Origin of the sequence: Paenibacillus taichungensis, assembly GCF_003287275.1 — a bacterium.
In the GTDB taxonomy this organism is placed as follows: Bacteria; Bacillota; Bacilli; order Paenibacillales; family Paenibacillaceae; genus Paenibacillus; species Paenibacillus taichungensis_A.
In genome coordinates this window covers 172,159-229,829 of the sequence record NZ_QEVW01000003.1, presented here as the reverse complement: position 1 = coordinate 229,829, position 57,671 = coordinate 172,159, and the positions used below count along the sequence as shown (strand labels likewise).

Sequence of the window (57,671 nt, the reverse complement as noted above, 5' to 3'; positions counted from 1 at the left end):
AAGCACACCCAGACCATCATTCGGCGGCACAACACCAAGATATTCCTTGTATTTAGCATTCCAGGTTTCCGGCAGTTCCTTAACTTCCAGACCTTCGTTAAAGAGCATTTTCTCAATTTCATAACGAATGATGATGTGCAGATTGTACGTCAGCTCATCGGCTTCAATCCGGATCAGAGAGCTTTCAACTCGGTTAATTGCCCGATAAAAATCTTCCAGCTCAACCTCGTTTAATTGTGGGAAGTGCTGCTGCAAATCTTTATAATATCGTGTCCAGAACGGAAGACTGCGGCCAATCATATTTTCCCAAAGACGCGACTGGGATTCGTGGATACCCATCGACGTTCCTTCGGCAAGAAGGGTACCAGCCAGGCTGTCGTCAATATTTTGCTCATACAGGGCGTGTCCGCCTTCGTGTAGAGAACTGAAGACCGCACTCGTCACATCATCCTGCAAATAATTTGTCGTGATCCGCACATCTCCTGGATTCAGGCCCGTTGCAAATGGGTGAACACTCTCATCGAGTCTGCCGGCTTCAAAGTCGTAACCCATCTGTCCCAGAATAAACAGACTGAATTTTTCCTGTTGATCCTTGTCAAACAACTGGTTCAGGAACTCTGTCTCTGGCTTGTTGGCCGACGCGTTGATCTTCTCTTGCAGGGGTACCAAACGGGCTTTGAGCCGGGCAAATACCGCATCCACCTTCTCTACCGTCAGTTCAGGCTCATACATGTCCAGAAGGGTATCATAACGCGTATCTTTCACACCCCAGTAGTCAATAAACTCTTGTTTTAGCTTTACAATATCGGTGAGGTAGGGCGAGAAACCTGCAAAATCGCTATTATGTTTGGCATCTTCCCAAGCCGTTTCCGATTTGGCGGTAAGTACAGTATAGGCTTGTACTTTTTCCGGTGGTACGGACTGACTGCGATTATATTCTTTCTGGCAATCTTCCACCTGACGACGATCGATATCTTCCAGCTGTTCCAGCACCGCTGGTGTTGTTAATGTATCCAGGTAGGATTTCATGTCAGCCGAGGTTTGCAGTTTGAATGCTTCGGTCGACAGCATGCCAAGTGTTTCCGAACGTGTCGGGACACCTTTTTTGGGCGCACCTGTGCGCAAATCCCAGTGAAGCAAACCAATGGCTTCATGATAACTCTTAATTTTGCGAGCCAGATTACGGAAGGATTCCAGCTGTTCCTGTGTTTGTTGTTCCATGGTTAATGTTCACCTCTTCAAAAAAAATATTGGACTCCCTATTGATGATACTTTTTGCAATGCGTATAATCAACTTTTAACAGATGCAAATTGCATTATTCCTCCAAACCGAGGAATAATGCAATTTGCTGACCGTGGTATAATAAAAAACCAAAGGGCGTAGGACAAGCTGCATTTGATGCAAGTGGCCGTGCTCATCGTATTGGATAACAGGAGGCAATAGACATGAACAACATTCAAGAGATTCTGGCTTACAACAAATCATTTGTCGAGACTAAAGAATACGAAAAGTATACGGCAGGCAAGTTTCCAACCAAAAAGATGGTCATCATCACTTGTATGGACACTCGTCTGGTGGAAATGCTGCCCAAGGCCATGAACCTGAAAAATGGCGATGTGAAAATCATCAAAAACGCTGGCGCAATCATTTCTCAACCTTTCGGGTCTGTTATGCGTAGTGTTCTCGTAGCCATCTATGAGCTTGGTGCCGATGAAGTACTGGTTGTTGGACATACGGAATGCGGTATGGCCTCCCTGCACGCGGAGACCATGATTGGACATATGGTTGAACGGGGTGTTTCCGAGGAAGTCATGAGCACATTGGAGAACTCGGGCATACGTTTACAAAAGTGGCTGCGTGGGTTTGACAGTGTTGAAGAAGGGGTAAAAGGTACTGTGGACGTAATCAAGAAACATCCATTGCTTCCACCCAATGTACCCGTTCACGGCATGGTCATCGACTCCTACACGGGCGAACTTGATCTTGTCGCAGATGGGTATGCGCAATAGACATCTCTCTAAATGGTTTTGGGTGCGGACCTCAGGGTCCGCACTCTTTTTTTTGTCTAAATTGAGGCAGTTGTTCTGTCAGGTTGTCAAACCATACAGTTTCAGTGTACACTTTTATGAAAGCGGTCAATGAGAACAATTTGCATTGTTTTCGCTGACCCAGCCCTAATATTAAGGAGACATGTGCATGAACATACTTTCCTACGGATTGCTCGGGCTTCTTACCCGCGAGGAGTCATCAGGTTATGATCTAATGCTGAGAATTCAGCCACATTGGCAGGCCAAACACAGTCAGATCTATCCCCTCCTCTCCAAAATGGAAAACGATGAGCTTTTAGCCTCCCGCTGGGTACAACAGTCTGACAAACCAGACAAGAAAATGTATGCAGTCACGGAGAAAGGTATTGAAAAACTGCTGGGATGGATGATCACTCCCGTTACCGCTCCGGTTACGCGCGACGAGTTCAATCTACGCATTTTATGTGTCGGCATTGCGGAAGACGGAAGCATGAGACGCATTCTGAATGAGCGCAAAAACTGGTTTATGGAACGCATCCGTTATTTCGAAGATTTGAAGTCCCGCATCCCTCAGGATAATTTGCGAGTAGGCAGCCGGGAATTCGGAAGTTACATTCTGGTACAAAAAGGGTTAATGAATGCACAAACAGGCATCGAATGGTGTAACTGGGTAACCCAACTACTCGATGGCCAAGCCGCAATTCAGGACCCTTGTCCAAGTATTTCAGAAAAATAAACAAAATTTGAAACGTTCCTTGCAAGTTGACCGTATTACTTGAGTAAGGCCCATTTTTGGGCGAATCAAACAAATTAATCGGGGGGTTACGATCTTTACAATGAAGAAAAAATTCGGAATTAAACATCTCATGATGGTTTTCATGGCCTTTACATTGCTGTTCGCAACAGTCGGAGTCGCAAATCCGGATTCTGCTGACGCTAGACGTGGTGGCGGTTTCAAATCGGGAACAAAAAGCTATACCAACACTCCTAAGAAATCCGATTCCAACAGTAATGTGAGCAAATCAAATACAAATAATAACTCCAGCAATGGAGCAGCTACTACCAACCGTGGCGGATTCTTCGGCGGTGGCGGTGGATTTATGAAAGGTATGATGCTGGGCGGTCTTGCTGGTATGATGTTCGGCGGATTGTTCGGTGGCATGGGCGCTCTGGGTAACATTCTTGGATTGCTCGTAAACGTAGCTGCAATTATGCTGATCGTGATGCTAGCAATGGCCCTGTTCAGAGCCATTACGAATCGCCGTAAACCAGCTGCAGATGGTCGTTATGACCGCCGTAATGATCGTGACGATGATGACCGTAACAGAAACGGACGGTACTAATCTCTATGGTTCTGAGCATGGATGAAATTGTAAACGCGATCTGTATTCACATGGCTGAACGCAAGGGTGTTCGCCCAACCGATGTCAACGTGGAACTGAGCTGGGAAGAAGATACGGGTTATTCGGCTGAAGTCTGGATTCAAGGCCGCAGTCAGTACCTGGTCGAATCTAACATGATCGAAGCGATCCTGCGCTACCTGCACAGTGAATACGACATTCGGGCTTACCGTGAGAATGTAAGACTGGATCTGGATGAAGAGATCACAGCGATTGTGAATCAATAAATTAATAACTAATAAGCCATTTGCGGATGGCATGTAGAAAAGGACCATCTCCATGATGTCAATGACATGACTGGGGACGGTCCTTTTTTTGTGTTGCTTGGGAAGATACAACTTTCTCTACGATCTTCCCAAGCTTCATACTGCACTCCTATGACTACTTCAATTTAACCAGACTGTAGTTTTTCTTGCCTTTGCGGATAATGATGAATTTACCACCGATGGCGTGCTCTGCAGAGACCGTGAATTCCAGCTCTGTCACTTTCTCACCATTCATGGAGATGGCCCCTTTGGTGACATCCTCACGCGCCTGACGTTTGGATGGCTCCAGACCAAGATCCACAAGCCAGTCTACAATATTTTTCGCTTCACCATCGGTTTCGAAGGTCGGCATTTCTTTAAACCCCTGCTCGATTTCGTCCGCCGTAAGGGAACGAATGTCTCCGCTGAACAGTGCTGCAGTAATGCGTTTTGCCTGCTCCAGCATTTCGTCGCCATGAACAAATTTCGTCATTTCTTCAGCAAGTGCCTTTTGTGCTTCACGCTTGTGCGGCTCCGTTTCTACCTTCTCAGCCAAAGCTTCAATCTCATCTTTGCTAAGGAACGTGAAGTATTTCAGGTATTTGATTACATCACGGTCATCCGTATTCGCCCAGAATTGGTAGAATTCGAATGGAGTCGTTTTATTCGGATCAAGCCAGATAGCCCCGCCCGCAGATTTACCGAATTTCGTTCCATCTGCTTTGAGCATAAGCGGGATCGTCAGACCATAAGCTTTGGCTTCTGGCCCTTCTTTTTTACGGATCAGGTCCAGACCGCTTGTAATGTTGCCCCATTGATCGGAACCCCCGATTTGCAGCTGTACATCCTCATGTTGGAACAGGTGCAGGTAATCGAGCGATTGGAGAATCTGGTAGGAAAATTCGGTAAACGATATTCCGTCTTCCAGTCTGCTTGCAACCACATCTTTAGCCAGCATCGTGTTGAGGTTAAAGTTTTTGCCGTAGTCACGCAAAAATTCAATCACATTGATTTTGTGTGTCCAGTCGTAGTTGTTGACCATACGTACCTGATTGTCGCCATCCGTTACAAACAGCTTTTTCATTTGTGCAGTCAGAGCGTCCACATTGGCCTGTACTTCTTCCAACGTTTGCAGGGAACGTTCCGATTGACGACCACTTGGATCACCAATAGTACCTGTTGCCCCACCAATCAGAATCACTGGACGGTGGCCAGCCAGTTGGAAACGTTTCAGCATCATGAACGGAATCAAATGTCCGATGTGCATGCTGTCTCCGGTAGGGTCAACCCCGCAGTACAAGGAAACCGACGTTGTCTCGGTCAGCTCACGCAGACCCTCCGCATCCGTCTGTTGGTTAATGGCATCGCGCCACTTCAGTTCATCAATAATATTCATCACAAACAACCCCTTCTCTATGCATTGGTATTAGGCCATGATCTACGTTAATTCACAAGCAGCTACACCGGGTGAGGCTTTTTTTGGACACAAAAAAATCGCCGCCTTGTCTTCAATAGACATAGGGACGATTATCATAACCGTGGTACCACCCAACTTGCACAGACAACAGCTCACACGCTGTCCATACCGCTTTAAGCAAAATATCGTTTGCCATTCCGCTTGGCATTACCCAAGTACTCCAGAGTGTAATTCGCAGCCCTTGTATGTATCAGGTTCCATCAACCCCTGACTTTCTGTAACAGGGACAAAGCCGCTACTGCGCTCTATCAACGTAATTCATGTATTCAATTTATAGCCAGTATAGCCGAACGTTAATATCATTGCAAGGGCAAGTATGCATTACCTCTTCTTCCTTGGTTCCAACCTCTCCAGATCCTGCCGTTTACCCGTCTGATGCCAATACAAGTAAGGATCACCAAGCTGTTGGAAAGCCTTCTCAACACTTTGGGTCAATTCTTGCGTCACTGCGTTTGTGTAATTCAAGTGTGTCTGTTTATTATCCACACCATATCGTTTCAGCAATTCCACATGCGCCGCCGTAAAAATGATATCCTCCAGCAGCCAGTAAATTACTTCTTCCGTCTCTTTCATTCTTTTTTCCAGCATGACCATGCCACGCTCGTATATACGAACTATATATGCATCATCTTCACTCTCTACATATGGAACGCCTTCCCATTTAAAGCTCTCAAACAAACGGTTAATATAGTTCTCTGTCTGCTGCCTGCCGAAGGATGTCTGTTCAAGCAACTGAAAAAGAGTTTTTGCAATATCTGGTTTACTTAGTATGTTGGGCATAAAATCTCCTTTTGACATGTTAATGAAAAAGCTGCCAATGGCAGCCTCTTCATAACAAATGTTCAATTCAGGTTCCACAAAAAGTCCGGTAGGAGGTATCGCATTGCGTAGGCAGTTCCGCGTACTCAGCCTGTTCGGGAGAATGTGCAAATGGGTTTGATAGGACAGCGAGAAGCTTTTCCATCACACTAAGATTTCCGTGATTCTCCGCTTGGTCCAGTGCTTCTTCCACCCGATGATTACGAGGAATCACCGCCGGATTGTTCGATTTCATCAATCGTTGCGATTCTTCTTTCCCTTCCTGCTGTCTGCCTAATCTTGCCTGGCGACGCTCATTCCATTCCGCAAACTCAGAAGTGTCGAACAAGGGAGCTCCCTTAACCGTATCAAAGGTAAGTGCGAGAAACGTATTCGTATAATCTGCACTATGCTTCTCCATCAGTTCAAGAAGATCCCTGATTAGCGCTTCATCCTCAGCCTCTTCATTAAACAAGCCCAGCTTGCTCCGCATTCCCGAGAGCCAGTGGTGATGATACAATTCTGAGAATTGTGCAATAGCATCCTGGGCGATTTGTACAGCCTGTTCTTCATCCTCATGCAGCAGTGGCAGAAGTGTCTCGGCAAACCGAGCCAGATTCCAGCCGCCAATATACGGTTGATTTCCATAAGCATACCGACCTTGCGTGTCGATCGAGCTAAATACCGTCGCTGGATTGTAGGCATCCATAAATGCACACGGCCCATAATCGATGGTTTCACCGCAGATGGACATATTATCCGTATTCATTACGCCATGAATGAAACCAACCTGCTGCCACTTAGCAATAAGTGAAGCCTGCCGCCGGATGACTTCCTGAAGCAACTGAAGATAACGGTTATCCGGTGAGGAGATTTCAGGAAAATGCCGTTCTATCGTATAATCAGCCAGTGCCCGGAGATCATTCGTTGATGCACCACTGGCTGCGTATTGGAAGGTTGCCACACGTAGATGACTTGAAGCCACTCGCGTCAGGATTGCACCAGGTCGCTCTGTTTCTCGTGTAATGTTTTCTCCAGTAGATACGACCGCCAGACTTCGCGTTGTAGGAATGCCGAGTGCATGCATCGCTTCACTAATAATATACTCACGCAGCATGGGCCCCACGGCAGCACGTCCATCCCCTCCGCGAGAGTATGGTGTTCTTCCCGATCCTTTCAGCTGAATATCCACTCGCTCGCCTTGTGGAGTGATCTGTTCTCCCAGCAGTAAAGCACGTCCATCACCAAGCATGTTAAAATTACCGAATTGATGACCCGCATAGGCCTGAGCCAGAGGCTCGGCACCTTTCGGTATCAGGTTGCCTGCAAACACCTCCGCTCCTTCATCACTGTTGAGAACCTCCACATTCAGTCCCAGGCTGGCTGCAAGCGATGAATTGAAGATGATCATCTTCGGTGATTGAACGGGTACCGCTCCCTGAACCGTAAAAAAGGTCTGCGGCAATCGTGCATAACTGTTATCGAAATGCCATCCTTCTATTTGTGTATCTTGTTGCATGTGATCACAACTCCTTTTCTGTAACCAAGCGATATCAGGATATCCCTTCGTTTATATTTTAGCCTTGTGAACCAATGCTCATTTATGTAGTCGCATGGAAATTCAACGAGAAGAACATGTAGCATGTTCATGATGAAACTTTAGCATATTTATCTCCCTTTTGCATTCATCCTGTTGTAACTTTCATACCCTGGGCGCCGTTTAAGTTTCAAGGGGTTATGAGCACTGAAAGCAAACCTGCTTATGTTCAATTAACTAAGGAGAAATCTGCCAAACTTTTCGAACTTATCACTGGTAAAAAAGCTTCCAGGGTATGTTGAATAAAAATATCCGATTTTACTCTAAAGACTCTGCAGTTTACCCAGCATAAAGACCCAAGAGATTCATTGGCGAGGGGAGTCATTCCGATCATTCCACCTCATTCAATATCATCTTGGGTCTGTTCCTTTTATCCAGATCGTATGCCAGTTAATCAGACAATCTTACGTATGTGCTTCTTGAGCCTGTGCGGGCTGTACGGGCAGACTCTCTTTTTTGAATCCGAGATTAAAGAAGATATTGAGCAGAATGGCGCACAGACTGCCTGTGATAATACCATCACCAACAATAATGCGGATACTTTGAGGCAGCTGGGCAAACAGATCAGGCACAGCCGTGACGCCAAGACCGAGTGAAACCGAACAAGCAACGATTAACAGATTGGATTGCTTGCTGAAATCCACATGTTGCAGCATTTTAACCCCAGATGAGACCACCATGCCGAACAGAACCACCGTTGCCCCTCCGAGTACCGCGCTGGGGATAATCGTTGCGAATGCCGCAACTTTGGGGATGAGTCCGAGAAAAATCAGAATACCTCCGGCTGCAACAACCACATTGGTTGTTTTCACTTTGGAGAGCTGAACCAAACCGACATTCTGGGCAAATGTGTTATAAGGAAAAGCATTGAAGATACCACCAAGCACAAATGCCAGACCTTCTGCGCGGTATCCTCGTGCCAGATCCTTTTCATTAATTGGTTGATCACAGATTTTGCTCAAGGCCATAAACACACCTGTAGACTCAATAATGACAACCGTGCCGACAATAATCATGGTAATGATCGGACCGATTTCGAAGGTAGGCCATCCAAAGTAAAAGGGCTGGGGCAAATGGAACCAGGAGGCTTCCTGTACAGAACTGAAATTCACTTTTCCCATGAGGGCAGCCACGAGGGTACCCACAATAATACCGAGGAGAACCGCAAGGGATTTGACAAAGCCGCGAGCATATCGATTCAGCACCAGAATAAAAAGCAATACCCCGAATGAGAGAGCCAGATTATCTAAGCTTCCGAAATTTTCGCTGTTTGCCCCGCCTGCCATGTTTTTGATGCCCGTTGGAATCAATGCCAAACCAATAATGGTTACAACTGTTCCAATCACGACGGGAGGGAACAGTTTGACAATTTTACTAAAGAAGACAGCACATATAACGATGAATATGCCTGCTGCTATGATGGAACCGTAAATGGCTGGAATTCCATATTGTGATCCAATCGCAATCATCGGAGTCACAGCAACAAATGAGCTTCCAAGAACCGCTGGCAAGCCAATTCCCAAATACTTCCCTTTGCGTGCCTGAAGCCATGTCGCGATACCACAGGTTAACAGGTCAATTGATACCAGGTACGCCAATTGTTCTGCAGTCAGGTTTAAAGCCCTTCCCACAAGCAGCGGAACCAAAATGGCCCCGGCATACATCGCCAATACGTGCTGAATTCCCAGTGAAAAAATCCTCATTCTCTTGGTTTCTCTCATCCCTATCTGCCCCCTGTAATTTAGAATCACTTTACCGCTGCAAAATCGTGTTATGTTGATTCACATTATATAAACAATTGGGAGAAGTTCGATGATTCTTAACATAGAATTGTTGTAGGTCATAAAGAGGATTCAATATATTGGGCACTTTGTACAAAAGGGAATGAGCACAACCCCCTCCGTTGTTATATTATCTCACATGAAAAACAAATCAACTTCGCTTCTCACGATTCCATCCCAATCGAAAACATAAAAAAGGCCAGCCAGAAATTTCTGGCTAACCTAATCATTTGAGAACCACCGGAATGGCGACCTCTTATGCATACTATATTATGGACAATGCTCATGCTCAGATCGGATAATCGACCACAATCACATTCTCCACCCACTCATTCAAGGAAGCTACAAAAGACTGATGAGCAGGATGCGGGCCATAAGCTCGCAGCGCTTCCTGATCTTCAAACGTCACTCTCAGACCAAGTGTGAAGCCCTGAATATGATCAGTCTCCTCTGTTACATTGATGCCTGCGGTGAGATCCACGATTCCAGGGATCTGTTCCTGTAACGCGAGCAGTTGAGCCACCAATTCCTGCTGTTTGACCGGAGTAATTGTATCGATTAATTTGAATACGACCAAATGTTCATACATTATCTTCTCATCCTCATTCCATTAAAGAGTTATTTAGCTTTTTAATACTCTGCTCTGAACATGATGCAGCAGCTTCTGAAGCCAGATCATATCACTTTGAATGGAGTGGTAAGCGTGATCTCGCATCAACAAGAGTGCATCTTTCAGATCCTCCTGCACATCAATCTCCTGAGGTGTATGAGAATCAATATATTCCAGTCTCTTATTCATCTTCTCAATAATATCCTCAATCAAATAAGCGATCTTCTGATTATCCACCTTATCCAAATGGACCAAAGCAGCATATAAGGACTGTACGTTCGTAAACTTCTGAAACACCTTATATATGCTCTCTTCAAGGGACTGACGTCCTTTTTCGGTGATGCCATATGTCGTTTTGTCCGGTCGATTTTCTGTTTGAATCGTTTCTACCTTCTCGATCAGGCCCTTCTTCAGCAACACTTCAAAATTATAATAAATGGTGCCTTCTGTAATCTTGGCATCCGTTTGATCTAGATGTTTCCCTATTCGTTTCTTAATATCATAGGGGTAATAGTTCCCCTCACTTAGTGCACCGAGTATAAATATTTGAATCGACATTGTGACTGCCCCCATTCTGCTCTTCCAAGGGTACAGCTTCTTCCTCATCGCCTACCCTCATAACTTCTATTTTATATCATAACGGGCTGTTGTACAGACTCCTGTGTCGTATCGGTCTGTTTGGCTTTTTTGAAATGATGAATGGCCGTATTGATCACAAAGGCTCCCAAGCCCACCAATGCCAGTCCGACCGCATATTCTACCGTTTTCCCTCCGCCGAAGAGAATATTATAATCCAGATGCGTTGAATAGAACATCGGTGTGATCTGACTCACGAATTTGAAGTATCCTGGCATCATCTCTGGGGACATGGACGTCCCGTTTGCAATGGACTGACTGAGTACGAATATCATATTGATCAGCATTCCGCCTTGACCGAGAAGCATGATAAAGATGCTGGTGAACTCAATGGACACAAACAGTTGCAGGCTGTGTACCATCCACATTTTCAAAAACACTTCCACTCCATACCCCTGCACCATAAAATAAATGCCAATCCCTACAAGTGGAGCAAGGATGGAAACAAGCAGGTTCGTACCTCGCATTGCAAAGAATGCTCTCCATTTCCCCATCTCTCCTTGCAGTTGCTTCATTCCGCCAATACTTTGCATCGCGTAGATCATGGCTCCAACATAGAGCGCCATCGTGATAAACATCGGTGCCATCTGATTCTGCATGCCTGCTGGCTGAGGGTTGCTCAGAACAATGTCCGATGACACTTTGCCCATAGTAGACTCCACAATTTGTTTCGATTGCTCTGCAGGAACCTGCATGCTGCTCAGCACACCCTCGAAGCTCTGTGCCTGAACCTGTGCGCCCATCTGCGCAGTAATTTCAGCTGCAACATTTTTCATGGAGCTCGTGATTGTTGTTGGGTTCGATTCATTAATCAGATACTGGAGCTGAGCTTTACCGCCCTGTTCAGACAGTTTCTCCGTAAAATCACCCGGTATACGTATGATCATATGGATTTCCCGGTCTTCAAGCCCCGTCTTTGCCTGTTCCAATGATTCGTTGGTTACTACCGTAAATGGCAATTGTTCCTGCAATTGTTGTACAAATTCAGTACCGGATTGCTGGTCCTCGTTGACAATGGCAACGGTAAGATTGGTTACATTTTTGGGGATTGCGCTATACCCTGACATAAAAACGGTCAACATTACAATTTGGTAAAAAACGATCATAAATATGCCTGCCTTGACTCCGCCATGCTTCAGTATGTTCTTCACTCTCTACTCCACCTTGTTATCTCAATTTAAACTACTTGAATTAAAGTACTCTCATTTGTTATATTTGTCAATGAGACCAACCAAGGAGGCGAAACGAATGACGAAGAGCTCTATTATTTCTCTGTCAGAAATCACGAATTTCCAATCGAAAGAAGAAGAATTCAGTCCCTACCGTTGGTATCGCAGCATGTTGAATCAGGAACCTGTCATCTACAATGAAGAGACCGATTCCTGGCATGTATTCAGGTATGATCTTGTCAAAACCGTGCTTAATGATCACGAGCACTTCTCCAGTGTGAGAAAGAGATCAATTGTTAATGTGGGATATTCAAGCGAAGAAGAAGGTTCGGACAGCGAGCATCACATGCCGGACAAGCTGGATATTCACAACGTAGATCCGCCGGAACATCGCAAGCGGAGATCATTGCTGGCAAGTGCATTTACACCCCGAAGTCTCAAGCTCTGGGAACCGAGAATAGAAGCCGTGGCCGAAGAGCTGATCAGAGAATTTGAAGATCAATCGGAAGTGGACATTGTTGAAGCTTATACGAGCATGTTTCCTGTCATTATCATGTCCGACCTTCTCGGCATTCCTTCCAAAGATCGTCATTTGTTCAAGGATTGGGTGGACACCATGTTTATGCCTACTACCGATGCCACTTTTGATCAAATTAACGAAATGAAAAAAATTGCCGGGGAAGAATATTTCAAATACTTGTATCCCTTCGTTGTGTCCAAAAGATCCAATCTGGGAGAAGATATCATATCAGACCTGATCCAGGTTGAGCTCGATGGCGAGCACTTTACGGATGAAGAGATTGTGCGAACCACCATGTTTATTCTGGGCGCCGGCATAGAAACCACAAGCAACCTGCTGGCCAACTCGTTCTACGCCCTTCTATATGACCAACCGGAATTGTATGCCGAACTCAGGGATAATCTGGAGCTTGTTCCGGCCGCAGTAGAGGAAATGCTGAGATATCGCTTTCACATCAGTAAAATGGACCGCATGGTCAAAGAGGATAACAGTGTCCTTGGTGTTGAGCTGAAAAAGGGAGACGCTATCGTGGCGTGGATGAGTGCAGCCAATATGGATGAGAACATGTTTGAAGATCCGTTCACCTTAAATATTCATCGATCAAACAATAATAAACAGCTTGCGTTTGGTTTTGGTACTCACTTCTGTCTGGGGGCTCCTCTAGCCCGTCTTGAGGCCAAAATTGTACTGACCACATTTCTAAAAACGTTCAACAGCATTGAACCCGTGAAAGGATTCAATCTGGAGAAAAATCTGACCGCTTCTGCGGCCGGACAATCTTTAACAAGCCTTCCACTGAAGCTGTATAAGTAAATACATCTGACGTAAAGTCAATATAAGGTTAATTTAGGTCCGAATTCATATTGTTATCCGTTAAATCAACTATAATAGAACCAAAATACTCGTAATCCATTTAGTTAGGGATAGCGGGTATTTTGGTTTTTTATATGTTTAAACAAAACGAAGCGAGCAATATCGTCCAAGAAAGTCCCTTCTTTTCATATTATAATGACATTTAACTTACCAGAAAGAAGGTGCAGCAGGTGACTCGCGAAGTGCGAACCGTCGTGTTCGATACCGATCTACAGCTCGAAGCTTATCAATTCGAAGGCATTATGCAGAAATTCCCCAATCATTTTCATGACTATTACGTCATTGGATTTATTGAGCAAGGCAAGCGACATCTTGTATGTAATAACGAAGAATATATCCTGAACACTGGGGACATGATTATTTTTAATCCGCATGATCCCCATGCCTGCGAACAGGTGGACGGCAGAACCCTGGATTATCGTTGCATCAACATTCAACCTGAGGTCATGCGCCAATATGTACAGGAAATTACCGGACAAGATTACTTGCCACGGTTTGCTTCCCCTGTCCTCTATCAGAGCGAACATGTTACTTCTTTGCATGAGCTGCATCAGATGATTTTGGAAGAGCAAGCTGACTTTCACAAAGAAGAACTGCTGCTCTTTCTGCTGGAACAGCTGATGAGAGAATATGCAGATGCCGAACCGCCTATTTCCGCTCAGGACGTCACCATCGAGATTAGACGCATATGCGAGTACATAGAGACTCATTATATGGAGAGCATTACGCTGAACCAGTTAGTCGAGTTAACAGGGCTGAGCAAGTACCATCTGTTGCGTTTATTTACTCGTCAAAAAGGGATATCTCCCTACCGCTACCTGGAAACGATTCGCATCAATCAGGCCAAAAGGCTATTGGAACAAGGCCAACTCCCAATAGAGGTCGCCGCGCAAACAGGTTTCAGTGACCAGAGTCACTTTACGAATTTTTACAAAAAACTAATTGGCTTGACGCCCAAGCAATACAGACGCATCTTCAATCATGAAGTGGATTCAAAGCGCACAGTGGATGATCAGTCATGACAAGTCAGAACAAAATCTCTACTGGACATCCGCTGGCCTTACTTACGATCCTGATCTGGGGAACAACGTTTATCTCCACCAAGGTGCTGTTGATCGATTTCACCCCGATGGAGATTCTCTTTTTCCGTTTCGTGATTGGCTATGTAGTGCTCTTCCTGATCTATCCGCGGTTGATGCGAATTACCTCACTCCGAGAAGAAATGCTGTTTATCGGTGCTGGATTATGCGGGGTTACGTTATATTTTCTCATTGAAAATATTGCACTGGTGTACACCCTCGCTTCCAATGTAGGTGTTATTGTTTCGATTGCTCCTTTCTTTACCGCAGTCCTTGCTCATTTCTTCCTGGATGGAGAGAGATTGCACAAGCGGTTTATCGTGGGCTTCACCATTGCCTTGTCTGGCATTATCCTTATTGGATTCAACGGCAGTTTCATTCTGCAACTGAATCCGCTGGGGGATCTGCTCGCTTTCGTGGCACCTGCTGTGTGGGCGGTCTACTCCATACTCATGCGCAAAATAGGTGAACTCCCCTATCACACCATCGGTGCTACACGCAAAGTATTCTTTTATGGACTATTATTCATGCTTCCGGCTTTGTTCCTATTCGAATTCCACTTCGATCTTGGGCGCTTCGCCAATATGGCCAACCTCTCGAACTTTCTCTTTCTCGGGCTGGGTGCCTCGGCCTTATGTTTTGTAACCTGGAACCGGGCAGTGAATCTTCTGGGAGCCGTCAAAACAAGTGTGTACATTTATTTGGTGCCTGTCATTACTGTCGTCGCTTCTGCACTGATTCTACATGAACGGATTACCAGGATAACGCTGCTCGGAGCTCTATTAACGTTGCTCGGATCATTTATTTCAGAGAAGAAAGTACAAAGAAAAGACGACTACCGTAGTAAGTTGTCAGAAATTCAATAATATATTTATGGCTTCATCCATCGTCCAGAACTCAAAAAAGAAGCATTAATCCCTATGGGAATAGTGCCTCTCTTCATTTTGCCGGGACATCGCAACGATGCCTTTCTCTAATTCAACATGGATAGAAGTTTCTCCAACTCTTGCCTCTCCAGATGTCTCCATTGCCCACGCTCCAGTCCTTCCAGCGTAACATTCATAATTCGGATGCGCTCCAGCTTGAGCACTCTGTAACCCAAGGCTTTACACATTCTGCGGATTTGCAGATTAAGTCCCTGCGTCAAAATGATACGAAATACGTTCTCACTATGCTTATATACCTCACATGGCTTCGTCACCACATTCAAAATCTCAACCCCTTGCGACATCGCCCGTACGAATTCGTCTGTCACTGGTTTGTCTACGGTTACTACGTATTCTTTGTCGTGGTTATGCTCCGAACGCATCATCTTGTTCACAATATCTCCGTCATTCGTCAGAAAGATCAAACCCTCGGACGCCTTATCCAACCTGCCAATCGCAAAGATACGCGAGGGATAATTCACATACTGAATGATGTTTCCCTCTACCTGTTCTGCTGCGGTGCAGACAATGCCGATGGGTTTATTCAAAGCAAGGTAAACAGGCTCGCGATCATTGAAAGGAATCTCCTCACCATCAATGAGTACGATATCCTCGGGCTCTACGTCTGCACCTTTTTCACACACGTTACCATTAATCGTGATGCGCCCGGCTGCAATTAATCGGTTCGTTTCCCTGCGGGAGCAGTATCCCGTTTCACTTATGTATTTGTTAATTCGCATGTTCCACCACTTCTCATCTGTAATATTGCCACTTGTTCATTAGCGAGCTTATGTTGCCAGTTCATCGGCTTCGTTCAATAGGTTAGTACCTTGTACTGATTTTCATCCCACATCATCTCACTTATAATGAAACGAAGCAAATGAATTGTTATACGTTAGTACATAGGAAATTCAACATAAACTTCGGAAAGGAGTTAGGCATGGACAAAAAGTGTATGAGAGTGCTTAAAAAATTATATCTACACGGTAATGGTGAGTATGACAGAGCACGAGGAGTAATGATCTATCAAACGGATACATTAACTGCTGCCCAGCAGGAGCTACTGACTACACAAGGCTGGGTGGCTAATGATCTGGAGTTAATCCACCATGATAATATCCTTCAACAACTAATCGCATTCCAGCAGAATGAACGTCTTTCCTGGTCGACGATTACCCAAGCATTTATTGCAGGTGTAGGGGGCAGTTATCCACGAGGCATATCTACGCTTACAAGCTATCATATGATGATTCACTCGCAGATGCATGCTTATGAGGAGACTGAACAGTTCCTTGCTTGCAAAGTTTGCGGATTCAGTCATAGAGATGAGGGCTGGGAGAATCTATCCAATATCCGTTACGCCCTGCACCAGGGTTATGATTACAGTGGGTCAAGCGTAGGTGCATACGCCGATCTGACAGAATTCATCAATTTACTTGAGAAGGAACCTATTAAACCAACTCCCGAGGATATCACTATATTTAATCAACTGCTTTATATGCTGGATCAAGCTGAAGACGAAGAATCTCCGGGAAAATTTGAGAAACGACTCACTGCAGAGAAATTGGTCAAAGGACATGCCGGAATTCGCAGAAGTATTCTTCAAGCGCTGTCCAGGGTAGGTGTGCTGCCCAATCAGGTTCTCTCCCTAAGTACAGACCATTGGACCAACAACGAACATCTCCTGAACGGTGAGTTGCAGCTTAATAATACCAAAGGCCGATCTGATATGGAGATGCCTTGGGCCGGCTGGCAAGGTAAACTTGGCGTCGATTGGGACAAAGCGCGCAAGCTGTTCGGACATGTGATTCAAGTCAAAGATTAAACCCACCAGCCTGTCATATTTATTGGTTATTGTTTGTCTAAACAGCTTAATCCAGATACAAAGAGGCCGCTTAATCAGGAGAGTCAGCCCTTGTTGCATTTGTTCTCCATTGATTGCAATACACTTTTACAACAGCTGCATATCCCTTCGTTGCCCCCTGGGAAGTATATTTCGGTCTTCTCCACCTATTCCGCTTCGGAATACTTTTTGGATCAGGTGTCCTATACGGGGGATGAGCTGGAATGGAAGGAAAATATTCTAGCTGGATGTACATATGTATCCGTATCTTCAGAGCCACTAACTTCCGTATGTCCCATTCAATCCATTCCTTTATGCGGAGTAGGATTGACCGAAATACAAATAGAGGAACAGGATTTCCCTGCCTTTTCATTTTTCTCTTCCATACTACCAAACGGTGCGAAAGGAATTAGCCATCTACTAGAGGACTATCAATTCGTTTGTCAGATTTATTCCGGGGATTTCCCCCATCCCTATCAGGATATACTGGGACTTTCTGATGCTAATGGATATTTGTTATTACGAAATGGCCTTGCGTCTGCTCATGCACCCTTGGATGGAATTTTCTTTGTGCAGACCGCCTAGTGGGGACGATAGCCTAGGTTTATTCATAAGGATCTGATCATCAAAAAGTTTCCTGTCTATTACAGACAAGGAAACTTTTTTCGCTTCGACACGAAATCGTTTTAGGTTGAACATTGTGTGAGTAAGATCATTCATTCGCCAAAAGTTAACATTATTTCACAATAAAAAGCATGTACAATTGCATAATTATGGTATAAGTTATATACGAAAGAAACATTATTTACATAATATAAAATTTATATCCATCTCAGGGAGGGCAACACATGAGGAGAATTTTCGCTTTAAGCTGTGGGTTTTATCTAATAATCGGCATAACCAGCGTTGTACTTGGTGCACTTCTACCCGTTTTATTGACACATTATGAGCGTGGTTATAGTGATGGCGGATTTTTGTTGTTTTTGCAGTTCCTCGGTTTTCTTGTCGGGGTGCTCGTTGCTCCTTCCATGACTGCCCGCATTGGCAGAAAATCCATGTTAACCATCGCATTGATCTGTATTGTGGCTGCCTATGCGGTTCTCGGATTCTTGCCATCCTGGTCAGTTGTTCTTCTTCTAACCATAATTGTCGGGTTTGGTTCTGGCATCATTGAACCCTCCGTTGGTGCGTTTACGATAGAATTTACGGAAAATCAGAAGGCAGTCGCGATGTCCAAGCTTGATGTGTACTTTGCCCTCGGAGCACTTCTCATTCCGGCAGTCGCTGCCTTATATATTTGGCTGAATCTTTGGCATCTTACGTTCTATACCGTTTCCGCGTTATCCCTTATTCTCATGCTGTTATGGGTGACCATGCCCACCTCCGCCGCTTCTTATCTGAAACAAGCTGGTGAAAATACCGTTGGACATGCAACGGGCAGATCCCAGTATTCCAGAAAACATCTGGGACTGCTCACAATCTTCGTCATCTTTTTCTTCGTTTACATGGGTCTGGAGTTAGGCCTAATGAACTTCTTGCCTTCCATTCTAGTCGAAAGATTACAGTTACAGGAATCTGTCGCTTCACTCAGTGTATCCATTCTATGGATTGCCATGATTATCGGTCGTCTTTTTTCCGGAAAAATTGCTGAAGCCGTCAACTACATGCCTTTCCTGATCTGGAGTACGGTAGGTACACTTCTGTTCGCCGTTGCCATGGTGTTCGTAACAGGCCAATGGGCAACATACCTGCTAATCTTCGGAACCGGATTATTCATGTCAGGACTGTTCTGTATCGCACTAGTCTATGCCAACATTTTGATTCCCGGCATGACTGAGCGCACAACCAGTATCCTGATTGCCTCAGGCGGTATCGGTGGCGCCATCTTGCAGTATGTAACCGGTTGGAGCATGAGTGCGTGGCCTGTAGTGAATACGATCTGGATTTTGGCCGGATTCTGTCTGATTCTGCTCCTCACTCTTGTACTCTCTCATCTCTGGAACGTAAGGAACAGTAGTGTAAGTGGAACTCTCGCACAACAGAGTAAAGAGATTTGAACGTTGCTTCTTGAGAGGGGTGATGCCTGCGTAATCCGGAATTGTTGATCTTCGTTCAGGCTAGTACATTACATTTATGGAGGGAATCGTATGCAAACTTTAACCAAAAACCGTTTCAGAACCGGACAAGGGATTAAGTTGATTGACGATGCAGGCGTTGAATATCTGGATGGAGTATCCGGTACATTCAATCTGTCACTGGGATACAATCATCCGCATGTCGTGAGCAAAATTCAGGAACAAGTCGGCAATCTGACGCATATGTCTTCCTCCTTCACAGAACCGTATGTGGATGAAGTGCTCGATCATCTGATTGAATATGCTCCAAACGACATTAATGCCGGATGGATGCGGGATATTACGGGCTCAACCGCCAATGAATGTGCGACCAAAATTGCACAGAAATACACGCAATCCACAGATATTATCAGCCTGTACTTGTCCCATCATGGGCAGACCCAATTTGCAACCGGGATATCGGGAAATGCCTTCCGACGGAAACGGTTCCCCAATTCGGCTGTAGCCAACTCCGTTCATGTCCCTGCACCATACTGCTACCGGTGCCCATTCAAATCTTCAAGCGGAGACTGCGGATATCAATGCGTTGAAGCTATCTCCGATGCCATAGAATATGCGAGCTCCGGCTCAGTCGCCTGCATGATTATTGAACCGATTCTCGGCAATGGCGGCAATATCATTCCTCCTGCAGGTTATTTCAAGCGTCTGCGTAAACTGTGTGATGAATACAATATCATTCTTATTGCCGACGAAGTGCAGACTGGAATCGGACGCACCGGGTACATGTTCGCCAGCGAACTATTCGATATCCAACCTGACATGATTACCCTTGCCAAAGGTCTCGGCGGAATCGGTGTACCTGTTGCTGCGGTATTGATGCAATCCCGATTGAATGTACTGGAGAAGCATGAACATTCCTTCACCTCAGGAAGCAATCTGATCTCCGTAACCGCTGCCAAATCTACCCTGGAGGTTGTATCCGAACCTGGATTCCTCGATGACGTGAAACGTAAAGGTGAAATTTTAGGTGGATTGCTGCAGGATTTGGCCATGAAATATCCAAGCATCGGTGAAGCTCGCGGAGTCGGGCTGATGTGGGGATTGGAAATGGTGGGTGACAATAATGAACCGGATACGGATAAAACAAACGCCATTATCGATCGCGCCTTCACGGATGAGCATCTGATTTTAAGAGGATCACGTTACGGCTTCGGGAACGTAGTTAAGGTCAGACCATCGCTTACCACAACAGAAGATGAGTTGGTTGAAATTGTAGAGCGACTCGATTCGGTGCTTGCAAGCGTCCATTAAAACATTTCAATGCCATTGCTCGAAGTGGTCGTTTCGGTTACGAATCGTTCTTCTGATCGCTGTTATCCCCGGATTTTATTTGATTTCCCTTTTCCGAGGGAAAAATCCGTTGATAGCATATGCTTCCGAAGCAGCTTTCTTCCAGAAAGCTTTTAGGCGAACGCTCCGCTTCTCCAGAATCGATTTCGTCCCCTCCACTACTTTCGTATCTTGTCAGAAACTGTTTTTAAAATGAATCGCTATAGTTACATTTCATATTATTATAAGGAGGTTTTAACATGTTAGCATTGGTATACAAATCGGCTTGGGATGTAGCTCTTGAGGAACGGCCTGTTCCGGAAATCGCGAGAGATAATCAGGTGTTGGTTCGAATCCGGGCAACGGGTGTGTGCGGTACCGACCTTGGTATTGTCAGCGGTAAATATCATGCGGTACCATCCGTTATTCTTGGTCACGAGTCTGCCGGGGAAGTCATTGCTATTGGCTCTGCTGTAACAACACTGCAGCCGGGCGACCGAGTTGTTATCGATCCTACCTATTATTGCGGGCAATGCGACATGTGCAGAACAGGCAGACAAAATCACTGCACACATAAGTCGGTTACAGAGACAGGTGTGAGTGCTGACGGAACATTTACGGATTATTATGTAACCGAGGATCGCTTTTTGTATAAATTAAAGGACCATGTGAGCTATGAGGAAGCGACCCTGACTGAACCACTGAGCTGCATGCTTACAGGCATTAATCAGATCCATCTGCTGCCGAATTTTAGAACAATTATTCTCGGTGCAGGGCCGATTGGTATTCTATACAGCTATGCCCTTGCTTCCAAAGGAGTCACTGGCTGTCTCGTCGATATCTCGGAAGAACGCCTGGCGATTGCAGGTTCGATTGCACCAGACCGTTGGGAGGTTCATTCATCCTTTGAAAATGCGATAGAGTCGCTCGCACCTACAACTAATCAGGTTGATATGATTGTGGATACGACAGGCGTTGTAGGCACACAAGTGCTCTCGCAACTCGCCAGCGGCGGTTATCTCATGCTGGTCGGTCTGAGAGATGGAAACACATCGTTCAATCCCAAGGAAGTTGTGGACCGCAGTCTGAAAATCATTGGCTCCATCGACTCTCTGGGCACATTCGCAACAGCACATTACATGATTGAGCAACAGATTATCCCGGCGAAAAAAATTATCACCCACTCGTTCCCGTTGGAGGATTACGAAGAGGCATTCCGCACGCTTGGCTGCGATATTCAGGGGCGTACACTTCAAGCTTCTTCACATGCTATCAAAGTGGTGCTGCAATCCAGCGGCTCCAGCATCTAATGTAGCAAGTTAATCATGTTTGAGATAAATTAGAGATAATTGCTTACAGAATCCTGGAGGAGGAATACAACATGGTAGCAAACAAGAAGTTTGACGGGCTGGGAGAGTCGAAGGATGACAGCATTCAGGCGGTCATTTTTGACATGGATGGCGTACTGATTGACAGCGAACCGATTTATTTCGAGATTGAACGCAGCTCTTTTGCCCATTTTGGCGCAAAAATGACGGAGGAAGAACATCACACCTATGTTGGAGTCACTCTGGAATCGATGTGGCGACAAGTATTGGACAAGCACCGGTTGACGGCTACCGTGGAAGAAGCCCTCGCCTACCATCAACATAATGTGATGCAGACGATGCTGGCTCACCCGAAGCTGACAGCCATGCCTTCCGTAGAACGCTGGTTAAGCTGGCTGCATGAGCAGCACATTCCGATAGCCGTTGCTTCTTCATCTCCACGTGCACTGATTGATCTGATCATGGACAAGACCGGACTCGGAAAATACTTTGAGGTCCGAATGACAGGTGAAGAAGTCACGAACGGCAAACCGGCTCCGGATATTTTCCTGACTACAGCTGAAATGATTGGAGCATCCCCTTCGAACTGTCTTGTCATTGAGGATTCGCGCAATGGTGTTCAGGCCGCCAAAAGTGCAGGCATGCGGTGTATCGGATACCGCAATCCGGGATCAGGTGACCAGGACTTGTCCAAAGCCGATCTTCAGATTTCCAGTTACGATGAGTTATGGACGCTGAAAGATACACTTCCGTTGGAAGGCAAATCGCCAAGCTTGTCGGAAATAAACTAAGACGAAAATAAACAACCCAAATGGCTTCAATTCCTTGGAATTGGAGCCGTTTGGGTTTTGCTTGCTGCAAATTAAACACAATAACGCAAACTTGAATATCGTCTAGACCGAAATATCCAGACTTCCACCCAGATTGGGATGAGGAGCCGGAACCGACTTTAACATTTCTGTTAGTTGCTGACCTTGCTGCTCTGCCATGTCTTTCGACATGGACATGACTTGCAAGCTCGCCGACTGTGACACTGAGACTTGACTCATAGCCATTGATAATGCTGCAATATCCATGTTCTGCACTCCTTTCGTTTTCTGGTCAATAGGCATACTTATTTTATATCGGTCAGATAGCAGGAAATATGTAATTCTCTCCTTCATGTTCAAAAGCTTAATTCGCCCTCCCGCAATCCTTTTGAAGATGCTATAACAAAACAAAACATCAACAAATACGTATATATTAAAATCAAGAGGGAGGTAGCTTATGAACGGGAAAAAATTTGTTATCCTTTTTTCAGTCATTGCCGGAATTTGCATCGGGTTATTTGGTGGATTTATCTATTGGATCCTGTCAGGAGTCTAGAACATTACTATGACAAATAGTCTCTAACCTAAGTATTTCAATACCCCATCTGTTTCCTTGGCTCTCAGGGTGACTTTGGCTAATAACTGTTCCGGTTGATGAAAATCCTCTTTGATCTCTGCCATCAATTCCTTTACCATCTCTTCCAGTTGCGCTAATGTTGTTTCTTTAGGTAAAATACGAGTTCTTGCGATCTCATGTTTACGAAAAGAATCATCGTACAATGGTACTGTTTCCTGACCGAATGCACTAATTTCCAGCTCAACTTTTATTCCTTCCGACATTGGTTTCACCTCTTCACTCGTTTAAGGCTGATTAGGCCTCAATCAATCCATATTTCACAAAACTGTGGTACAAGCCATCTTCTTCAATAGTTCCAGTTATATCATCTGCAATGACTTTGAGACCTGGCTTGGCATTACCCATCGCAATCCCTACACCACAATACTCCAGCATCTCCGCATCATTCATGCCATCCCCAATGGCAAGTGTATCTTCACGTGACATACCCAGATGCTCCAATAAATCTGCAATAGCAATGGCTTTATGAATGCCCGGGATCATCAGTTCACCGCTTCCTTCACCAAAGATAGGTACCGTACACTGAATGACTTCGAATTTGCCTTCAAACTCCTGCTTGATTCGATCGAACGGAATCGTGGAGCTTTCCAGAAAACAAACTTTGTTTACGTCGTCCTTGTATAAATCGGCTTCACCATATGTCAAACCAGCAATAAACGGATGTGGCTTTTGTTCTTTTTTTGCTCTGGCATCGGGATCATTCTCTATATCACCATAGATGCGGCGTTCCAGATGAGATTGAAGATGGCTACTCGCGTACAAGGCCGAATTGGATTCCAAATAGAAGTCAATCTGGTGTTCATTGAAAAAATCGACCATATGCCGTACATCTTCTGCCGTTACCCTTTTGTGATACAGCACATCCTGACCGAACTCAACATAGCCACCACCGGCACCGATCAGACCGTCAAATCCTACGTCCCATATAGAATCGTAGATTTCCGCCTTCGATCGTCCTGTACATAAATAAAGTAGATGTCCATTTTCACGTGCCTGTTTGCACGCCTGTTGTGCGGACACCGGAATGTTGCCGTCATCATCTACCAATGTGCCATCAATATCTATAAAAACAATCTTTCGATTCGTTGTGTTCATCTTCGTTTGCCCCCATCATGTATATTGCCTGCGTTAAATGGACATTCTCACCATGCCGACGGGCATTGTTCCAGAGTCATGTCCACAGGCTGAATAAGCTCTGCTTTGGCACCCACGCGAATCTCTTCCGTTATTATATTCACCGTAGGCTGCTCCCCTTGCTTGCTCCCAAATTCGTCCTGTGGTATCACAAATCAGCAATCAATATTATTAATTTCGAGGTGTTCGCTGATCGATCAATTTTTCCAAAAAGCCAGCAAAGGAGTCCGCATACACTTCAGGTTCCCCATTAAAGTAATCCAAACGCATCACCTTGTATTCCCCAAGGTTATCAGCCGTCCGCGTATCAAAATAGTAATATTCATCTTCGTCTGGTACAAACAGTTCCAACTTCCCTTCCTTCTTCGTGTCTTCATCGGCAAGTCGGTATCTATACAGAATGTCCGTGTCCGTATACTCTCGGTGTTCCGGAGGCGCAATGGTCAGAATTTCTGTTCCACTCAACATCGCTTCACCATAATTCAGAAGCCACCAGCGATAGGACGGAGGTAATGAAAAACCCAATTCCTGTTCCACTTCGGTAATCCAGCTCTCCTGAACTTGATGATTCGGGAACCAGCGTACAGCCTCGGTATGCTCCAGTTTCTCGATTAGACTTGTATACATAGATACACCTCTCCTATCTCAACGTTTTAGGTTGGTCCGTTTCCAGTTGCAGTCTCTTGCTTAGGCTAGGCGCTTCCCATTCTCCAATAAATACAATGGTCACTTACATACCAACTTATCCATATGCACCGTCTGCCAATCATCGTCCTGCTCCACAACAACCACATATCCCTGACGTTTCCAAAAATCCACGGCACCAGGCAAAAAGCGATGTGTATGCAAATACAACGTTGTGTAGTGCAGTTCTGCCACCACTTTCTCCAGTTCTCTTACGAGAAGTGAACCGATGCCGTATCTGCGATATTTAGAATCCACATAACATTTCACAATTTCGGCGGCAGACTGCTCAGGATATCGTCCATTCACAACTTCGATGCGTCCATCATAAGGCAGTATGCCAATGGAACCCACAACTTCTTCATCTTCGGTAAGAGCAACTAGAAATACAGCATCAGCTGAATCCAGATAATGTTCTTTGAATTGCTCCAGATCTACAGGTAACTCCTCGTGATCCAGCATTGGAAATACTTCTTGGCGGACACCCATGGCAAAATCAATTGCATCATTGATTTGGTGCTCTTGAATAGCTATCACTTTCGGTACGGCATGAAGCTGTGTCACAAATTCCACATTCCTTACCCTTAGATTCGAGCCCTTTTTCAGCTCCGTATACGAACCAAACTAAGCGCAAGTTCGCTCTCTGCTTACAATTCTACCGAAATAAACTCTTTCTATCAATCTATCTAAACGATTAACCAAAATAGAAGAAAGCCCTCGCAATTTGATAGGGATCGCATACGATAAGGCGTGTCATCAATCAACTTTGAGGGGGAAGAACATATGTGGTTATCGCTTGGAATCTCTGCTGCAGCTCTGCTGGCAATTGGATTCGTCTATCGTTATGTGGAAGATAAACTTGCAGCCAAAAAGTTTCATCCCCACGCACCCAAACAGCTGTTAATCAAGTTCAAGGAAGGTACGACAGCCGACGAGATGCACACTCTGCATAAAAAAGCAAAATGCAACGTAGCCGAAACGTATGAAGATCTGGGATGGTATCGCATTGAATCAAGAAAGAAAATGCAACGTATGTTAAAGCACTACAAGGACCATGTGCTCATCGAGCACGCTGAACCGAACTACTACCTTCAGTCATCGTTTACGCCAAATGACCCGTTTTTTCCTTACCAGTACAACCTGCCAAAAATCAATGCTCCTGCTGCCTGGGATATTTCCCAGAGTAACAGCTCGGTGAAAATCGCTATCATTGACACTGGCGTGCAGTTAAACCACCCTGAGCTTGCTGGCAAGCTCCTTCCCGGATACGATTACGTTGATTATGATAATATTCCCGAAGACGGTAACGGGCACGGCACCCATGTAGCTGGAATTGCAGCTTCTATAACCAATAATGGAGTTGGCATTGCAGGTGTGGCACCGCTCGCTTCGATTGTCCCGCTACGTGTATTGGATAACAATGGACAAGGTACAACGGGTAACGTCGGAAACGGACTTGTTTACGCAGCCAACAACGGTATTCAAGTCGTTAACCTGAGTCTTGGTGGGCCAACGGGAGAAGCTTTTCTTCAGGCTGCCGTACAATATGCATGGGATCGGGGCGCTGTCATCATCGCGGCAGCAGGTAATGATAATACTTCGTATCCGATTGTACCTGCATCTTATCCGAACGTCATTGCGGTAGCTTCAACCAATCCTTCCGACCTCAAATCAAATTTCTCAAACTATGGATCGTGGGTTGATATGGCTGCACCAGGTGATACTATTCTATCCACCTACCTGGGTGGCTCCTATGCCTATCTAAGCGGAACGTCCATGGCGGCTCCCCATGTAGCGGGAGTAGCTGCATTACTCGCTGCACGTGGGAAAACTAATGCGCAGATTCGTGATGCCCTCTGCTTCGCATCCGATCCCGTATCCGGATCTGGTGTCTACTGGACGTATGGGCGACTGAATGCCTATCAGAGTCTGCAAGTGCCATAACACATTTACATTTAATCATAATGGCATGGACTATCTCCATTTCCATTTCTCACGAATAAAGAAACCAAAAAACCATGGTGCTTCTTTCGAAGCTCCATGGTTTAAATACGTTTATTTGGTTCTACACTTTTGCTGCCCATATTTCGATCTCAATTTTAATTTCGGGTAAACCTAACTCCGTAATATACCCAATTGTCATCGCAGGATAATCATGACTGAATAATTGTCCCCACTCAGCGTATAAGAAATCCCAATCGATTTTCTCCGTCGCCCATACGTTAACTTTAATAATATGTTCAGCATCTAAATGCTCGGATTTGAGCACTGTTTTAATATTACTGAATGTATTCGTAACTTGCTCATTCAGACTGTCCGGAAAATGTCCGCTACCATCTGCTCCAATTTGACCCGATGTCACGAACAACTCTGCATTCCTCGGAATTCTTGTAATATGCGTGTACTGTCCTACAGGAGCTGGCATATTAGCTGGATTTTTTCTAGTAATTTTATCAGTTTCCATGTTGATTACCTCGTCATTCTTAAGATTTTTCTGCGATATTTCCTAGTTTTCTTCCTAATTTGGGCACACTTCTCCCTTGGAATAGATTCTAGAAAAAGACAGCAGTGGAGTATCCATATCCCGGAGATATAAATGCAAGTGATTTTTTCTTCATGATTGGATGCTCCTCCCTTCTTAAGTGACAAGATTCTCTTGATCTCTTCATTATATATATGAAACAAATCATGAGTCAAATTCACTCTTCATAAGCAAAGAGCAATCCCGTGTCAACGAGACTGCTCTTTGTATATACACAAGGGGCTACACCTGGAGTTAAAAATATTGCGCTCCATTATTGGAAATAACCTCTTTGTACCAATGGAAACTTTTCTTTTTCACTCTGCGAAGTGTGCCGCTACCGTCATTGTTCCGGTCTACATAAATGTAACCGTACCGTTTCTTCATCTCCCCGGTACCTGCGCTGACCAGATCAATCGGTCCCCAGCTCGTGTAACCCAGAAGCTCAACGCCGTCCTGAATAGCTTCAGCCATCTCGGCAAAATGACGATTCAGATAATCAATGCGGTAGTCGTCTTCAACGGTGTCATTGTCCAGCAACACATCCGTTGCACCAAGTCCATTTTCCACAATAAACAATGGTTTGCCATAGCGGTCATACAGCTGGTTACAGGTAATTCGAAGACCCTTCGGATCAATCGTCCAGCCCCATTCGGATGCTTGAAGATATGGGTTCTTCACTGAACCAAAAACATTACCTTCGGTCGAATCCTTCAAAACCTCGGGGTCGGTACTTGTACAACGGCTGGCGTAATAACTGAATCCGATATAGTCAACTGGATTCTGCATGAGAATATCTGCATCTTCCGGCTGCATATCAATGACGATCTCGTGTTCCCTGAAGAAGCGCTTCGTATACCCAGGATAAGCTCCTTTAGACTGAACATCGATAAAGAAGAACGATTCCCGATCCTGCTCCATGGCTTTCCATACATCATCCGGGTTGGAAGTGTACGGATAGACCATGCCAGCTGCGAGCATACAACCAATCTGTGCGCCCGGAATGATCTCGTGACAGGCCTTCACAGCCAGAGCACTGGCAACCAATTCATGGTGCGCTGCCTGATAGAGAACCTGCTCTTTATTCTCACCTTCCTGAAGAACGATACCCGCACCAATGTACGGAAGATGCAGCAGCATATTGATTTCATTAAACGTCATCCAGTATTTGACCCTGTCCTTGTAACGATTGAACAATGTCTTTGCATAAGTCTCAAAGAAATCAATCATCTTACGATTCTTCCATCCGCCATACGTTTCGACCAGATGTACAGGGACATCAAAGTGACAGATTGTGACCACAGGTTCAATATTATATTTCAACAGTTCGTCGAAGACATCATCGTAAAACTGCAGTCCCGCCTCGTTCGGCTCAGCGTCATCGCCATTAGGGAAAATCCGTGCCCAGGCTACAGAGAGCCTAAAGCACTTGAATCCCATTTCCGCAAATAGTGCGATATCTTCTTTGTATCGATGATAGAAATCAATCGCTTCATGCGAAGGATAAAACTCTCCATCTTTGGGCTCATATGAATCGAGATTTCCCAAAGCAATAGGGAAGCGATTAGCCCCCGTGGGAATCAGGTCAACCGTAGTTAACCCTTTGCCACCTTCAAGATAAGCTCCCTCTAGCTGGTTCGCTGCCGTTGCTCCTCCCCAGAGAAAATTCTCCGGGAAGGCTGTTAATTTTTCATACATTCACGTCTGCCTCCCATCCATAATGAACGTTCAATTAACCGAGCACTGTGAGCAATTTGTCTTTCTCTTTCACAGATGCATCCTTCGTGCCCACTACATCCAGATAATTGGATGTGTTTGTAATAATAATCGGTGTAACCGTCTCGTATCCGGCATCCTTGATCGCTTGCAGATCAAATTCCATGATCAGATCGCCCACATTAACGCGGTCGCCATCTTTGACATGAGCGGTGAAATGTTGACCTTTCAATTGCACCGTATCCTGTCCGATATGAATCAGCATCTCAACACCATCATCAGTGACAAGTCCAATGGCGTGTTTGGTGCGATATACCGTTTGTACGACACCCGTGATTGGAGATACTACTCTGCCGCTGGTTGGACGAATCGCAATCCCTTTACCCATATGCTCTCCTGCAAAGGTAACATCATTGATCTCTTTCAGTTCAACCACTTCACCAGCCATTGGGCTGAAAATTTCATATCTGTTGTTCGGGTTTGGATCAAGCACAGGTGTTGGTGCTGGAACTGCATCTGCCTTGTCTTTGAAACCAACAACATACGTAAGAACAAAACCAAGAATGAACGCAACCGCTGTAGCTACAAGAGCCATGTAAAATCCGGAATCAACGCCTGTTTTTGAGTTGATGAAGGTCGGATAGCCGAATACGCCAAGTCCGCCAAACATGTACATTTTCGATCCGAATAACCCTAGAATTCCGCCTCCAATACCACCTGCGATACAGCTCATGATAAATGGTTTTTTCAGTGGAAGTGTCACACCATAGATGGCTGGCTCAGTTACACCAAAGATTCCCGAGATGAAGGCTGGAATGCTCAACGATTTCAATTTGGCATTTTTGGTTTTTAACATAACGGCGAGCACTGCACCAATTTGGGCAAAGGAAGCGGCGAAAGACATCGCAACCACCGGGTCAGAACCGGACGTACTCAAGTTAAGAAGCATGACTGGTACGAGTCCCCAGTGAAGACCAAACAATACAAACACTTGCCACAAACCGCCGATGACCAAACCTGTAACAAGTGGGCTTAATTCATAGATGCCTGTTGCTCCAGCACCAATCAATTGACCCGCCCATGTGGATATTGGACCAATTACAAGGAACGTTGCAGGAACGATAACCAACAATGTGAAGAATGGAACCAGGAACGTACTAACCACTTTAGGAATAACATTTTTGAAGAATTTCTCTACTTTCACTGCAAAGAATGTAGCGATAATGATCGGAATAACCGATGATGAGTAATTCATCAGGATTACAGGAATCCCCAAGAACGTAATGTGAATTGGTGATTCAAATAATGTACCTGTGAACAACGTATACAGTGGATCACCCGCAGTCAAACCGGACAGCGTAGGATATACGAGTGTAGCTCCAATCGCCATACCCAGGAACGGTGAGCCGCCAAATTTTTTGATAGCTGTATAACCAAGGAATACCGGGAAGAAGTAGAACAGACAATCGCCCGTTGCATTCAGCAGATGGTACGTACCTGATGTGTCCGCTATCCATCCGAAGGATAAAAACATAGCTGTAAAACCTTTAATCATCCCTGTTGCAGCCAGTAGGCCAAGCAGCGGGGTGAAGACACCAGAGATCATATCGATAAAACGACCGAACAAACCCCCCTTGTTACCAGAACTTTCCTGATCTTCTGGAACCTGGCCCTCAGCAGGCAGATTACCTACCTTTACAACGGCTTTATATACATCCGGCACTTCATTGCCGATTACAACCTGATACTGTCCACCACTCTGCATGACGGTGATGACACCTGGCAGATTTTTAAGCTCTTCTGTTTTAGCAACGCTTTCATCTTTGAGTTTAAAGCGTAATCTCGTTACGCAATGGAATACACTGTTTACGTTTTTAGCTCCGCCTACACCAGACAAGATGTCTTTGGCCAATTGATCATAGTTCATAGTAATTCTTCCTCTCTAAGTAGACTCCCGATGCTTGTGAAACAAAGAAAACCTGAACTACTGAACATACACAACGCACCGGAAAATCCGGAAACAAGTCGTGATATTCAGCAATTCAGGTTTTGCCCTTAACGGTTGCAACCCTGTAAGGCTGTACACAGCGATATTCAGTTGTAGCAATAACAACTTCATCTTAAAGTAAGTTGCAACCCATCTTTACGGACCCAGAGTGGTCGGAAGTATCGGAATTGCCTGATTGAACAGTTACAATCCGATTGATGTATGCGCTTACTTTATGGATTCATAATATAATAACTTCTAACCTTTTGCAAGCGTTTTTTTAAGAATCTTTATTTTGTAATATCGTTACTCTGAAGTGGCATGCACTACGCGCTCAATATGAATGGTTAAATACATCATTTCTTCGTTAGTCAGTTGATAGGTGTAGTTATTTTCAATGAATTTTCTAATCTTCTCCGAGCACTTGTGCGCTTCAGGATACTTTTTCTGTATCATCTCAAATAACTCATCGTCGTTGTTGCTCTTATAATGCTTGCCTTTAACCAGCCTTTGGGCGAAAAATTTCAGATGAGTCACAAATCGATAATAATTCAATGAGTTCTCGTCAAAGTCCATTTTGAAATGATATTTGATGATCGTCAAAATCTCCTGCATGACCTGAGTCATGCTTCGGATGTTTGGCATCTCTTCGTTAAGTGCTGCATTTACAAAATGAAGTGCCATGAACCCCGCCTCATCTTCAGGCAAAAGCACACCAAACTGATCACAAATCATATTTAACGCTTCCAGCCCTACCTCATATTCGTCTTTGTAGAGCTGCTTGGTCTCCCACAGCAGTCCATTACGGATAGGCAGATTGTTACGATAACGTTCAATGGCAAAATGAATATGATCCGTGAGATGCAGATAGATGCTCTCGTTTAGCTTTTTCCCAAGTTTCAGCTTGGCATAGGCAATAATCTCTTCAGACACTTTCATGTATTCGAGTGGTATGCTTGCGATTAATGCCTTGAAATTTTCCTGAATATTTTCATTCTGTAAAGTAAATATCTTATCAATATGCTGCTCCGACACCTCATCGCCTGCTCGCTTCTGAAAAGCAATTCCCCGGCCAATAACGATGACTTCACGTTCATCTTTAATCGCAACTACAGCATTATTGTTTAACACCTTCTCGATCTTCACTTTATCCACTCCAATATACAGAAAAAGGCAAACCGTGCCTTCCATGAGGTCACTGGCCTTGCCCATTTCACTTCAATGTTAACTATATGTGCGTTCATGGTATTACATTTTTCTACAATGTGCAACAAAAAAATCGTTGATGCTTTTCAGCTAACAAATCACTCCATGAACGCATAAATGAATCTGTTTATCAGCTTTGTATTTTTTTCTGTTTGGAAGTAATCATTCTGAATCTATCCACCATCTCAATAAGCACTCCCTTAGCATGACGCCTTATCCATGGAATTATACTTGCACCCAGAGCTCCAAATCCAGAATTTCAATCCCTGTCTGTATCAGATCTGTATTAGAAAGCTTCTTACTCGCCTTACGTTTCATCCATTTATAAACCAAAATTAATAATTACGTTCATGAGCGCATCCGTGTCATTGCAGGCGAAAAATGTTTGCACTTATTTACTATATTTTTGCTTATATTCTTCTTAAAATCCTGTGGAATTCAGATCATGAACAAACAAAAAAAGCCCTCCATAGAGAAGAACTTAATGTGTCCGAATGATGAAAAATTTCATACAAAAAAATTAATTATTTTTATTTTGTCACGCTTTTCTCACTTTTTTGCAGACATATATCATCTCAACACTTTCATCAGTCAACGGCAAACCATGGTCAATTTCTTCATTTTCATGTAGTCGGTTCATCATGATTTATTCTTTTTGCTTTCCTTCTCCAGCTCTGCTTCGATTCTTCGATTAATGATCTTCAACTGGTCCGAATCCAAGTGTTCGATATCCGTTAACTGTTTATCGATCTGGTACTCTTCCGCTTCACCCTTGTGCATCAGTCCCAGATGATGCTTAATGGAACGAATATCCTCGCGCATACTCATGGTCTGACGATAATTGTCTGCAACAAGTGCAAATATAATCGCGCCTGCGAGAATCGTACCATATGGGATCAGAAGACAAAGTACAAATCCTACTATTAAAGCCAAAATGATATACATGCTTTTCCCCTCCACTTTCAATTACAGTTTGAATCGTTCTTGGATCAGGTGCGCCACGTCATTGGCACTCTTGTTGGTGTTATTAATCCGAATATAAAGCTTATGCGTAATTTCTCCGGGCTCTGAGTTCAATCGATATTTCTCCATGCTCGAAAGCAGATCCTGCTCGGACCATTCGACATTACGCTTCGTTGCTTTGTGCAGCAGCCGATGCGGGCTCTTGTTACGCTCCAGTCGTTCCACCGGGTCAGCCTCCAGTTCAACATAACATACCTCTGCGCCTCTGGACTCAAACAACGCACTGACTTTGTTAATGTACTCCCAATCCTCTTTCATATCGAATGCCCACACAAATGTAAAAATCAAACCGGGCAGCTCGCTCCTCGCCACTTCTTCAAAAATCTCCTGACGGAACAGATTAACCAGTCTTCTTCCTTGAGGTGTACCATAACTGAAATAAGGTGACACCAGTTCAATTGTCATATGATTGTGAAACAATTTCAGATCGGTGATCTTCTCCAATTCCTGACCCACCGTCATTTTCCCCACAGCCTGTGGACCAAAAATAATGATGAATTTCATCCAACCACTCCTGACATCTACGATATGTATCCATTACTTGAATTTTATGGACATTAGTCCATAATAACGCCTGTTGGACAAATAAAAAAGAGATTTCAAGCCATCCGCTGAATGTTCAGGGCTTGAAATCTCTTCTTCGGTTTTATTTTATATTCATCGTTTCATAGTCTGCTCAACGTTAACGCCCGATCAGTACCCATCCCCACTTCATTCGCCGAAGACCCATGGCAATCATCCATGAGAGCAAAATCGCCACCACATAAGACAGCATAATGCCAAGGCTGAAGTGTGGAGCGAGTTCCACGGAAAGTTCTCTTCTCCAGAACAGTAGTACTAATGGATGTATTAAAAATACGCCAAAGGCCACCGTACCCAAAGAGTTCAGAATACGAGTTGTCCGATTAAATCCATTTTGTTTCCATGCACCTATTCGTTCACAAGCAATCAGCAAGAGCAAGCAGGCCGAGAGGGTAAACAGATTACGGAATAGAAATAGCAGCGTATAGGTTAGTGCAGGAGTTGCGGCAAAAGCCGTTTTAACATAAGTATTACCATAAATAAAGATAGCTCCACCGCTTAACAATGCAGCGAACAGCACATAACGGTACGAGAACAATTTCTTCAATGCAGTATCAAAGTTCAACCCAATCCATGCGCCGAATCCAATTACAATCAGATAACTTGGCAGCAAACTCCCCATCCGAGAGAAATGAAACTGCAAATGCAACGCGTAGAAAACAGCCTGCGCCGCAATAAAGAACAACGGTAAATATCGATTAAACAAACGATAACGAGTTAACGAAAGAAGTAGTGGAAAAACCACATAAAATTGCAAAATAATCAGAAAAAAATATAAATGCGTGTGTGCCGTACCGGTTAACAATTGCTCCGAGAATTGCTTCACATGTGCCAGGGGCTCTTTGCCTCCTAGCCATTGTTTGATAATAAAATAAATGAGTGACCATGCCAGATAAGGCACGAAAACATAAAATAATCGCTTTTTATAAAACGCGGGCATCCAGCCCTTTTCCTTCAACTTAGAGCTGTAATTGTAAAACAACACCAATGAGGATAGGAAAAGAAATGCAGGTACCGCGAATTGCAGAAAGCTGTTCCAAAAATAATAAAAGTTATGATCCAACGTGTGCTTGGGATAATGTGCAACTGCTGTTGACGTCGCATGTATGGCGACCACTGCCATAATTGCAAAAGCACGATAGAAATCCAGATACTCAATACGCCGGGGCCGATTAACCGGTTGATTCATAATAAAACCTCACTTATGCCTGATAGAATGATAGTTTCCGGCCGCAATCCAGATTCTAAGCTTTATTTTAATCAGCAGACGTTAGTAATACAATCATGATCTATATTATTTTCTTGAAAATCACTCCAACTTTCAACATTATTCGACATTACTTATCCAAAACCGCTCAACGATATTCCCATCAGGCTCCACATAGTCTTGATCCTGGACGCCCCCGTTACGAAGAATAACTCTTCTGGAAGCCTCATTATGCGCGTCACATACGACAAGTACTTTGGTAATCCCGAGATCTTTGGTAATACCCAAGGAAAGCTTGAGGATCTCAGCACCGTATCCATTTTGTCGTTCGCCTGGACGAATTCCATAACCAATATGCCCACCGCTATGGAACAGCTTCTCGGTCAACTCATGTCGTATATTTACGGCTCCAACAACTCGATCACTCTCCGTCACAAGCCAGTATGTACTGTCCCTAACCCAGCCTTCAGGGATATCGATGCCTTGTTCGCTGCGTTCCAAAAAAGCTAACATCTCTTCAAAAGGATAGGGCTCTTTCGAAACGACCCACGGCACCATGGATTCTCCGCTTGCAACCCAATCTTCATAAAATGCTACATACGTTTCTTTATATTGCGCTGAAGGTTTAACCAGTCTAACTTTTTCTTTGCTCATTCTAAATACGTCCTCCTTACTCATATTGATATTGCCATGCTCCTTCACCCTAATATACTAATTCACAGTCGTGATGCTCCCAGACGTCGAACAGATTACCGTCCAGATCCTCGAAAGTAAAAAATTTTCCGTATATGCCCTCATCATTGACTTTACCAACACGGACATGACCAGCAGTGAGCTCAGTATGGAGCACATAGATATCGTCCGTGAAAAAGGTGATCACCCATCTCCTTTTCTGCTTCACTTGAAATACGGCTCTGGAATCATGATCACTTTCAATCAGATCGAGAATTGGCCTATTGTCTCTAAAAAGACTAATATAACCTTCTCTTGGCTGTCTAATATTAAATCCAAAATGACTCACAAACCATGCTGCTGACTGCTCTACATTTGTTACAGGAATGACATTGTATGCAATACCCAGTATTTTTCCAGTCGTCAAATCTATCCTTCTCCCTTCATTGCATTTATACGTTGTGATTTTGGTATTGAAATGAAAAATAATAGATATGTCCAAGTACAAAAAGAGAATCTGCGTGTGCAGATCCTCTACTCAGGTCCAGCTTTCGCTATTATATTAGTTCATGATCCTGCTCGCGAATTCCTCTAATGCACACCAGTTATACTGACTCCACCTGTTGTGCATGCAATTCCTGCTCTGTTTTAACTACTTTGTATGTGAATTGGTAGCTTCCTGATCCCAGAACAATTCGTACATCTGTTCCCTGCGTTTGAATTTCGTGAATGTCCGCTACTTGGTCCACAGCTTTTCCATTCTCCAGAACTGTCTGTACATCTGCTCCAGGAAGAAGGACCGTGCCCGTCGTATTGACAGGAATGGTCACACGAACCTCCATCTCGTTATTATCGTGACGATACCAATTGGATGTGACCGTGCCATACATACTTTCAAAACTCGCTTCCACCCACTCCAGTCCTGGTCCTGGTTTGGGCTCGATGTGTACGATGCGGAACCCGGGCTGTTGCTCATCTGTGTTAATTCCGGCAACATAACGATATAACCACTCCCCTATGGCGCCATAAGCATAATGGTTGAATGAATTCATATCTGCACTCCACAGACTGCCATCCTCCCTAATTCCGTCCCAATGTTCCCATACCGTAGTTGCACCTTGTGTCACTTGATATAACCAGGATGGATAGTCTTCCTGAAAGAGCAGCGTATAGGCCAGATCATGATGTCCCGTATCACTCAATACCGGATTCAGATAGGGTGTTCCAACAAATCCGGTGGTCAAGTGGTTTCCAGCGTCCGCAACCAGTTTTCCCAACTGATCAATGGTACGTTTCCGAGCTGCAGAATCCAAAAGGTCAAAATGCAAAGCAAGAACATGCGCGGTCTGAGTGGGGACTGCAAGTTTGCCCGCAGGTGTCACAAATTCATTCTGAAATGCAGCAACAATGTTCTCATGCAGATTATCATAATAAGTTACATCTTCCGCCTGCCCTAACACCTCAGCAGCCTTCCGTGTTAGAGAAACAGAATAGGCATAGAATGCAGTTGCTACAAAATCCTTGTCTGTGGCCCCAATATAGCTGTCCGGTTTGGAATCCAGCCCGAGCCAATCCCCGAAGTGGAAGCCCGTATTCCACAAGTAAGGATTCTCTCCTTGAGTATGAATGTAATGAATCCAGCGCTTCATGCTGTCATATTGCTCGGCCAACAGCCTGACATCACCGTACATCTCATAGATCGTCCATGGACAGATCACTGCGGCATCTCCCCAGGCAGCGGAAGAATGATTCGTATCCGCCCATCCGTCTGACGTCGAACTTCTCAAATCAGGAACGTAAAAAGGAATGCCTCCATCCTCTCCCTGATCCGCCTGCAGATCCCTCAGCCATTTGGTGAAAAAGGGCGCCGTGTTCATTAAGTATGAGGATGTTCGTATAAACATCTGCGCGTCTCCCGTCCAGCCCAGCCGCTCATCACGCTGCGGACAATCTGTCGGTACGTCAACGAAATTCCCTTTTTGACCCCACAATATATTGTGATGAAGCTGATTCACGAGTGGACTGGAGCTTATAAAATCACCGGTTCGCTCCATATTGGAATGCAGAACTACACCTGTGAAATCCTCGAGCCGAATCTCGTCCGGGAATCCAATCAACTTCACATAACGGAATCCCTGAAATGTGAAACGTGGCTCATACGTCTCTACTCCATCGCCTTTTAGGGTATAACGAATGCACTGCGTTGCACCACGCAAGTTTTCAGTGTAGAAATTGCCCTGATGATCCAATATTTCGGCATGCCGCAACTCAACCGTATGCCCCGTCTCACCCTGAATGCTGAATCTCATCCAACCGACCATGTTCTGTCCCATGTCCAGCACACGCTCACCCAGTGGAGTTGTAAGCAAGGCAATAGGTTTAATGTGCTCTATTGGCGTAACGGGAACGTTCTCTTGTGCTATGATGATCTCCTTCGAGTAATCCAGCACACGTACCGGCGACCATTGGACTGAGGATGAATCCTGCCATTCAGATTCCATACGTGCATCATACGTTTCGCCCATATAAATGTCCGAGCTGCGAATGGCGCTGGGGGAACTCTTCCAGTTTCGATCCGAAATAATACATTCTTCTGAACCATCGGTATAATGAATATGAAGTTCCAGCAGCAAGCCTGCGTCCGTACCATATATCTTCTGCTTTTTCTCCCATCCCAAATGTCCTTTGTACCAGCCACCTCCCAGATAAGCACCCAGTATATTCTGTCCATTCTGAAGTTGATCGGTAACATCATAAACCTGATATTGCAACCGCTTACCATAACTGGTCCAGCCCGGGGTGAAGTATGCTTCGCCCACTCGCTGATTATTCAGATGAAGTTCGTACAATCCAAGTGCAGTCACATATATTCTTGCTGAAGCTACAGGCTTTTTCAGTTCAAACAATGTACGCAGTCGTGGGCAAGACTCATCCTGCTGAGAGGAAGAATCCACTGTGATCCATTCCGCCTGCCAGGCTTCTTCACTACCCATGAACCCCGTCTCGAAATACGCTGTTTCCGACCAGTCCGATTCATCTCCTGTACGATCCCATGCACGAATGCGATAATAGTAGCGGGTTCGTGCTTCGGGCACCCAGTTCTCCAGTTCAACATGAATGGACTGATCAGAGCTTTTTTTCCCGGAATCCCATTCAATCTGAGCAAACTCTTCCGTCCGTGACAACTGAATTTGATAATCTGACTGTACACAATTTCTGTGATCGGATTGCAAATGCCAGCTTAATCTGGGCGACGCGATATCTAGTCCAATCGGATTGATTCTATACTCACAACGCAGATGACTTACGGTTAACATCAGAGAAACATCCCTTTCCATCGTGGTTTCCAATTCAAGGTTACGATATAATTATATCGATTCTGTAATCGGAAATACCCGGCAATGAGGACAGTTTAACCCGGTAATCTGGTCATTCCAACCAAGGAGGCTATTCCGTGAATCCAACCGTACAACTGTTCAAGAGTGAATCCTTTTTCCAGAATAATCTGAAGTTGTTCGTGAACCGATGTTCCGAGGATTTTGTAGTTCCCTTTCACGCACATGAATTTGTTGAGTATAGTTACGTGGCAGAAGGAAAGGGCTTTCATCACATTGGCGAAGATATTATACCGGTACACAAAGGCATGTTATTTGTCATTCCGGTCGGTGTTCCTCATGTATTCCGCCCAGTAACTGCGAAGGTATCAGAGCACCCACTTATTATCTATAACTGTCTTTTCAATTCCGAACTGATCCATACCCTGTCCATTATTATTCAGGAGGAGGAGATTCGAAAGCATCTGACAGACCTGGAAAAGAATCGGGTTCCATATGTGTCCATCACAGATTACAGCCAGCGGATGGAAGAATTAATGGTAAAGCTGTACCGCGAAACTGCCGTTCCGGGAATCGGTTCTTCTACGATCCTGTATACGCTTGTTAGCCAACTCGTCGTGACAACGTACAGACAGATTCATCAAGCTGCCTGCAATGAGAAGGAAAATGCGACTGATATGGAACATATCCTTCATCACCTGGAGCAACATGTTAACGAACGAATCCGTCTAAGCGAACTGGTGAAACTTTCTGGTTGGAGCGAAAGACATCTTGGACGCATGTTCGTAACCCATACTGGGCGGACGTTTGGTGCTTATCTACAACATTTGCGCATACAAAAAAGCTGTGAATTGCTGAAGAATTCACAACATAAAGTCAGTTTAATTGCTGAACTTGTAGGTTACCGGGATGTAGATTCATTTTACGCCGTCTTTAAACGAATTACGGGAGAAACCCCTCAGGGCTATCGCAGGAACTTCAGAGCTGAACAATTAAATTAAATGTTCCTGCCTTCCGTTCCTTTTCCAGGAATCATCTCTTTATAGGATCAAACTTGCTCTCTGCGGGTTCTGTTTCAAGCAAACGATCCACATAAGCCTTTGCCCCTTTCCATGAGGTCATCAACGGAAACTGATGCTGCTCCCGTTCGTTTATATTCCATGGATGAGGGATACAGATGACTTTTTTTCCGTCATTCATCGCGGGTATCAGATTATGTGCTCCATCATCAATTAACAGATCGAAGTTAATCAAGTTTTTCCGTTTACAGGTTATAAACTGTTCTGGAGATATGTATGGCATATGATTCTGGAGCCAATTCCACTTCTCAACAACCGTTTTGGGCTCAGCCGCCGTTAGGATCAGCAAATCATAGGCATGATGGAGCTTTTCCACCTCTTCTACTACATATTCATCGTAAATCTCCAGTTCCTCAAACAACCCTGGCCGACCGTAAAATACATCATGCGTACATTCCGGATGGCGCAAATGAGATGTATCCCAATGTATCATATCCTCATATCGTAACGGATGGGTTGGGAAGTTGATGTTGTTATGATAGATGGCTCGCTTGACCAGATGACATATTGTATCATCCATATCTACAGCAATAATAGGTTTCTTCATCTTTATCCCCTCCAATAGGAACACAGTATATCATCATCGTTGTAACAGCGCTATCCTTTTTGAGCTCAAAATAAAAAGCGGCCCCTGCGCCGCAATAATTGCTGCGCAAGGACTGCCCCCAAAATCAACCTAAATCTTCGCCATTCGTAGCAATGACGTTCTGATACCAACCAAAGCTCTTTTTCTTATATCGATTCAATGTGCCTTCTCCATTGTCGTCCTGATCGACATAGATCACGCCATAACGCTTGGACATTTCCGAAGTTGACGCACTGATGATATCAATCGCACCCCAGTTGGTATAACCCATAAGGTCTACCCCATCCATGACTGCTTCTTTCATTTGTGTAATATGTTTTCTCAGATAATCAATCCGATAATCATCATGAATAGAACCATCGGCCTCTACCGTATCTTTTGCACCAAGTCCGTTTTCCACGACAAACAAGGGCAATTGATAACGATCATACAGCTCTTTCAACGCCACACGAAGTCCAATCGGATCAAGCTGCCAGCCCCATTCTGTACGCTCCAGATTCGGATTCTTAATCGTGCTGTACAGGTTGCCTCCAGTTACTCCATATTCCTCCGGATTCACTGCGGATACCAGCGATGTGTAATAGCTGAACGAGATGAAATCAACCGTATGCTCTTTCATAATTGCTGCGTCTCCTGCTTCCATCTCAATGGATATGCCATGCTCAGCCCAATAACGAGCCATGAAGGTTGGATAACTGCCTCGCACCTGTACGTCGGTGTGCAGCAGGTTCAGCTGATTATCGATCTGAGCTTGCAGTACATCCTCCGGCTTCGACGTTGCCGGGTAGTGAATCATGCGTGCAAGCATACAGCCAATCTGGAAGTCCGGGTTAATCTGACGTGCCTTCTGCGTTACCAGACTGCTGGCAACAAACTGATGGTGAAGTGCTTGATAGGAAGCTTGCATCACGTTATCGACACGATCTTCAATGATGCCTCCACCCGTGAATGGCTCAATAATGGTTGTATTGATCTCATTAAACGTCAGCCAGTATTTCACCTTGTCTTTGTAGCGATTCATGACAGTCTCGGCGTATCTTACAAAATGTCCGATAACTTCCCGTCCTGCCCAGCCATTGTACTTCAATACCAATGACATCGGCATTTCATAGTGAGATAGTGTCACGAGTGGTTCGATATTGTGCTTCCGCAATTCATCGAACACTTCATCATAGAAACGCAATCCTTCTTCATTCGGCTCAGCATCGTACCCGTTCGGGAAAATACGCGGCCAGTTGATGGAAAGACGGAATGTCTTGAAACCAAGCTCAGCGAATAACGCAATGTCCTCTTTGAAGCGGTGATAGAAATCAATACCATAACGCTTCGGGTAACCCTTCGAACTGTGGTGAGCCATCGCTTTCTCAACCGTTGCACTGGTCACGTGCATCAGTTCTCTAAGGTTGGTGTAATCCTTCTTCTCAAAATAAGGAACCATATCCGCCGTGGACCAGCCTTTGCCCCCTGCATCAAATCCACCTTCAGCCTGGTTGGCGGCAATTGCGCCGCCCCACAGAAAACCTTCTGGAAACCCTTGTCGATTGATCATGCGTCTCTCTCCTCTTCTTATTAAAATATCGTCTTTATTTCGTCTTCATCCATTAAATTTCAGCCCTCAAGACTTCTTCACCTGTCGTAATTGCTCCCAATTTCACAGGCAGAACCTGCTTGTAATCTGCTGTATTCGTAACGACCATCGCCGTTGTAATGTCATATTCCTTGGCAATTTGGTCAAGTTCAAACGTGAGTAACTTGTCCCCGGCCTGTACACGTGCTCCCGTAGCGACATGGGCTTCAAAATACTGACCTCGCAGTTTCACAGTGTTAATCCCCACATGGATCAGAAGCTCCATTCCGTTATCACTGCGGACTACGATCGCGTGTTTCGTTTTGAACACATTCATGATGGTACCTGTAACTGGTGACACCAGTTCGCCAACCGTTGGAACAAATGCTACACCTTTACCCATCAATTCATCGCCAAACGTGGGATCATTGACTTCTTTGAGTGCGATCGCTTGACCCGTCATCGGTGCAATGGCTACCGCATCACTTGTTGGTGTTGGAGCACCCATATCGTCCACATCCACGGTTGCCACATTGCTGGAAGGTGCTGCCGCTGGTGCCGCAGAAGTTCCTGGTGAGAATTGAGCCAACGCCTCGGCATCGCCCTCTTCTTCCTTGATCCCGAACACAGTAGACATAATTGCACCCACAACAAAGGCAAGAATCATACCGCCAAAGGAGTACCAGAAGGTTTGTCCAATCAGGGATGGCAGACCCGGAAGACCACCGTTACCTGCAAGCACATAAGCTTTGGCTCCAAAAGCAAGAGCGAATCCGCCACCTACTGCACTACCAATCATCGCAGCGGCAAACGGTTTTTTATATTTCATGTTTACGCCGTACATTGCTGGCTCGGTTACACCCATCAGAGCTGTAAAGCTGGTGGACAATGCAACGGTTTTGAGCTTTTTGTCTTTTGCACGGAAGAATACACCTAACGTCGCTCCAGCCTGTCCCATATTGGAGATGAACGTCAGTGGCAAGAATTTATCGAAGCCCAGTGTAGCAATATTACTGAGGATGATCGGTACGAGCGCATAGTGCATACCTGTCATAATAATGAGCGCCATCGCGCCGCCAAGAACAATACCTGCAATCAATCCGCCTTCATTCAACAGCCAGTTAATACCGCCAGACAAGCCACTACCTACAAATGTTCCCAGAGGACCAATCGCAATTAGTGTTACCGGAACCATAACAAGCAAGGTAATCAGTGGCACAAGCAGCAGCTTCAATGCTGCCGGAATAACGCGGTCAACCCATTTCTCAACAAAGGACATCAACCATACGGCAAGCAAAATCGGAATAACAGATGAGGCATAGCTGACAGCCGTTACCGGGATGCCAATAAACGCAACCGATTCACCGCTGGATAACAGTGCGCCCATATCGGGATACATCAGCGCAGTACTTAGCGCAATGGCTACAAACGGATTACTGCCGAATTTACGAGCGGCACTGACAGCGATCAGCAATGGAAGGAAGTAGAATACGCCATCCCCAATAGCGGAAAGGATACGGTACGTGTCAGTACCTGCTGACATCCACTCCAGGGATACGAATAATGCAAGCAATCCTTTAAGCATACCCGCAGCTGTAATCGCTGGCAGCATGGGTGCGAAGACACCCGCAATCGTCTCAAAAATATTAAGAATTACATTTTTATTTTTTTCCGGTTTGGCCTGTTTATTTTCTGAACTTTGCTGTATTGCCGGATGTTCTTTCACCATCGCATCAAATACTTTGGACACGTCATTCCCGATAATCACCTGGAATTGATCTCCTGAGATATTCGTACCCATGACTTTATCCAGTTTTTTGAGTGAACTATTATCTACTTTATCGTTATTTTTCAGATCAAATCTCAGTCGTGTGACGCAATGATATACCGAGTTGATATTGTTTGTTCCCCCAACGGCTTTGATGATTTCCTGTGCCGTTTCCTGATGTTTCATGATCGTTTCCTCCTCATTTTTCCAATAAAAAATACCCGAACAAATAGCCACGTCTTCTACGTGTCATTCATTCGGGTATTGCCTGATTGAACAGTAACAAGCCCATTTGATATTTACTTAGGTTCTGGTTCATGTGCTGATAGTTCATTGCTCACGCTTCGGTTTCATTAACCGCTCCAAATGAAGGGTCAGATACAACTGTTCCGAATGCGTCATATCATATTGATAGTTCTTATGGATAAAAGTCTCAATCTTGCCGATACATTTGAAGGTTTCGGGATAGTTTTTCCGTACGACCTCGTATAAATACTCCTCCGCATCGTCATGTGACGAGTGAGTAATTACCCGTTGGCAGAAATACTTCAAATGAGTAATGAAACGGAAATAGTTGACGCTATCTTCATCCAATTCGACATTGAAGTGATATTTGATAATGTTCATGATCTCCTGAAGCAGCTGCATCAAATGAGTAACATCGTTCATGGAATCATTAACTTCCGCATTGATGAAATGCAGTGCTATGTTGCATATTTCATCCTTCGGAAACTCCACATCCAGTCTTTCCTTCAGCAAGGTGAGCGCTTCCCTGGCCACGTCATACTCGGCCTTGTAGAAATGCTGCACTTCCCAGGAGAGCGGATTGCGTGTAATCATTCCCTTTTCCAGACGCTGGACAGCAAAATGAATGTGATCCGACAGTGAGACATAAATCCCGTCACTGATCGTTTTGTTCAATTGCGTACGTGCCAATGTCACAATATCATCTGTCGCCTGCAGAATTTCAATCGGCACTTCCGTGACGATGGACTTGAACTTCTCATAGATCGATGCATCCTGAAGCCGGAATACCTTCTCAATCCGTTCTTCATCAATCTCATCGCCCGCCTTGAACTTAAATCCGATACCCCGGCCGAGGATCAGTAGTTCCTGTTTCTTGTCATCCACGGTACTGACAATATTGTTATTAAATATCTGTTTAATAATCATTATGGACCCACCTGTTTTTTTTGAGGATTAAAAAAGGGCAAAACCAAAATAGAAATAATAAAATCATTTCCATAGTGGTTTTGCCCGCATTACCGGTAACAAGCCTCGGATCTAATTTATCATAACCTGAAAACGGTGTCAACCCAAAATGCTACCACTGATCTTCCACTTCATTCCCTCAATTGAGTCATTTCCCTATGATTCCACGTTTAAGTGTGCATATGTTTTAATATTCACATTTGGGAGCAGATTCAAACGAAACATTCCCAACGACTCATCGCTTGAATCCAATGAGATTATAACTAAAGTAATTGGTATCACAATTGGATCAATGCTTACAGGAGTTACAGCTTATGCAGCATCAGGAACGCCAATAAAAGCTTTACTGCAGAAAGTAAATATTTATGTAGACGGAACAAAGAAGTCGACCACTAATGCAATAACCTATAACAACACTACATATGTACCAGTTAGAAGTATAAGTTCTGCACTCGGTGAGAACGTAGCTTTGAAGTCAAACAATGTGTATATCGGCAAACAACCACAAATTAAATTAACCGGGGATCAAGCGTTTGAACTGTTATATAAAAAAATTAAAAAAGAAATCGAAATGTATAGTCTAACTGTTGGAGAGGAACCAAAAGACGGAGATTATTATGTAATGCGTTCATACTCTGACAGAGAAACACATGAAATAACTTATGGCCTTTACTATATACATATGTACACAGGGGAAGTCTACGAATGGAACTTCAAATCCAAGAAAATGGTTAAACTATAGTTATTGAAAGGCCCTTCTTTCGAAGGGCCTTTCATTATTGTTGGAACGTCACATTAATCTGTACAATCTCCGAACGACTGCTTGTGCGAATTGGAGGTCCCCAGAAGCCAAATCCTGAGGTTACGATGGAGTGCATAGACCCTTTTTGCAAATAACCCCAATCATTCTCGTAGATGGCCTTAGTAATAAACTGAGCGGGTGCGATCTGACCACGATGGGTGTGACCAGACACAACCAAATCTACATGATTTTGCTCCGCAATATCCAAATCATAAGGCTGGTGATCCATCATGAGCACTGGCTTGCTCAAATCGGTATCCTGCATCAATGTCGCTACTTCTGCACGATCCTTCTCTGTCCGGTCTTTCCGTCCAATCAGCGTAATCTTATCGTCTAATGTAATTTTATCATCATACAGAACTTGCATATTGCTCTTCTCCAGAGCTGCAATCAGATCCTCGATCGGACCATTATACTTGTCGTGATTGCCCAGTGAGGCGTATACTCCGTAAGGGGCCTGAATACTGCTGATAATTTCCGCAATTCCACTCTTGAGATACATATCTAGGTTGTCATCGATAATATCACCAGGATAGAGAACCAGATCCGGCTTCAGTGCGTTAATTTCTTCCACCATGCGTTTAGCGTGAGCAGGACCGGACAGCAGGCCAAAGTGCATATCCGCAGCCATAACAATGTTGAGGCTGTCGACACCTTCCACTTTTTTATCAATCTGAATGCTGTATTGTCTTACGACTGGACTATAGGCGTTATAGAGACCATAGCCCAACGTGGACAACAACAGCACGAGAGTGACCACACCTGCCCATTTATGAGCGTAATGTCTTGGAATACGGGTTAGTCTAAGTAACCATAGCGTTAGATGAACCACTGGCAGAATTAATAACAGCAAAGAAAAGATTGCAAGCCAGTAAGAACCAATAACACTCAGAAAAGAAACACTTCCAAACAACCTCGCCAGTATGAACGAAATTGCAAGAAATACAAGCGCAACGATGTAAAACCAACGAAATCTTGCAGATACAACCGGCTTCATCCAGTTCCATCCGCTCCGTCCTATGTAAAACACTAATAAACCATACACAACCAAAAACAAGATGCCAGCAAGTACGAACATGCTTCCGTTAACCTCCACGTCAATAAGTTGATTGCTGAATTTTCTCTTAACCAAATTCTAGTCCATCTGAACAAGTATAACGTAGTTAAAGCGGTGAGGACATCTGTTTCCATTCCTCAGATGCGTACATTTTATTACAATTTGGAACACTTAAATTTCAATCATTATTTAGACGATACGCCTACCATAGCCTGTCATCTGCATAAAAAAGCATTCCTGCGTCCGCTCATGACTGACTAACATCATGAACAAGCACAGGAATGCTGAATGATCTCGAATTACATATTACTCGTTGGTGTCCATCCATTGGAAGTGGAATGAACCTTCTTTGTCCACACGTTTGAATGTGTGAGCACCAAAGTAGTCACGTTGTGCTTGCAACAGGTTTGCAGGCAAACGCTCAGTGCGGTAGCTGTCATAATAAGACAACGCGCTGGAGAATCCAGGAACCGGAATTCCTTGCGTTACCGCAGCTGCAACAACTTCACGCCATGCACCTTGGTAGGATTCAACAATGTTTTGGAAGTATGGGTCCAGAAGCAGGTTTTTCAGTGCTGCATCTTTGTCATACGCTTCTTTGATGTTTTGCAGGAACTGCGAACGAATGATGCAGCCACCGCGGAAGATCATGGCGATGTTGCCGTATTTCAGATCCCAGCCGTATTCGTCTGAAGCTGCACGCATTTGAGCAAAACCTTGTGCGTAAGATACGATTTTACTTGCGAACAGCGCTTTGCGCACATTCTCGATGAACGCTTTTTTGTCGCCAGAGAATGCCTCAACCGCAGGTCCATTCAAGATTTTGCTTGCTGCCACGCGTTCGTCTTTCATTGCAGACAGGAAGCGAGAGAATACGGATTCTGTGATCATGGACAATGGTACGCCGAGATCCAGCGCGCTTTGGCTTGTCCATTTACCTGTTCCTTTTTGTCCAGCTGCATCCAGAATGACATCAACCATTGGTTTGCCGGTTTCTGGATCGTATTTGGAGAAGATGTCTGCCGTGATTTCAATCAGGTAACTATCCAGCTCGCCTTGGTTCCATTCGGAGAAGATGGCATGCAATTCTTCAACGGAAACATTCAGCACGGATTTGAGCAAATGATACGCTTCTCCGATCAGCTGCATATCACCGTATTCGATACCATTGTGCACCATTTTCACGTAGTGTCCAGCACCGTCTGGTCCAATATATGTGCTGCAAGCATCGTCGCCAACTTTAGCGGAGATCGCTGTCAGGATCGGTTCTACCAACTGATAAGCACTTTCTTGTCCGCCTGGCATGATTGCCGGGCCTTTAAGTGCGCCTTCTTCACCACCGGATACACCAGCACCAATGAAGCGGAAACCTTTGGCTTCCAGATCTTTGCTGCGGCGTTGGGTGTCAGGGAAGTATGCGTTCCCTCCATCAATGATGATGTCGCCTTCGTCCAAGTGTGGCAGCAGTTGTTCAATGGTAGCGTCCGTTGCTTTACCCGCTTGAACCATGATCAGGATTTTGCGTGGGGATTCCAGGGAAGCTACGAACTCTTCAATCGAGAACGCGCCTGCCAGGTTTTTGCCTTCGGCTTCTTTGAGAAGATCATTCGTTTTCTCCGGGGAACGGTTAAATACCGATACCGAGAATCCTTTGCTTTCAATATTAAGGGCAAGGTTTTTACCCATTACTGCAAGTCCGATGACACCGATCTGTTGTTTACTCATTATGTCCTCCCAATACTCTTTATATATAGTAGGTTAAAATTCGAGATCAACAATCTTATTACTGAACTGTTTTTTTCCAGTCTGCTGCGAATTTCTCCATGCCTTGATCTGTCAGTGGGTGTTTGGAGATTTGTTCAATGACGGAGAATGGAACAGTAGCGATATGTGCTCCTGCCATTGCTACACGTGTAACGTGGTCCGGATGTCTTACAGAAGCCGCAATGATCTGTGCATCCAGGTTATGTGTACGGAACAGCTCAGCAACTTTGGCAACCAATTGCACGCCATCTTCGGAGATGTCATCAAGACGTCCCAGGAACGGGGATACATATGTTGCACCTGCACGAGCAGCAAGCAGCGCCTGGTTCACTGTGAAGATCAACGTTACGTTGGTTTTCACACCTTTTTTGGTCAGGTAACGGCAAGCTTCAAGTCCTGCAAGTGTCATTGGCAGCTTGATTGTGATGTTTTTGTCGTTGTTATTGATTTTGATCAGTTCGTCTGCTTGAGCAATCATCTCTTCAGCCGTGATTGCATCTGGTGTTACTTCTGCAGATACGGATTCAACTTCAGGTACCTCACGCAAAATTTCTTCAATACGATCTTCAAATTTCACGCCTTCTTTGGCTACCAATGACGGGTTTGTTGTTACACCGGACAGTACACCGATTTTGTATGCTTTTTTGATGTCTACCAAGTTTGCTGTATCGATGAAAAATTTCATATTCAATTACCTCCAAGGGATATGTTTTTTTTGTTTTTTTATGTTACAGATTTGCATTAACAGCCAGAGGAACTTCAATATCATCTTCAGCCAGCTGATCGGCAGGTTGGTCAAACCACCAGTGGTGCCCTTCCGCAGCGAGCATCGCATCCGACTCTGCTGGTCCATAACTTCCAGCCGGGTACAGATGAAGTGGGAGCAAATTCTCCTGGAATGCATCCAGAATAGGTTGTACCCAAGCCCAAGACAGTTCTACTTCATCCCAATGGGCAAAGAACGTTGGATCGCCATGCAATGCGTCATGAATTAAGTTCTCATAAGCCTCAGCCAGGTCCTCACGATCTGGTGACAGATCGATATGAACAGGTTTGAACTCCCCTTTGTTTTGAGGGTCGCTTGCATTCAGCTGCAGCGTCATGCTCTGATCAGGACTCATCTCAATCACAAGCAGGTTCGGTTTGGAACCGTTAACCACGTTAGCCTGTCCGGATGGTTCCTTGAATTCGATAACAATGCGAGTTGATTTCTCCTTCATTCGTTTGCCGGTACGGATATAGAAAGGTACTCCGCGCCAGAAGAAGTCATCAATCTGCAATTTGGCAGCAATAAAAGTATCATTCATCGTATTCTCGGCAACACCCGGTTCAGCTGCATATCCGTTAACGGATTTGCCTTGAATGTTTCCTTCAGCATACTGTCCGCGAATGACGCTTGCACCCACGTTTTGCTTTTGCAGTGGCTGGATCGATTCCATGATGTGTTTTTTCTTCAAACCGACTTTTTCCGAGGTGCTGTTATATGGAAGCTGGATCGCCATCATCATAAGCAATTGCAGCATATGATTTTGGAACATGTCACGCACAGCGCCTACATGATCATAATAGGATGCCCGTTCTTCCACGCCAACAGTCTCATTAGCGGTGATCTGCACATTGGAGATATAACGGTTGTTCCACAACGCCTTCATGATCGGATTGCTCTGATGCAAGGTTTCAAGACGTTGTACCATTGGTTTGCCCAAATAGTGGTCAATCCGATAAATTTCCTCTTCGGTGAACGCTTCGCTTAATTTGCGATTCAGGTCACGAGCTGATTGTAGATCATGTCCAAATGGCTTTTCGATCACAAGGCGTTTCCAGCCCTCAGTTGATCCAAGTCCACTACCCTGAATGTTCTCTGCAATGGGTTCGAAGAATTCTGGCCCAACCGAAAGGTAGAACAGACGATTGGATGGAATGCCAAGTTCAGCCTCTCTTTGTTCCACTAAATTTAACAGCTCTATATAATCTTCCTTATGGCTTATATTCAATACACTGTAACGGAAAGCCTGTACGAATGATTTTACAACTTCAGGATCAGCAGGGCGTCTGGAAAATTCATTTAATGATTTTTCCACTTGTGCCTGAAAGAATTCATCAGACCATTCTCTGCGTCCCAAGCCAATCAGCGAGAAGGATGCCGGAAGTTTTTGCTCAATGTATAAATTATATAAGGCTGGATATATTTTTCTTTTGGCTAAATCGCCAGTCGCACCAAATAAAATAATGCTCGTTGGTTCCATCTCACTATTCTCCTTCCAAGTAACTCTGGTTTCTTTGCTGTAGTTACACTATAATACGTTTCATAGCCATACAAGTAATTAATATATTTCACAGGAGCTATAGACGATATCTATGACAACAAATTATGAATTATATAAGGTATTCTATTGGGCTGCCAAAACAGGCAGTTTGACCCAAGCCGCCAAAGCGCTATATATTACTCAACCAAGTGTCAGTCATGCCATTAAACAGTTGGAAGAAAGCTTTGGCCTCACGTTGTTTTACCGAAATTCCAAGGGGGTTGCGTTAACACAGGAAGGTGTAAGTCTGTATTCCTATATTGAACAATCCCAGATTCTGATCTCTCTGGCCGAGGAGAAAATGGCTGCTTTGAAGAATTTAGACAACGGGGAACTAAGGATTGGTGGCAGTGATTCGCTGTTCAAGCATTACATGCTGTCCTATCTGGAAGAATTTCATGTGCTTTACCCTAACATCAAGCTGCATCTAAGTCATGGGACAACGCCGGAAGTCATTACATTTCTTAAAGAAGGCAAAATTGATCTGGGTGTTGTGCGGATGCCCATTGTCGATCCCCAACTTGAGGTCAGGGAAAGTATCCAGCTCAAAGACTGCTTTGTCGCGGGCGAACGTTATGCCCAACTGAAGGATAAAGTTATGACATTAGAAATGCTGCTGGAACATCAACTGATTCTTTTCTCCAGAAACAGCCGGGTTCGGATGGCAATTACGGAGCTGTTCAACAGCTATGGCTACACACTCAAACCTGAAATTGAGGTCGGCAGTGTGGATTTGTTAATCGAGTTTGCTCGGAGGGGATTGGGCATATCGTATGTTACCCGTGAATTTATTTCCAAAGAGCTGGAAGAAGGCTCTCTCTTTGAAATTCAGCTGGATGTTGCCCTGCCCCCTTCACATGTGGGCATCATGACAAAGCGTAATATGCCAATTTCCCTGGCAGCCAACCGGTTTATGGATCTCATTTTCAAGGCAGATTAAGATTCATTAGTCTACAGGTCTACAAAAAAAAGTGCCTCGTCATTCCAAAAGGATGATGAAGCACTTTTTTATATTCATTTTCCAAGTAAACAACTAACCAATTCTTATCTTAAATCAAGTTCTCTCAATCTGCTCTCAATTCTCTCAGGAATCATAGCAAACAGTTGCTGCCAGGACATGAATAGACTTGGCTCAAGCAAAAACTCTTCAAACTCCATAGAGGGAACAAACGCCTTAGTCTGCAGGAAACTACGCACGCTGGCATCAATCTCTTCATTGGTCTGGAAATAACCTTTGAACATCTCGTTCACGAGCAGGCCGTCACAACCCGCATTGGCGCCTGCTGCACTATACAAATCCGGCAACAGTTCAAACACTACAGGGATCGGAGAAAAAGCATGTTTACCTGGCTGCGAGTATAGACACACATGGCGTCCAACCACATTCACTCGATCCTTCAGCAATCCCCGAAGTACTCTGCCATGGAAGCTGGCTTCACAATCCACGACTTCACCGTCATGGCCCACATATATCCACACATGCTCCATTTCGTACAAGTGCCCAATTTCATAATCCCACCAAATCGAAAATTCAATCACATATTGGACTGCCTCAACCGGAAAATGAATTTCCCGCTGGAATGACGGTGAAGGTCCTGATTGATCCAGAATGGAAACGCCTACATAATCCGGGTAAAAGGGTTCATTTCGATCAAACATCAATACTGGTGCATAACTCATCGCGGTTTCCAGCATTTCTTGCTCAGTCATGGTCATGGATCGTCCCTCCACATTCTTTGAGTGCTACTACTGTAACAAACCAATGTTATGCCTATCTTAACAGAGAATTCGGAATGTGTTAATTGGAACGAAACTTAAGCCCGTAATCGGAAAATTTTCCGATCACGGGCCTGAAATCGTTCATTTGATAGGAGAACGAGATAACGTTACCCCTTTGAGTTTTTGGATGATTTGGAAGCTTTGATCGCCTGATCGGAAACAGAATCTACACATCCAATCGGAGGTCCCAAAATAGCGTCATTTTTGATGGATGCCACTGCCGTCCTGTAAGCCTCCTCATCAATACAGTACGCACGATGGGCAACTTCAGGCGGTGTTGCAGCCAGGAAGTCAGCCCCCAGCACAATGTCCGGTGTAGGTTGATCAAAAATCGTCAACAAGTGCACATCATCGGTCTCCGCCACAAACCAGTGAAACCATCCTTGTGGGAATATCGAAACCTGACCTGGCTTCAAGTGATAACTTATCCGCTCCCGCTTAAACGGATCGTAGACAGAGGTGGTAATTTCCCCGTTAATCAGAACGACCATCTCGGTCACATTTGTATGCCAGTGTGGCTGAACAATAATACCTTTGCTCATGTGTACATTGAAGAATCCATTTTTGATCGTAGGCAGCTGCGGTCCAAACAACTGGGTAATATAATTGCGCGAATCACGCTGATAATTCAACACCGCTGTCGAATCGGCCGCCAGTTGAACGTTCGGGGATTGTAGAATCGGATTAGTCATACCGCTGTTTCCTCCTTATAGGCATACATCTCATTGTTGTACTGTATGCGCTAATTAGCGGAGATAATACCGGGGACACGGTTCCATCGCAATTTTTATCCGATCGGGTATCTGCCGCCTGCGGCAAATCCTTTGGGAGTTATCCGTTCAATCTCAGCCAATTCATCATTGGTAAAAGAAACCTGTAAGGCACCAAGATTCTCGTGGACTCTCTCCAAACTGCGAGTACCTGGAATCGGAACGATATGTTCCCCCTTTTCGAGTAACCAGGCGAGTGCGAGCTGAGAAGCAGTGCATCCTTTTTGCATAGCCAGCTCTTGGATCATGTGCACTACCTCCAGATTTTTCTCGAAATTCTCACCCTGGAAACGTGGATAATGACGACGATAATCGTCCTCTTGCAGGTCGTCTATCGATCGGATCTGACCTGTTAGGAAGCCGCGCCCCAATGGACTGTAGGGTACAAGTCCAATGTTCAACTCGCCAAGCAAAGGCAATATCTCATCCTCAAGCTCACGACACCACAATGAATACTCTGTTTGGAGTGCTGTGATGGGATGAACGGCATTCGCACGACGAATTGTCTCTGCAGATGCTTCCGACAGACCTATATAACGGATCTTACCCTGCTGTACCTGGCTCTTTCTTGTTAATTTACGTATACATTAGTGAATAAATATTTAATAATTGCATTATCAATCCTTAGTTATATTTGATCGAAAAGTTCTGTGAGCTTCTTACTCGGGTCAGCTAGAAATTCAGGGATCGTACATATATTTCCAATCTCCTGATGTTCAATATCTGCGTAGCCAATCATTTTTTTGCTTGGATTCCAGACGATCAGGATATGGGAGTACTGATCCACGTTAGAGGATATGCGCAGTAGTTTCTGTCTGCCCAGCTTCATCTCTACGGTATCGATCAGATGGAAGAATTCGATGTATCCCACGCTGGACGAATTGTCTGGCAAGTCGATTCTTCGCGGACCTTCCGATAGAAAACGGATTAATGCATTAGGCAGCTTGTACGATTTGAGTACATGCAATTTATTGCTCAGATTGTGAAAGTCTTGCGGCTCATGAGCTTTCAAATACTCTGCCATTTCCGCATTCTTCTGACTAATCGCAATCGTGTATGCTCGTTCTCCGTCCTTCTCCTGAATGGTCACATCCGCCCCCTGTTCCACCAGAAATTGAACCATCTTCATATTGTTGTTGCGAGCTGCTACCGTAAGCGGTGTTGCCTTATATGGATACACCATATCGGACTCGTTGTAATTGATGTCCACGCCCTCGTCCAGCAAATACTGGACCATCTTCATATCGTGATTCGAAACGGCCTTTCGTAACGTTTTTCCACCATATTTTTGAATATCCAGTCCGAGGCCCTTCAGCACTGCCATATTCTTTTTGTTACCGTAATAGGCTTCATCATACGCATTTGACTTCACCTTGCTCAAACCGTTCAATTTGGCACCCTTCTGATGCAAATATGAGATGATCTCTTCCCCGCCATATCTGACCGCCTTTAGGATCGCTGGATTATCCTTTACATTCAAGTTTACTCCATTATCCACCAAAAGCTTGACGACTGCCTGTTGATTGGTGATTAGGGCAATATCCAATGGCGTCAATGCTATGTATTTGCTGAGCGTAATCTCTTTTTCGAGATCCATGCCCTGTTTAATGAATTCTTCTACAGCAATAACATCTCCCTTATAAATCGCCATGGCGTGATCAGGCAACGTTTCAAACGTACCTTGGTTTCCGATTTTGAACAAAGCTATAACCTCCCACTGGTTAAATATCTACACGACTAAAAGCCCCTGATGCTCATTATTATTAGTATACCTGCTATCCTTTTGATTTGTACAAACCTCTACCAAAATCATGATTCCAGTCCTAAAGCCTTTCAAACAAACCATCCCCGAAACATAAAGTTCCGGGGCCGATATCATCCTTTAAACTACATCACATCAACTCAATTAATCATGCGCTAAATTCGTTGGGTCTGTTGACACAACATCACTCCCCTTCTCTAACCCCTTAATGGATTTAAGTTGAGAAGTGATGGCTGCAATAACGATTACAAATACCCCTGCAATAATAAACAACAGCGCAATGCCTCTTCCTGGGCCAACGCCGATATATGATCCTACGGTCGAAGCGAGTGATCCACCTTCCACCAACATCGGGTTAAAGACACGGTCCGCCAAAAATCCTGCGAGACTATAGGACACAATAAAACCTAATTGCGATAAAATGCCAATGATGCCCCACACCCTGCCTTGTTTCTCGTTGGATATGTTATTACGCACTAATACATCTGCACTCATGTTGACAAAAGGCAGTGAGGCCAAAAACAGGAAGCCTGCAAAGATAATGAAATAAATATTGGTGGAAAATCCCAAGAGGGAGAATGATAGTCCGGACATAACCAGACCCAGAACAAGTATTTTTGAATATTTTTTACTTAGAATGAACATGCCAATACATAAACTACTGATCAGCATACCGATCGCGCTCACAGATTGGAACGTTCCAAGCGTCCTTGAATCCGAGAACGATAAGATCATAGGACCAATGAGCGTCTCAAGAAATCCCAAATAAAATGTGATAATTGAAATAATGATAACAAGCAGAAGCACGCCTTTATTCGTAGTGACTTCAATCCAGCCTTCGTTAAGCTCAGCAAGCCAGGGTTTCCTCTCAGCATTACTTCGCTCTGCTTTAATGCTTTTGCGGATAACAAGTACCGCCAGGATCGCAACCAGATACGTTAACATATTAATGATCAGAATGACTTCAATGGTTGTTATACTGAGCAGAATGCCCGCTATAATGGGCGAAAATAAAAACTTGGATGATTCGGCCAGCTGCATCAGGCCACTACCCTTTGAATATTGATCTTTATCGAGCAAATCGGTGGCTGAAGCCTTATAGGCTGGACTTTGAATAGCCGAGAACATGGAACTGAAAGTGACGCCAACATAGAGATACCATAGTTCAATATTTCCGATCAGGATCATGACCCAGATAAAAACGAGACCAGCGGCAGAACCAAGATCACCTATGACCATCATCATACGTCGGTCAAAACGATCTGCAAGGACTCCACCTATAGGCCGCAACAAGATATTAGGCAAAAAGGTAAACAGTGTAATCAGCGCCACAGCTGTCGCCATATGGGTTTTCTCAAATGCGTACACCCCAAGGGAGAATGCCGTCATTCCGATCCCAATTGTAGATATGAGCTGTCCGAACCATACCAACAGAAATTTGCCAAATGACCTGTTCTCCATCTGTTTCATTGGATAAACCCCTCTCCAATTAACCGTGTTAGAACCCGTGATCCGTTAGCCACTTACCCAAGCTGCTCTCTCTCGCTTTAAGGTCATGCTGTTTGTTAAACTTGCCCATGTTGCGATCTGCCACCAGTTTACCGTCTATCATGAATAAAACCCGTTCAGATCGAGCTGCGACTTTGACGTCATGAGTAACGATTAATATAGTTGTTCCAGAAGCATTAATGTCTAAGAGAATATCCATAATTTCATTGGTTGAACGTGAATTCAGTGCCCCTGTGGGTTCGTCACCAAACAGAATATCAGGCTGATTGATCAATGCCCTACAGATAGCAATCCGTTGCAATTGTCCACCCGATGCTTGAGTGATATTGTGGTTGGCCAGTTCATTAATCCCCATTTTTTTCATTAAATTGTGTGCTCGTGTATTAATGGAATCCCTACTGCTTTTTTTGGCCTGATAAGCAGACAGAATGATATTGTCGAGTAGATTCAGATTTTTCAACAGATGGATGTTCTGAAATATAA

General features: G+C 44.6%; 54 protein-coding genes, 1 pseudogene and 1 other annotated feature (2 of these 56 only partly in view). Of the genes and pseudogenes, 17 read left to right on the top strand and 38 right to left on the bottom strand.

The annotated features are described in order from the left end of the window. Nucleotides 1-1,221, bottom strand: the 5' portion of a protein-coding gene (locus DC345_RS04550; RefSeq protein WP_113052089.1) for a carboxypeptidase M32. The gene continues 294 nt to the left of window position 1, outside the view; only the first 1,221 of its 1,515 coding nucleotides appear in the window; the start codon lies at nt 1,219-1,221; its stop codon lies off the left edge, out of view. Between the two features lie 225 nt (nt 1,222-1,446). Between DC345_RS04550 and DC345_RS04545 the strand changes: the two genes are divergently transcribed. The 4 genes from DC345_RS04545 (at nt 1,447) to DC345_RS04530 (ending at nt 3,655) form a co-directional block, all read left to right on the top strand. Continuing rightward, nucleotides 1,447-2,010, top strand: coding sequence for a beta-class carbonic anhydrase (locus DC345_RS04545; protein WP_113052088.1), 564 nt, complete (start codon nt 1,447-1,449; stop codon nt 2,008-2,010). A 187-nt stretch (nt 2,011-2,197) separates the two neighbouring features. After that, complete coding sequence (locus DC345_RS04540; RefSeq protein WP_113052087.1) at nt 2,198-2,764, top strand: PadR family transcriptional regulator; 567 nt, start codon at nt 2,198-2,200, stop codon at nt 2,762-2,764. A 100-nt stretch (nt 2,765-2,864) separates the two neighbouring features. Continuing rightward, nucleotides 2,865-3,371 (top strand): hypothetical protein, encoded by a 507-nt coding sequence (locus tag DC345_RS04535; protein WP_090900138.1) that lies wholly within the window; start codon nt 2,865-2,867, stop codon nt 3,369-3,371. Between the two features lie 5 nt (nt 3,372-3,376). Beyond that, entirely contained in the window at nt 3,377-3,655 is a 279-nt protein-coding gene (locus DC345_RS04530; RefSeq protein ID WP_024630486.1) for a YxcD family protein, read from the top strand. A gap of 154 nt (nt 3,656-3,809) precedes the next feature. Here DC345_RS04530 and tyrS read toward each other — a convergent pair whose 3' ends face one another. From tyrS to DC345_RS04495, 7 genes are all read right to left on the bottom strand, one after another. Next, nucleotides 3,810-5,069: a tyrosine--tRNA ligase gene (tyrS, locus tag DC345_RS04525; RefSeq protein WP_113052086.1), complete on the bottom strand. Its 1,260-nt coding sequence runs from the start codon at nt 5,067-5,069 to the stop codon at nt 3,810-3,812. Between the two features lie 120 nt (nt 5,070-5,189). Beyond that, nucleotides 5,190-5,411, bottom strand: a binding site (T-box leader). Between the two features lie 60 nt (nt 5,412-5,471). Continuing rightward, nucleotides 5,472-5,948, bottom strand: a complete 477-nt coding sequence (locus DC345_RS04520; protein ID WP_146752106.1) for an Imm63 family immunity protein — start codon at nt 5,946-5,948, stop codon at nt 5,472-5,474. A gap of 49 nt (nt 5,949-5,997) precedes the next feature. Beyond that, entirely contained in the window at nt 5,998-7,467 is a 1,470-nt protein-coding gene (locus DC345_RS04515) for a protein adenylyltransferase SelO (RefSeq protein ID WP_113052084.1), read from the bottom strand. Between the two features lie 482 nt (nt 7,468-7,949). Further along, a complete protein-coding gene (locus DC345_RS04510; RefSeq protein ID WP_113052083.1) occupies nt 7,950-9,266 on the bottom strand; it encodes a nucleobase:cation symporter-2 family protein in 1,317 nt (438 codons plus the stop codon). Nucleotides 9,267-9,615: 349 nt separating this feature from the next. Further along, the gene (locus DC345_RS04505) at nt 9,616-9,915 is read right to left on the bottom strand and encodes a Dabb family protein (protein ID WP_113052082.1); all 300 of its coding nucleotides are present in this window, start codon (nt 9,913-9,915) and stop codon (nt 9,616-9,618) included. A 33-nt stretch (nt 9,916-9,948) separates the two neighbouring features. Next, the gene (locus DC345_RS04500) at nt 9,949-10,494 is read right to left on the bottom strand and encodes a PadR family transcriptional regulator (protein ID WP_181586481.1); all 546 of its coding nucleotides are present in this window, start codon (nt 10,492-10,494) and stop codon (nt 9,949-9,951) included. A 71-nt stretch (nt 10,495-10,565) separates the two neighbouring features. Next, on the bottom strand, nt 10,566-11,723 hold the full coding sequence (locus DC345_RS04495) for a YhgE/Pip domain-containing protein (RefSeq protein ID WP_113052080.1): 1,158 nt from the start codon (nt 11,721-11,723) through the stop codon (nt 10,566-10,568). Nucleotides 11,724-11,820: 97 nt separating this feature from the next. On the opposite strand from DC345_RS04495, the gene DC345_RS04490 reads away from it, so the two are divergent. From DC345_RS04490 to DC345_RS04480, 3 genes are all read left to right on the top strand, one after another. Further along, nucleotides 11,821-13,074, top strand: a complete 1,254-nt coding sequence (locus DC345_RS04490) for a cytochrome P450 (RefSeq protein ID WP_113052079.1) — start codon at nt 11,821-11,823, stop codon at nt 13,072-13,074. Between the two features lie 230 nt (nt 13,075-13,304). Continuing rightward, nucleotides 13,305-14,156 (top strand): AraC family ligand binding domain-containing protein, encoded by an 852-nt coding sequence (locus tag DC345_RS04485; protein WP_113052078.1) that lies wholly within the window; start codon nt 13,305-13,307, stop codon nt 14,154-14,156. Continuing rightward, entirely contained in the window at nt 14,153-15,079 is a 927-nt protein-coding gene (locus DC345_RS04480) for a DMT family transporter (protein ID WP_113052077.1), read from the top strand. The genes DC345_RS04485 and DC345_RS04480 overlap by 4 nt, the downstream gene beginning before the upstream one ends. 107 nt (nt 15,080-15,186) lie before the next feature. Here DC345_RS04480 and DC345_RS04475 read toward each other — a convergent pair whose 3' ends face one another. Next, entirely contained in the window at nt 15,187-15,879 is a 693-nt protein-coding gene (locus DC345_RS04475; protein ID WP_113052076.1) for a pseudouridine synthase, read from the bottom strand. 200 nt (nt 15,880-16,079) lie between these two features. On the opposite strand from DC345_RS04475, the gene DC345_RS04470 reads away from it, so the two are divergent. The 6 genes from DC345_RS04470 (at nt 16,080) to DC345_RS04445 (ending at nt 22,505) form a co-directional block, all read left to right on the top strand. Then, nucleotides 16,080-16,964: a hypothetical protein gene (locus DC345_RS04470; RefSeq protein ID WP_113052075.1), complete on the top strand. Its 885-nt coding sequence runs from the start codon at nt 16,080-16,082 to the stop codon at nt 16,962-16,964. Between the two features lie 90 nt (nt 16,965-17,054). Continuing rightward, complete coding sequence (locus DC345_RS04465) at nt 17,055-17,567, top strand: DUF1963 domain-containing protein (RefSeq protein ID WP_113052074.1); 513 nt, start codon at nt 17,055-17,057, stop codon at nt 17,565-17,567. A gap of 263 nt (nt 17,568-17,830) precedes the next feature. Continuing rightward, nucleotides 17,831-19,039: an MFS transporter gene (locus DC345_RS04460; protein WP_113052073.1), complete on the top strand. Its 1,209-nt coding sequence runs from the start codon at nt 17,831-17,833 to the stop codon at nt 19,037-19,039. Between the two features lie 90 nt (nt 19,040-19,129). Beyond that, nucleotides 19,130-20,368: an aspartate aminotransferase family protein gene (locus tag DC345_RS04455; protein ID WP_024630502.1), complete on the top strand. Its 1,239-nt coding sequence runs from the start codon at nt 19,130-19,132 to the stop codon at nt 20,366-20,368. 278 nt (nt 20,369-20,646) lie between these two features. After that, nucleotides 20,647-21,696, top strand: a complete 1,050-nt coding sequence (locus DC345_RS04450) for a zinc-dependent alcohol dehydrogenase (RefSeq protein ID WP_113052072.1) — start codon at nt 20,647-20,649, stop codon at nt 21,694-21,696. A gap of 71 nt (nt 21,697-21,767) precedes the next feature. After that, a complete protein-coding gene (locus DC345_RS04445; protein WP_113052071.1) occupies nt 21,768-22,505 on the top strand; it encodes an HAD family hydrolase in 738 nt (245 codons plus the stop codon). A 102-nt stretch (nt 22,506-22,607) separates the two neighbouring features. Here DC345_RS04445 and DC345_RS04440 read toward each other — a convergent pair whose 3' ends face one another. The 5 genes from DC345_RS04440 to DC345_RS04420 form a co-directional block, all read right to left on the bottom strand. Next, nucleotides 22,608-22,790, bottom strand: coding sequence for a YjfB family protein (locus DC345_RS04440; RefSeq protein ID WP_113052174.1), 183 nt, complete (start codon nt 22,788-22,790; stop codon nt 22,608-22,610). Between the two features lie 312 nt (nt 22,791-23,102). Beyond that, the gene (locus DC345_RS04435; RefSeq protein ID WP_113052070.1) at nt 23,103-23,363 is read right to left on the bottom strand and encodes a hypothetical protein; all 261 of its coding nucleotides are present in this window, start codon (nt 23,361-23,363) and stop codon (nt 23,103-23,105) included. Between the two features lie 31 nt (nt 23,364-23,394). Further along, nucleotides 23,395-24,255 (bottom strand): Cof-type HAD-IIB family hydrolase, encoded by an 861-nt coding sequence (locus DC345_RS04430; protein WP_113052069.1) that lies wholly within the window; start codon nt 24,253-24,255, stop codon nt 23,395-23,397. A gap of 210 nt (nt 24,256-24,465) precedes the next feature. After that, a complete protein-coding gene (locus DC345_RS04425) occupies nt 24,466-24,921 on the bottom strand; it encodes an SMI1/KNR4 family protein (protein WP_113052068.1) in 456 nt (151 codons plus the stop codon). Between the two features lie 99 nt (nt 24,922-25,020). Continuing rightward, entirely contained in the window at nt 25,021-25,551 is a 531-nt protein-coding gene (locus DC345_RS04420; protein ID WP_258530553.1) for a GNAT family N-acetyltransferase, read from the bottom strand. Between the two features lie 210 nt (nt 25,552-25,761). Between DC345_RS04420 and DC345_RS04415 the strand changes: the two genes are divergently transcribed. After that, complete coding sequence (locus DC345_RS04415; RefSeq protein WP_113052067.1) at nt 25,762-26,922, top strand: S8 family peptidase; 1,161 nt, start codon at nt 25,762-25,764, stop codon at nt 26,920-26,922. A 121-nt stretch (nt 26,923-27,043) separates the two neighbouring features. On the opposite strand, the gene DC345_RS04410 is transcribed toward DC345_RS04415, so the two are convergent. From DC345_RS04410 to DC345_RS04360, 10 genes are all read right to left on the bottom strand, one after another. Then, nucleotides 27,044-27,442, bottom strand: coding sequence for a RidA family protein (locus DC345_RS04410; RefSeq protein ID WP_113052066.1), 399 nt, complete (start codon nt 27,440-27,442; stop codon nt 27,044-27,046). Between the two features lie 312 nt (nt 27,443-27,754). Further along, nucleotides 27,755-29,197, bottom strand: coding sequence for a 6-phospho-beta-glucosidase (locus DC345_RS04405; protein ID WP_113052065.1), 1,443 nt, complete (start codon nt 29,195-29,197; stop codon nt 27,755-27,757). Nucleotides 29,198-29,231: 34 nt separating this feature from the next. Next, nucleotides 29,232-31,142 (bottom strand): beta-glucoside-specific PTS transporter subunit IIABC, encoded by a 1,911-nt coding sequence (locus tag DC345_RS04400; RefSeq protein ID WP_113052064.1) that lies wholly within the window; start codon nt 31,140-31,142, stop codon nt 29,232-29,234. A gap of 366 nt (nt 31,143-31,508) precedes the next feature. Next, nucleotides 31,509-32,348: a BglG family transcription antiterminator LicT gene (gene licT, locus DC345_RS04395; RefSeq protein WP_063563219.1), complete on the bottom strand. Its 840-nt coding sequence runs from the start codon at nt 32,346-32,348 to the stop codon at nt 31,509-31,511. Between the two features lie 699 nt (nt 32,349-33,047). Continuing rightward, on the bottom strand, nt 33,048-33,353 hold the full coding sequence (locus DC345_RS04385) for a DUF456 domain-containing protein (RefSeq protein WP_113052062.1): 306 nt from the start codon (nt 33,351-33,353) through the stop codon (nt 33,048-33,050). Nucleotides 33,354-33,374: 21 nt separating this feature from the next. Continuing rightward, the gene (locus DC345_RS04380; RefSeq protein ID WP_113052061.1) at nt 33,375-33,935 is read right to left on the bottom strand and encodes a DEAD/DEAH box helicase family protein; all 561 of its coding nucleotides are present in this window, start codon (nt 33,933-33,935) and stop codon (nt 33,375-33,377) included. Nucleotides 33,936-34,113: 178 nt separating this feature from the next. Next, nucleotides 34,114-35,202, bottom strand: coding sequence for an acyltransferase (locus tag DC345_RS04375; protein WP_113052060.1), 1,089 nt, complete (start codon nt 35,200-35,202; stop codon nt 34,114-34,116). A gap of 138 nt (nt 35,203-35,340) precedes the next feature. Further along, nucleotides 35,341-35,874, bottom strand: a complete 534-nt coding sequence (locus DC345_RS04370; protein ID WP_113052059.1) for a GNAT family N-acetyltransferase — start codon at nt 35,872-35,874, stop codon at nt 35,341-35,343. A gap of 49 nt (nt 35,875-35,923) precedes the next feature. Continuing rightward, nucleotides 35,924-36,319 carry a VOC family protein gene (locus DC345_RS04365; protein WP_113052058.1) on the bottom strand — a complete coding sequence of 132 codons (396 nt, stop codon included), beginning with the start codon at nt 36,317-36,319 and terminating at the stop codon, nt 35,924-35,926. A 178-nt stretch (nt 36,320-36,497) separates the two neighbouring features. Beyond that, nucleotides 36,498-39,209, bottom strand: a complete 2,712-nt coding sequence (locus DC345_RS04360) for an alpha-L-rhamnosidase (RefSeq protein ID WP_113052057.1) — start codon at nt 39,207-39,209, stop codon at nt 36,498-36,500. Nucleotides 39,210-39,346: 137 nt separating this feature from the next. Here DC345_RS04360 and DC345_RS04355 point away from each other — a divergent pair, with 137 nt between their 5' ends. Beyond that, nucleotides 39,347-40,228: an AraC family transcriptional regulator gene (locus tag DC345_RS04355; RefSeq protein ID WP_113052056.1), complete on the top strand. Its 882-nt coding sequence runs from the start codon at nt 39,347-39,349 to the stop codon at nt 40,226-40,228. 31 nt (nt 40,229-40,259) lie between these two features. Here the strand turns inward: DC345_RS04355 and DC345_RS04350 are convergent, their stop codons facing one another. The 4 genes from DC345_RS04350 to licT (DC345_RS04335) form a co-directional block, all read right to left on the bottom strand. Next, complete coding sequence (locus tag DC345_RS04350; RefSeq protein WP_113052055.1) at nt 40,260-40,853, bottom strand: 5' nucleotidase, NT5C type; 594 nt, start codon at nt 40,851-40,853, stop codon at nt 40,260-40,262. A gap of 124 nt (nt 40,854-40,977) precedes the next feature. Then, nucleotides 40,978-42,441: a glycoside hydrolase family 1 protein gene (locus DC345_RS04345; RefSeq protein WP_113052054.1), complete on the bottom strand. Its 1,464-nt coding sequence runs from the start codon at nt 42,439-42,441 to the stop codon at nt 40,978-40,980. Between the two features lie 52 nt (nt 42,442-42,493). Further along, nucleotides 42,494-44,413: a beta-glucoside-specific PTS transporter subunit IIABC gene (locus DC345_RS04340; protein WP_113052053.1), complete on the bottom strand. Its 1,920-nt coding sequence runs from the start codon at nt 44,411-44,413 to the stop codon at nt 42,494-42,496. Nucleotides 44,414-44,557: 144 nt separating this feature from the next. Beyond that, the gene (licT, locus tag DC345_RS04335; protein WP_113052052.1) at nt 44,558-45,400 is read right to left on the bottom strand and encodes a BglG family transcription antiterminator LicT; all 843 of its coding nucleotides are present in this window, start codon (nt 45,398-45,400) and stop codon (nt 44,558-44,560) included. Between the two features lie 148 nt (nt 45,401-45,548). Between licT (DC345_RS04335) and DC345_RS04330 the strand changes: the two genes are divergently transcribed. Beyond that, a complete protein-coding gene (locus DC345_RS04330) occupies nt 45,549-46,181 on the top strand; it encodes a stalk domain-containing protein (RefSeq protein WP_113052051.1) in 633 nt (210 codons plus the stop codon). Between the two features lie 34 nt (nt 46,182-46,215). Here DC345_RS04330 and DC345_RS04325 read toward each other — a convergent pair whose 3' ends face one another. The 4 genes from DC345_RS04325 to zwf all read right to left on the bottom strand — a co-directional run bounded on the left by DC345_RS04325 (nt 46,216) and on the right by zwf (nt 51,308). After that, entirely contained in the window at nt 46,216-47,319 is a 1,104-nt protein-coding gene (locus DC345_RS04325; RefSeq protein WP_113052050.1) for a metallophosphoesterase, read from the bottom strand. Nucleotides 47,320-47,604: 285 nt separating this feature from the next. After that, nucleotides 47,605-49,023: an NADP-dependent phosphogluconate dehydrogenase gene (gene gndA, locus DC345_RS04320; RefSeq protein ID WP_113052049.1), complete on the bottom strand. Its 1,419-nt coding sequence runs from the start codon at nt 49,021-49,023 to the stop codon at nt 47,605-47,607. Nucleotides 49,024-49,081: 58 nt separating this feature from the next. After that, nucleotides 49,082-49,747 carry a fructose-6-phosphate aldolase gene (gene fsa, locus DC345_RS04315; RefSeq protein WP_063563123.1) on the bottom strand — a complete coding sequence of 222 codons (666 nt, stop codon included), beginning with the start codon at nt 49,745-49,747 and terminating at the stop codon, nt 49,082-49,084. A gap of 43 nt (nt 49,748-49,790) precedes the next feature. Continuing rightward, nucleotides 49,791-51,308: a glucose-6-phosphate dehydrogenase gene (zwf, locus tag DC345_RS04310; protein WP_113052048.1), complete on the bottom strand. Its 1,518-nt coding sequence runs from the start codon at nt 51,306-51,308 to the stop codon at nt 49,791-49,793. 112 nt (nt 51,309-51,420) lie between these two features. Here zwf and DC345_RS04305 point away from each other — a divergent pair, with 112 nt between their 5' ends. Then, complete coding sequence (locus tag DC345_RS04305) at nt 51,421-52,308, top strand: LysR family transcriptional regulator (RefSeq protein ID WP_113052047.1); 888 nt, start codon at nt 51,421-51,423, stop codon at nt 52,306-52,308. 104 nt (nt 52,309-52,412) lie between these two features. On the opposite strand, the gene DC345_RS04300 is transcribed toward DC345_RS04305, so the two are convergent. The 6 genes and pseudogenes from DC345_RS04300 to DC345_RS04275 form a co-directional block, all read right to left on the bottom strand. Further along, nucleotides 52,413-53,084, bottom strand: coding sequence for a hypothetical protein (locus tag DC345_RS04300; protein WP_113052046.1), 672 nt, complete (start codon nt 53,082-53,084; stop codon nt 52,413-52,415). 170 nt (nt 53,085-53,254) lie between these two features. Beyond that, nucleotides 53,255-53,839 carry a cupin domain-containing protein gene (locus DC345_RS04295; RefSeq protein ID WP_113052045.1) on the bottom strand — a complete coding sequence of 195 codons (585 nt, stop codon included), beginning with the start codon at nt 53,837-53,839 and terminating at the stop codon, nt 53,255-53,257. A gap of 95 nt (nt 53,840-53,934) precedes the next feature. Further along, nucleotides 53,935-54,474: pseudogene (locus DC345_RS04290) on the bottom strand (aldo/keto reductase); the annotation flags it as partial. Between the two features lie 71 nt (nt 54,475-54,545). Beyond that, nucleotides 54,546-55,619 carry an ankyrin repeat domain-containing protein gene (locus tag DC345_RS04285; RefSeq protein WP_113052043.1) on the bottom strand — a complete coding sequence of 358 codons (1,074 nt, stop codon included), beginning with the start codon at nt 55,617-55,619 and terminating at the stop codon, nt 54,546-54,548. A gap of 204 nt (nt 55,620-55,823) precedes the next feature. After that, the gene (locus tag DC345_RS04280) at nt 55,824-57,149 is read right to left on the bottom strand and encodes an MFS transporter (RefSeq protein WP_258530552.1); all 1,326 of its coding nucleotides are present in this window, start codon (nt 57,147-57,149) and stop codon (nt 55,824-55,826) included. Between the two features lie 28 nt (nt 57,150-57,177). Next, nucleotides 57,178-57,671, bottom strand: the 3' portion of a protein-coding gene (locus DC345_RS04275) for an ABC transporter ATP-binding protein (protein WP_113052042.1). 271 nt of this gene lie beyond the right edge of the window; 494 of the gene's 765 nt are visible here — the last part of the coding sequence; the start codon falls outside the window, past its right edge — the gene reads right to left on this strand; its stop codon occupies nt 57,178-57,180.

Bases quoted from the DNA above. Each gene is read 5' to 3' on its own strand.
- DC345_RS04375 (WP_113052060.1), bottom strand. From the start codon at position 35,202: ATGAATCAACCGGTTAATCGGCCCCGGCGTATTGAGTATCTGGATTTC.
- DC345_RS04380 (WP_113052061.1), bottom strand. From the start codon at position 33,935: ATGAAATTCATCATTATTTTTGGTCCACAGGCTGTGGGGAAAATGACG.
- DC345_RS04480 (WP_113052077.1), top strand. From the start codon at position 14,153: ATGACAAGTCAGAACAAAATCTCTACTGGACATCCGCTGGCCTTACTT.
- DC345_RS04410 (WP_113052066.1), bottom strand. From the start codon at position 27,442: ATGGAAACTGATAAAATTACTAGAAAAAATCCAGCTAATATGCCAGCT.
- gndA (WP_113052049.1), bottom strand. From the start codon at position 49,023: ATGAGTAAACAACAGATCGGTGTCATCGGACTTGCAGTAATGGGTAAA.
- DC345_RS04520 (WP_146752106.1), bottom strand. From the start codon at position 5,948: ATGTCAAAAGGAGATTTTATGCCCAACATACTAAGTAAACCAGATATT.
- DC345_RS04470 (WP_113052075.1), top strand. From the start codon at position 16,080: ATGGACAAAAAGTGTATGAGAGTGCTTAAAAAATTATATCTACACGGT.
- DC345_RS04515 (WP_113052084.1), bottom strand. From the start codon at position 7,467: ATGCAACAAGATACACAAATAGAAGGATGGCATTTCGATAACAGTTAT.
- DC345_RS04345 (WP_113052054.1), bottom strand. From the start codon at position 42,441: ATGATCAATCGACAAGGGTTTCCAGAAGGTTTTCTGTGGGGCGGCGCA.
- DC345_RS04280 (WP_258530552.1), bottom strand. From the start codon at position 57,149: ATGAAACAGATGGAGAACAGGTCATTTGGCAAATTTCTGTTGGTATGG.
- DC345_RS04400 (WP_113052064.1), bottom strand. From the start codon at position 31,142: ATGAACTATGATCAATTGGCCAAAGACATCTTGTCTGGTGTAGGCGGA.
- DC345_RS04490 (WP_113052079.1), top strand. From the start codon at position 11,821: ATGACGAAGAGCTCTATTATTTCTCTGTCAGAAATCACGAATTTCCAA.
- DC345_RS04505 (WP_113052082.1), bottom strand. From the start codon at position 9,915: ATGTATGAACATTTGGTCGTATTCAAATTAATCGATACAATTACTCCG.
- DC345_RS04450 (WP_113052072.1), top strand. From the start codon at position 20,647: ATGTTAGCATTGGTATACAAATCGGCTTGGGATGTAGCTCTTGAGGAA.
- DC345_RS04330 (WP_113052051.1), top strand. From the start codon at position 45,549: ATGCTACCACTGATCTTCCACTTCATTCCCTCAATTGAGTCATTTCCC.
- DC345_RS04455 (WP_024630502.1), top strand. From the start codon at position 19,130: ATGCAAACTTTAACCAAAAACCGTTTCAGAACCGGACAAGGGATTAAG.
- DC345_RS04415 (WP_113052067.1), top strand. From the start codon at position 25,762: ATGTGGTTATCGCTTGGAATCTCTGCTGCAGCTCTGCTGGCAATTGGA.
- zwf (WP_113052048.1), bottom strand. From the start codon at position 51,308: ATGGAACCAACGAGCATTATTTTATTTGGTGCGACTGGCGATTTAGCC.
- DC345_RS04440 (WP_113052174.1), bottom strand. From the start codon at position 22,790: ATGGATATTGCAGCATTATCAATGGCTATGAGTCAAGTCTCAGTGTCA.
- DC345_RS04360 (WP_113052057.1), bottom strand. From the start codon at position 39,209: ATGTTAACCGTAAGTCATCTGCGTTGTGAGTATAGAATCAATCCGATT.
- DC345_RS04500 (WP_181586481.1), bottom strand. From the start codon at position 10,494: ATGTCGATTCAAATATTTATACTCGGTGCACTAAGTGAGGGGAACTAT.
- DC345_RS04385 (WP_113052062.1), bottom strand. From the start codon at position 33,353: ATGTATATCATTTTGGCTTTAATAGTAGGATTTGTACTTTGTCTTCTG.
- DC345_RS04295 (WP_113052045.1), bottom strand. From the start codon at position 53,839: ATGACTAATCCGATTCTACAATCCCCGAACGTTCAACTGGCGGCCGAT.
- DC345_RS04445 (WP_113052071.1), top strand. From the start codon at position 21,768: ATGGTAGCAAACAAGAAGTTTGACGGGCTGGGAGAGTCGAAGGATGAC.
- DC345_RS04340 (WP_113052053.1), bottom strand. From the start codon at position 44,413: ATGAAACATCAGGAAACGGCACAGGAAATCATCAAAGCCGTTGGGGGA.
- DC345_RS04460 (WP_113052073.1), top strand. From the start codon at position 17,831: ATGAGGAGAATTTTCGCTTTAAGCTGTGGGTTTTATCTAATAATCGGC.
- tyrS (WP_113052086.1), bottom strand. From the start codon at position 5,069: ATGAATATTATTGATGAACTGAAGTGGCGCGATGCCATTAACCAACAG.
- DC345_RS04545 (WP_113052088.1), top strand. From the start codon at position 1,447: ATGAACAACATTCAAGAGATTCTGGCTTACAACAAATCATTTGTCGAG.
- DC345_RS04405 (WP_113052065.1), bottom strand. From the start codon at position 29,197: ATGTATGAAAAATTAACAGCCTTCCCGGAGAATTTTCTCTGGGGAGGA.
- fsa (WP_063563123.1), bottom strand. From the start codon at position 49,747: ATGAAATTTTTCATCGATACAGCAAACTTGGTAGACATCAAAAAAGCA.
- DC345_RS04300 (WP_113052046.1), bottom strand. From the start codon at position 53,084: ATGACCATGACTGAGCAAGAAATGCTGGAAACCGCGATGAGTTATGCA.
- DC345_RS04475 (WP_113052076.1), bottom strand. From the start codon at position 15,879: ATGCGAATTAACAAATACATAAGTGAAACGGGATACTGCTCCCGCAGG.
- DC345_RS04370 (WP_113052059.1), bottom strand. From the start codon at position 35,874: ATGAGCAAAGAAAAAGTTAGACTGGTTAAACCTTCAGCGCAATATAAA.
- DC345_RS04430 (WP_113052069.1), bottom strand. From the start codon at position 24,255: ATGAACACAACGAATCGAAAGATTGTTTTTATAGATATTGATGGCACA.
- DC345_RS04350 (WP_113052055.1), bottom strand. From the start codon at position 40,853: ATGAAGAAACCTATTATTGCTGTAGATATGGATGATACAATATGTCAT.
- DC345_RS04540 (WP_113052087.1), top strand. From the start codon at position 2,198: ATGAACATACTTTCCTACGGATTGCTCGGGCTTCTTACCCGCGAGGAG.
- licT (WP_113052052.1), bottom strand. From the start codon at position 45,400: ATGATTATTAAACAGATATTTAATAACAATATTGTCAGTACCGTGGAT.
- DC345_RS04325 (WP_113052050.1), bottom strand. From the start codon at position 47,319: ATGTTCGTACTTGCTGGCATCTTGTTTTTGGTTGTGTATGGTTTATTA.
- DC345_RS04530 (WP_024630486.1), top strand. From the start codon at position 3,377: ATGGTTCTGAGCATGGATGAAATTGTAAACGCGATCTGTATTCACATG.
- DC345_RS04535 (WP_090900138.1), top strand. From the start codon at position 2,865: ATGAAGAAAAAATTCGGAATTAAACATCTCATGATGGTTTTCATGGCC.
- DC345_RS04510 (WP_113052083.1), bottom strand. From the start codon at position 9,266: ATGAGAGAAACCAAGAGAATGAGGATTTTTTCACTGGGAATTCAGCAC.
- DC345_RS04305 (WP_113052047.1), top strand. From the start codon at position 51,421: ATGACAACAAATTATGAATTATATAAGGTATTCTATTGGGCTGCCAAA.
- DC345_RS04425 (WP_113052068.1), bottom strand. From the start codon at position 24,921: ATGTATACAAGTCTAATCGAGAAACTGGAGCATACCGAGGCTGTACGC.
- DC345_RS04435 (WP_113052070.1), bottom strand. From the start codon at position 23,363: ATGTCGGAAGGAATAAAAGTTGAGCTGGAAATTAGTGCATTCGGTCAG.